Origin of the sequence: Bacillus sp. FJAT-29790, from assembly GCF_019039215.1 — a bacterium.
Classification (GTDB): Bacteria; Bacillota; Bacilli; order Bacillales; family Cytobacillaceae; genus Cytobacillus.
Map to the genome: position 1 here is coordinate 2,755,700 of NZ_JAHNZZ010000001.1, position 43,000 is coordinate 2,798,699.

Annotated in this window: 36 protein-coding genes, 3 pseudogenes and 1 riboswitch; of the genes and pseudogenes, 3 read left to right on the forward strand and 36 right to left on the reverse strand. The window is 39.6% G+C overall.

All coding sequences use genetic code 11. From position 1 onward, the window contains the following. Nucleotides 1–224: 224 nt before the first annotated feature. The 19 genes from BGM26_RS13005 to BGM26_RS13095 form a co-directional block, all read right to left on the reverse strand. The gene (locus BGM26_RS13005) at nucleotides 225–1,124 is read right to left on the reverse strand and encodes a fumarylacetoacetate hydrolase family protein (RefSeq protein ID WP_217040217.1); all 900 of its coding nucleotides are present in this window, start codon (nucleotides 1,122–1,124) and stop codon (nucleotides 225–227) included. Nucleotides 1,125–1,395: 271 nt separating this feature from the next. Beyond that, the gene (locus BGM26_RS13010) at nucleotides 1,396–2,172 is read right to left on the reverse strand and encodes an IclR family transcriptional regulator (RefSeq protein ID WP_217040218.1); all 777 of its coding nucleotides are present in this window, start codon (nucleotides 2,170–2,172) and stop codon (nucleotides 1,396–1,398) included. Nucleotides 2,173–2,238: 66 nt separating this feature from the next. Next, nucleotides 2,239–4,443 carry a dihydroxy-acid dehydratase domain-containing protein gene (locus BGM26_RS13015; protein WP_217040219.1) on the reverse strand — a complete coding sequence of 735 codons (2,205 nt, stop codon included), beginning with the start codon at nucleotides 4,441–4,443 and terminating at the stop codon, nucleotides 2,239–2,241. After that, a complete protein-coding gene (locus BGM26_RS13020) occupies nucleotides 4,440–5,714 on the reverse strand; it encodes a nickel pincer cofactor-dependent isomerase, group 22 (protein ID WP_217040220.1) in 1,275 nt (424 codons plus the stop codon). The genes BGM26_RS13015 and BGM26_RS13020 overlap by 4 nt, the downstream gene beginning before the upstream one ends. Before the next feature lie 399 nt (nucleotides 5,715–6,113). Beyond that, nucleotides 6,114–7,175 carry a TRAP transporter substrate-binding protein gene (locus BGM26_RS13025; RefSeq protein ID WP_217040221.1) on the reverse strand — a complete coding sequence of 354 codons (1,062 nt, stop codon included), beginning with the start codon at nucleotides 7,173–7,175 and terminating at the stop codon, nucleotides 6,114–6,116. A 501-nt stretch (nucleotides 7,176–7,676) separates the two neighbouring features. After that, the gene (locus BGM26_RS13030; protein ID WP_367949308.1) at nucleotides 7,677–8,381 is read right to left on the reverse strand and encodes an ATP-binding protein; all 705 of its coding nucleotides are present in this window, start codon (nucleotides 8,379–8,381) and stop codon (nucleotides 7,677–7,679) included. Nucleotides 8,382–8,389: 8 nt separating this feature from the next. Then, on the reverse strand, nucleotides 8,390–8,896 hold the full coding sequence (locus tag BGM26_RS13035) for an ECF transporter S component (RefSeq protein ID WP_217040223.1): 507 nt from the start codon (nucleotides 8,894–8,896) through the stop codon (nucleotides 8,390–8,392). Beyond that, entirely contained in the window at nucleotides 8,886–9,470 is a 585-nt protein-coding gene (locus BGM26_RS13040; RefSeq protein ID WP_217040224.1) for a cob(I)yrinic acid a,c-diamide adenosyltransferase, read from the reverse strand. Before BGM26_RS13040 ends, BGM26_RS13035 begins: the two co-directional genes overlap by 11 nt. A gap of 246 nt (nucleotides 9,471–9,716) precedes the next feature. After that, complete coding sequence (locus tag BGM26_RS13045; protein WP_217040225.1) at nucleotides 9,717–10,157, reverse strand: bifunctional adenosylcobinamide kinase/adenosylcobinamide-phosphate guanylyltransferase; 441 nt, start codon at nucleotides 10,155–10,157, stop codon at nucleotides 9,717–9,719. Beyond that, complete coding sequence (locus BGM26_RS13050) at nucleotides 10,109–10,726, reverse strand: histidine phosphatase family protein (protein ID WP_217040226.1); 618 nt, start codon at nucleotides 10,724–10,726, stop codon at nucleotides 10,109–10,111. The genes BGM26_RS13045 and BGM26_RS13050 overlap by 49 nt, the downstream gene beginning before the upstream one ends. Continuing rightward, nucleotides 10,684–11,475 (reverse strand): adenosylcobinamide-GDP ribazoletransferase, encoded by a 792-nt coding sequence (cobS, locus tag BGM26_RS13055; RefSeq protein ID WP_217040227.1) that lies wholly within the window; start codon nucleotides 11,473–11,475, stop codon nucleotides 10,684–10,686. The genes BGM26_RS13050 and cobS overlap by 43 nt, the downstream gene beginning before the upstream one ends. After that, on the reverse strand, nucleotides 11,472–12,365 hold the full coding sequence (locus BGM26_RS13060) for a cobyric acid synthase (RefSeq protein ID WP_217040228.1): 894 nt from the start codon (nucleotides 12,363–12,365) through the stop codon (nucleotides 11,472–11,474). Before BGM26_RS13060 ends, cobS begins: the two co-directional genes overlap by 4 nt. 2 nt (nucleotides 12,366–12,367) lie before the next feature. Further along, nucleotides 12,368–12,937 (reverse strand): bifunctional adenosylcobinamide kinase/adenosylcobinamide-phosphate guanylyltransferase, encoded by a 570-nt coding sequence (locus BGM26_RS13065; RefSeq protein ID WP_217040229.1) that lies wholly within the window; start codon nucleotides 12,935–12,937, stop codon nucleotides 12,368–12,370. Between the two features lie 86 nt (nucleotides 12,938–13,023). Further along, entirely contained in the window at nucleotides 13,024–13,980 is a 957-nt protein-coding gene (gene cbiB / locus BGM26_RS13070; RefSeq protein WP_217040230.1) for an adenosylcobinamide-phosphate synthase CbiB, read from the reverse strand. Further along, on the reverse strand, nucleotides 13,977–15,446 hold the full coding sequence (locus tag BGM26_RS13075) for an adenosylcobinamide amidohydrolase (protein WP_217040231.1): 1,470 nt from the start codon (nucleotides 15,444–15,446) through the stop codon (nucleotides 13,977–13,979). The genes cbiB and BGM26_RS13075 overlap by 4 nt, the downstream gene beginning before the upstream one ends. A 3-nt stretch (nucleotides 15,447–15,449) precedes the next feature. Next, the gene (locus tag BGM26_RS13080) at nucleotides 15,450–16,505 is read right to left on the reverse strand and encodes a FecCD family ABC transporter permease (RefSeq protein ID WP_217040232.1); all 1,056 of its coding nucleotides are present in this window, start codon (nucleotides 16,503–16,505) and stop codon (nucleotides 15,450–15,452) included. After that, nucleotides 16,471–17,442 carry an ABC transporter substrate-binding protein gene (locus BGM26_RS13085; RefSeq protein WP_217040233.1) on the reverse strand — a complete coding sequence of 324 codons (972 nt, stop codon included), beginning with the start codon at nucleotides 17,440–17,442 and terminating at the stop codon, nucleotides 16,471–16,473. The genes BGM26_RS13080 and BGM26_RS13085 overlap by 35 nt, the downstream gene beginning before the upstream one ends. 149 nt (nucleotides 17,443–17,591) lie before the next feature. Further along, nucleotides 17,592–17,778: riboswitch (cobalamin riboswitch) on the reverse strand. A 349-nt stretch (nucleotides 17,779–18,127) separates the two neighbouring features. Continuing rightward, entirely contained in the window at nucleotides 18,128–18,904 is a 777-nt protein-coding gene (locus tag BGM26_RS13090) for a hypothetical protein (RefSeq protein ID WP_217040234.1), read from the reverse strand. Between the two features lie 240 nt (nucleotides 18,905–19,144). Then, nucleotides 19,145–19,399: a hypothetical protein gene (locus tag BGM26_RS13095; RefSeq protein ID WP_217040235.1), complete on the reverse strand. Its 255-nt coding sequence runs from the start codon at nucleotides 19,397–19,399 to the stop codon at nucleotides 19,145–19,147. Nucleotides 19,400–19,510: 111 nt separating this feature from the next. Here BGM26_RS13095 and mgtE point away from each other — a divergent pair, with 111 nt between their 5' ends. Beyond that, nucleotides 19,511–20,869, forward strand: a complete 1,359-nt coding sequence (gene mgtE, locus BGM26_RS13100) for a magnesium transporter (RefSeq protein ID WP_217040236.1) — start codon at nucleotides 19,511–19,513, stop codon at nucleotides 20,867–20,869. A 150-nt stretch (nucleotides 20,870–21,019) separates the two neighbouring features. Continuing rightward, nucleotides 21,020–22,216, forward strand: coding sequence for an FtsW/RodA/SpoVE family cell cycle protein (locus BGM26_RS13105; protein WP_217040237.1), 1,197 nt, complete (start codon nucleotides 21,020–21,022; stop codon nucleotides 22,214–22,216). Between the two features lie 46 nt (nucleotides 22,217–22,262). Here BGM26_RS13105 and BGM26_RS13110 read toward each other — a convergent pair whose 3' ends face one another. After that, nucleotides 22,263–23,129: a sulfite exporter TauE/SafE family protein gene (locus BGM26_RS13110; RefSeq protein ID WP_217040238.1), complete on the reverse strand. Its 867-nt coding sequence runs from the start codon at nucleotides 23,127–23,129 to the stop codon at nucleotides 22,263–22,265. A 404-nt stretch (nucleotides 23,130–23,533) separates the two neighbouring features. Between BGM26_RS13110 and BGM26_RS13115 the strand changes: the two genes are divergently transcribed. Continuing rightward, entirely contained in the window at nucleotides 23,534–23,971 is a 438-nt protein-coding gene (locus BGM26_RS13115; RefSeq protein WP_217040239.1) for a Dps family protein, read from the forward strand. Nucleotides 23,972–24,274: 303 nt separating this feature from the next. Here the strand turns inward: BGM26_RS13115 and BGM26_RS21555 are convergent. The 16 genes and pseudogenes from BGM26_RS21555 to hutU all read right to left on the reverse strand — a co-directional run. Further along, nucleotides 24,275–24,415 (reverse strand): annotated as a pseudogene (locus BGM26_RS21555) (ABC transporter); the annotation flags it as partial. Nucleotides 24,416–24,533: 118 nt separating this feature from the next. Further along, the gene (locus BGM26_RS13120) at nucleotides 24,534–25,643 is read right to left on the reverse strand and encodes a dipeptide epimerase (RefSeq protein ID WP_217040240.1); all 1,110 of its coding nucleotides are present in this window, start codon (nucleotides 25,641–25,643) and stop codon (nucleotides 24,534–24,536) included. A gap of 1 nt (nucleotide 25,644) precedes the next feature. Beyond that, nucleotides 25,645–26,565: a S66 peptidase family protein gene (locus tag BGM26_RS13125; RefSeq protein WP_217040241.1), complete on the reverse strand. Its 921-nt coding sequence runs from the start codon at nucleotides 26,563–26,565 to the stop codon at nucleotides 25,645–25,647. A gap of 406 nt (nucleotides 26,566–26,971) precedes the next feature. Further along, the gene (locus BGM26_RS13130; RefSeq protein WP_217040242.1) at nucleotides 26,972–28,177 is read right to left on the reverse strand and encodes an alanyl-tRNA editing protein; all 1,206 of its coding nucleotides are present in this window, start codon (nucleotides 28,175–28,177) and stop codon (nucleotides 26,972–26,974) included. 164 nt (nucleotides 28,178–28,341) lie between these two features. Continuing rightward, nucleotides 28,342–29,715, reverse strand: coding sequence for a D-serine ammonia-lyase (locus BGM26_RS13135; RefSeq protein WP_217040243.1), 1,374 nt, complete (start codon nucleotides 29,713–29,715; stop codon nucleotides 28,342–28,344). A 228-nt stretch (nucleotides 29,716–29,943) separates the two neighbouring features. Further along, a pseudogene (locus tag BGM26_RS13140) lies at nucleotides 29,944–30,042 on the reverse strand (IS6 family transposase); the annotation flags it as partial. A gap of 45 nt (nucleotides 30,043–30,087) precedes the next feature. Then, entirely contained in the window at nucleotides 30,088–31,302 is a 1,215-nt protein-coding gene (locus BGM26_RS13145; protein WP_217040244.1) for a mandelate racemase/muconate lactonizing enzyme family protein, read from the reverse strand. Between the two features lie 717 nt (nucleotides 31,303–32,019). After that, a pseudogene (locus tag BGM26_RS21705) lies at nucleotides 32,020–32,100 on the reverse strand (IclR family transcriptional regulator); the annotation flags it as partial. A gap of 1,404 nt (nucleotides 32,101–33,504) precedes the next feature. Next, on the reverse strand, nucleotides 33,505–35,037 hold the full coding sequence (gene hutH / locus BGM26_RS13155; protein ID WP_217040245.1) for a histidine ammonia-lyase: 1,533 nt from the start codon (nucleotides 35,035–35,037) through the stop codon (nucleotides 33,505–33,507). A gap of 10 nt (nucleotides 35,038–35,047) precedes the next feature. Beyond that, nucleotides 35,048–36,034, reverse strand: coding sequence for an ABC transporter ATP-binding protein (locus BGM26_RS13160; RefSeq protein ID WP_217040246.1), 987 nt, complete (start codon nucleotides 36,032–36,034; stop codon nucleotides 35,048–35,050). A 73-nt stretch (nucleotides 36,035–36,107) separates the two neighbouring features. Further along, nucleotides 36,108–37,031 carry a glycine betaine ABC transporter substrate-binding protein gene (locus tag BGM26_RS13165; protein WP_217040247.1) on the reverse strand — a complete coding sequence of 308 codons (924 nt, stop codon included), beginning with the start codon at nucleotides 37,029–37,031 and terminating at the stop codon, nucleotides 36,108–36,110. A gap of 22 nt (nucleotides 37,032–37,053) precedes the next feature. Then, a complete protein-coding gene (locus BGM26_RS13170; RefSeq protein WP_217040248.1) occupies nucleotides 37,054–37,692 on the reverse strand; it encodes an ABC transporter permease in 639 nt (212 codons plus the stop codon). A 20-nt stretch (nucleotides 37,693–37,712) separates the two neighbouring features. Beyond that, nucleotides 37,713–38,330 (reverse strand): ABC transporter permease, encoded by a 618-nt coding sequence (locus BGM26_RS13175; protein ID WP_217040249.1) that lies wholly within the window; start codon nucleotides 38,328–38,330, stop codon nucleotides 37,713–37,715. Nucleotides 38,331–38,858: 528 nt separating this feature from the next. Continuing rightward, nucleotides 38,859–39,827 carry an agmatinase family protein gene (locus BGM26_RS13180; RefSeq protein ID WP_217040250.1) on the reverse strand — a complete coding sequence of 323 codons (969 nt, stop codon included), beginning with the start codon at nucleotides 39,825–39,827 and terminating at the stop codon, nucleotides 38,859–38,861. Continuing rightward, nucleotides 39,799–41,088: an imidazolonepropionase gene (hutI, locus tag BGM26_RS13185; RefSeq protein ID WP_217040251.1), complete on the reverse strand. Its 1,290-nt coding sequence runs from the start codon at nucleotides 41,086–41,088 to the stop codon at nucleotides 39,799–39,801. The genes BGM26_RS13180 and hutI overlap by 29 nt, the downstream gene beginning before the upstream one ends. After that, nucleotides 41,088–42,758, reverse strand: coding sequence for a urocanate hydratase (gene hutU, locus BGM26_RS13190; RefSeq protein WP_217040252.1), 1,671 nt, complete (start codon nucleotides 42,756–42,758; stop codon nucleotides 41,088–41,090). The genes hutI and hutU overlap by 1 nt, the downstream gene beginning before the upstream one ends. Nucleotides 42,759–43,000: the final 242 nt, after the last annotated feature.

The window sequence follows — 43,000 nt, forward strand, 5'->3', positions numbered from 1 at the left end:
CGGGGAGCGACGGGAGCCTCCTCGGCGTTACCGCCTGCGGGGTCTCCCGCTTCCCTCTATTCCCGCAGGAGTCAAGTGCCCTCCGCTCCAATCAACTCAGATTATTAAATTAAAATCACATTATAAAAGCAACAAACTTTACGAAAACATCCTTTTATTAAAATGTTGGTCCAATTCTCCAAATTCCAGAGTCATGCTGTTTTAATATTTCAGCTTTCGTTAATTTAATTTGCATTCGTTAGCGACAAATTTTGAGATTTTGCTGGATTCCTCAAAATTCCAATTTCAGGAATTTCTATCTCTATTACATCATTATCATTAAGAGTAAATTCGTTTGGTGGAACTACACATGTGCCTGTCATCAACACAGTGCCATCGAAGATATCGTTATCTCTAATCAAGTAATCTACTAATTCATTTAAAGTTCGTTTTAGTTGCTTAACTTTGGCTTCCCCATCAAACACTTTTTCATCGTTTCTATAAATACGGCAAATGATTTTTAACTCATACGGATCTTCAACAGCATCTTTTAGTAAAATAGCCGGGCCGATCGAACATGAATTTTTCCATATTTTTGCCTGTGGCAAATAAAGCGGATTTTCCCCCTCAATATCACGGCAGCTCATATCATTTCCAGCTATATATCCAAGGACAGTTCCTTCTTTATCAATGACAAGGCCAAGTTCCGGCTCCGGAATTTGCCAGTTGGAATCAGAGCGTAAATAAACCGGATCGTTTGGACCAACCGTTCTGGCAGCTGTTGATTTAATGAAAATTTCAGGACGCTCAGCATCATAAACTTTGTCGTAAAATGTTTTGCTGTCCAGCTTGCCATTTGTAGCTTCATAGTTACGAGCTTCTTTACTTTTTTCATATGTTACACCTGCCGCCCATACTTCCGGTGCATCAATTGGTGTAGTAAGCTTTACCTGTTCTAATTTTTTTTCACTTTTGCTCTTACTAACTTCCTCTGAAACAACTTGTAACGCTGATTTACCATTTTCACGAGCGTAGTAAACTAATGACATAAAATCGGGATATGGCAGATCAAAAACAATATTGTCAACTGAAACTGCTGCTAGTTGTTTTAGATTATGACCATTCACATATCGAATAATTCTCATGGCTAATGCCTCCTCATTTTTCATTTTGGCTCTTTGAATCTTGCCTGTTGATTTCCGCTCTAGGCGCTCGTTTCCGCGGGCGGTCCGGGAGCCTCCTCGGCGCTATCGCGCCTGCGGGGTCTCCCTTTGACTCGCTATTCCCGCAGGACGTTGATTAATCATCTTCGAATAAACACCTTACGAAGAAAATGCGAATGCATTCTCGAGGATCTCGCGCCTTCCGCTCCAATCAACAAAATGCAAAAATCAACAGTGCGCTTTAACACAGCCTTCATTTTATTAAGTGTTTTTCAAATTCATATCCAAGTTCTTCAGAGATTTTCCCAGTACATTCTTGAAGCAGCTTCACATAATGTTGCAATGCTTCCTCATCTCTTTTTGCGGCTGGAGTAGAGATACTTACTGCCGCAATCGTTTTTTCAGAATAATCTTTAATAGGTACAGCTACACAGACGATACCCGGCTCATTTTCTTCATTATCTAGGGCGTACCCACGGATTCGTACATTTGTGATTTCTTTTAAAAGCTGTTCCTTTGAACCGATTGAATTAGGCGTGGGTCTTGTATAGTGATATCCTTCAAGTAATTGATCAAGTTCATTATCTGTTTTTGCAGCGATAAGGGCTTTGCCAACCGCACTTGTATGAATGGGTACGCGACGTCCAATACGTGAATAAAAAACGGTAACACCGCTTCCCTTTACCTTGTCAACATAAACCCCTTCCTGCCCGTCTAATATGACTAGATGAACAGTCAAATTCGTTGTTGCAGATAACCATTCTAAATGTTTCCTAGCTACAACGTTTAAATCTAAATGATCGATGACGACATTGCCCCGCTCAAATAGTTTTAATCCGAGCATATATTTTCCACTTTCTTCCTTTTGCGAAATGTATTGATGAGATTGTAACGTTTTTAATAAAGAGTGGACGGTACTTTTATGCAAATTCATTCTTTTGCTGATTTCTGTAATAGATAGTTCTCGTTCACGTTCATCAAATAAATCTAGTATTCTTAATGCACGGTCTACTGATTGAATAATGGGCATCTTAATCTTCCTCTCTGACTTGTCGTGGTATTTTTGTTATTAACCCACATTCATATTTTAGCTTATTTAATTCGATACGATTGATTTTGTATGGAGTACTATATCTTTCTCATAATCCAATACAGCATCTTCTTGAACTGCCAATGGAACAACTCCGTTTGCTGCATCTGTATGTCCATACATCCGGTTACTGGCAGCTACACTTTTTTGGCGTAATTTCATTTTTTGTTTTCTTTCTTTAACAAGTAATTGCCGCTCATCCTTTAGTTCATCAGAAAAATCATAGACAATTTCTCCAGCAAACAATTTTTTCTCATTTAATAAATCGATTCTTCGGCCTCTCAATCGCATATGAAGTACATCACCCGTTTGAAGAAATCCAATACCTCCGCCTTCGTAAGCTTCTGGTGTCATATGACCAATAGCCGCTCCATACGTTACTCCTGAATATCGGCCATCACTAATAATCGTAGCTATTCTTTTCATCACCCTGCTGGCATTAATATGTTGCATCGGTGTAAACATCTCTGGCATACCATATGCAATAGGTCCCTGCCCTGCAATGATAACCGCAAGTTTTAAAATCCCATCACTTGCCATTGCATCAAATAATTCTTCGTATCCTTTTCCTTTTAAGTGCTCCCATTCCGATTCCTTGTTGTATTTGATCATAGCTAGTAAAGATTCATGAGTAAAAAGCCTCTGATCGCGAATCTGTGTTAACAGATTCGAATCTAATAATTTGCGATTCGCATCATCTTCGTTCTCAAAGTAAAGGACAAAGGCAAGTTTATCATCGAATTGATCGAGCTGAGGCGTTGGCATTCCGCTAATTTTAACCACTGCACTTTCGAAGAAATTTCCTTTAAGAACATCGACCCCACTGAATGAACGACGCGGATTCGATAAAATAATCGGATTCTCTTTTACATTCAAAGCTTGTAAGCTTTTCGTGATGGCAAGCCGTTCTTTCCATGTCTTTGCAGCAACCGTTGGTGCTTCCTCGTCCATTGGAACGCCATTATTAATTAATTCGTAAAAAAGTGTTTCCATCCCTCTGCTTGTTCCACTGCAACATTGCATAGCAAGGGAATAAATATCTCGACCTTCTGTTAAGCTATAGTCGAAAAGATCCGGGATAGGATGTGAATGATGAATTTTATCCAGATCCCATAAACTAAACTCGTACCCTGCATATAGCATAGCTGCCACTAGATGCATCATTAAGTTTGTGGAACCTCCAGATGCGCTGTGTATACGAATTGCGTTTTTAATATTGGCAGCAACAATATTAGATACACCGTATTTTTCATCATTAATCATTGTTGCAAAGCTATCAAGCACTGAATTAATTTGTCTCTGGGTAGGTGGATCAGTCAAAAGTTCAACTGCTGGATGAACGAGACCAAGCCCCGCAACTAAATGACGCGAACTATTTCCGGTACCATTAAAGGCACAAACACCGCCTTGGCCGTCACATGTAGCTACAGCAAGACGCATTTCAAAATACTTATGCTCTTCTTTCGTCAAAATACCTCGCTCATATGCCCGCTCAAAAACACCTTGAAATGCTGTGTTGGAAGAACATTGCAATATATATGCCATTGTATCTCGCAAATCAATTGCGACGTCAGTAGCTCCTTTTACTTCCGCTTTCTTAGCGAGTGCTTCTAACTCTTTTATTACATCCTCTGGTATTGTCCCTCCTTGAAGAACATGGGCAGGCGCAAAAGTAGCAAAAAACGGTGCCTCTCCCCGGCTTCGTCGCAGGCGATCAATATGTGCCAGTGCACTAACTACACCTAATGGCTGTTTATCACAGCCTTGAATAACAAATGCACCGTGGTAGCTATGAGCTTCAAGCTGGTTGACAACCATTTCTGCCACTGCGTTCCGGCTTTGCAGTGAATAGCTCATTCCTTGATTACTCTGTGCTGTTCCATCGCACATTACGGGTGTGGAGAAGTAAAATGGCACCCCCCCATTTTGCCAAATGCGAATTGCAGCCCTTGCAGAAGTTTGAAAATCCATAATATGAGCCGGATGATCAGATGAGCCGCCAATAATAGCAATACGCGGAGCATTTCTTTCCAGACGCATATAAATTTCTTCTAATGTCCAATCCGGTTTTCCGCCTTCATATGTAGAACCTAAGATTTGTTTAGATCTGTCTAAAAGCCCCGCGACTGTAATTGGCTCGTTCGCTTTGCCTTGAACGTTATCGCGATATGGATTAACATCATTTTCAATAAGAGGATAGAGCAAATTCATTTATTTACACTCCCTATTAATCTATTAAAAATCCATTCCGTAGGTTCTGATAATATTTGAATATCTTTATTTTTTTTGGCTTCTTCCACCATGCTCTCAGAAATCCAAATTTCCCCAATATCCAAAGTGTTTTTTATTCTTACTACTCTCGCCTTCGTTAAGTCAAAAGCATTGCATGTTTTTATAGCCGCCTTAACAGCTAATTCGTCATTTTCAAGGACCATCGGCAATTTAATAACGTCAATTACTGTACTTGTAAGGGCATTTGCATAACCCTTTTCCCAAATTATTTGATCCGCAACAGCTTTTGTCGTCATATCAGCCATACCAATGCCATTAGCGTTACCTTCTGTTTTTTCAGTTAAGCCTAATACAACAGTTCTTTTTACCTCGGGACCGCCACTTGCATATGGTGTGGCAAATCGTCCAGTAATATTTGGGTCCATTCCGTCACCTGAAATATCTTTTCCAAGCTCATTTACAACGAGGACATCTATTGAATCAAAAGGAATTTTCGGCATTAATGATTTAGCATCTTTCAACAAATCAGATTCCTTTTTTTCTACTTCTTCAATCGGAACTGCAATCACCTTGGCAGGTCGGTCATAAGCATTTTCAATTGTGGCAAGTCCAAATATTAGCGGCGTTTTTTCAATAGCCATCCTGGCCATAGCAATAATATGCTCAGCCATATACTTAAAGCTGTAAGCATGAGCAGCTTCCGCACCCTTTTGCTTCCCTAGACCAATCGTAATCATTTTCATTAATCCGCTCTCGACAGGACCTCGAAAGGCTGTATGAGGTTTTACCCTATTAATGACGACCACTTTATCGGCTTCATATGCTTGCTTATCAAAATAAACTGGCAACCCATTCGGTAATTCCCCTATCTTTACTACTTCCATTGAAGATATAATTGGAGCCTCGACAGCTTCCTCCGTGACTCCTAGTTGTTTAAGGACATCACGTTGTCCATCTGCTTTGGCTCCTCCATGGCTCCCCATTGCTGGTACAATAAAAGGTTTCCCTCCTACGCTTTTAATAGCTAGGACTGTTTCTCTTACTAGTACCGGGATATCTGCCACGCCACGGCTGCCGACCGCGATTGCTACTCTGTCACCTGATGCTATTCTTTCTAGCACCTTCGTTTCATTCAATGTTTTCCTTACTTCTGCTCCTACATCTAATAATTCTGGAGCATTGAATTTTTGTTTTATTTTGACCATTTTTGGAATGGGAATGTCCTTTAATAGCTGATTAATAATATCCATGGATTTCCCCCCTTCTAATTGAAATATACCGAGTTCATTTAAGTGAAAGAAGATAAACACCTAGAAAAAATAGAATCAGTGATACGAGAACAAATAAATGAACAATAAAACAGCAGTTATTCACTTGATAAGCATTTTGTTTTATACTGTAAAATTCAGTTTTGAAATATTGATAGATTTTGTTTATTGGGCTTTTTGTCCCTTATCGAACTCTATCATTTTTTCATTCAGAAATTCCTTAACTATTTTATGCTGGTTATAAAAGAAAAATGTATTTCTCTGTATTTTCAATTAACCTATTAAATAGCTTCAATTAAATTCGTTTTCTATTTCCTCTAGAATAGAAGAGTAGCCGGAAGTCTGACTCGCCTTTACACTTCCGGCAAAGTTAGTTAGTTGTTACTTATTTTTCTCAATTTCAGCGTAATATTCATCTACAATACTCTCGCCAATTTGACCTTTATACTTTTCAATAATCGGCTGTACTTTTTCTTTAAACTTGTTAAACTCTGATTCTGGAACCTCTGTAAATGTCATGTTCTCTTTTAAGCCTTCAAGGGATTCTTTTGCTACCTCACGTGTACGTTCTCTGTTAAATTTACCTGCTTCTAAAGCAGCTTCTTTAATAATTACTTGCTGCTCAGCAGAAAGTTCGTCCCATATTTTTTTACTAAATAAGAAGATAAAAGGAGTATATACATGATTAGTGTTAGAGATATGTTTCTGGACTTCAAAATATTTACTCAGCAAGATAGTCGGATATGGGTTTTCCTGACCATCAACTGTGCCTTGTTGTAGCGCTGTAAACAATTCTGTAAAGGCCATAGGAGTTGGGTTGGCCCCAAGAGCTTTCCATGCATCCAGGTGAATGGAATTTTCCATTGTACGAATCTTCATACCTTTCAAATCATCCACACTGGAAACAGGACGAACATCATTCGTTAAGTTTCTAAATCCATTTTCCCACCAAGCAAGTCCTACAAGGTCTTGTTGATCAACCATTTCTAACATTTTCGTTCCAAAAGGTCCATCCAACACTTTATCCGCCACTTGCTCATTTGGAATGGAGAATGGAAGATCAAAGACACCATACTCTGGAATAAAGTTAACAAGTGGAGATGTCGATGGAATCGTTATTTCAAGTGTTCCGAATTGAAGCATTTCAATTGCTGTACGGTCATCTGCAATTTGCCCGGAACTATACACTTCAATTTCAAAATCATCTGTTTTACTTTCTACTATTTCTTTAAATTTCATTGATGCTTCATATTCAGGGTGTTTATCATTTACGCCGATACTAACACGCAGCTTTCTAGCTTCACTTTTTTTACCACTGTCTGAAGAATCTTCAACAGGCTTTGCTACACTTTTACTCCCCGCAGATTGATCTCCGCCACACCCGGCTAAGAATAGCACTCCGAGCATCATAGCGAAAAGAATTGCAAAAGAAAGTTTTCTCATTGTTACATTCCCCCTAAATTTAATTTATAGTAAGAGATTTTCTCTTAATACCAAAATAAACTCACATTTTATTAGGATAAAAAAAGCTCACATTGAACCGCTAAAGTTATTACAATTTAAACAGCTGAAAAATACTAGGAAAGTATTACGAAAGCGATAATAACGCTTACATTTCAGAATAAACGAAAGATTGACTATAAAAATATAAAAACACTAAATTTTGTTCTATATTATAAAACTCGATTCAGAAATACAAAACTTAAAAATATTATATCCCTCAATTTTCCTAATTGTCAATATATTTTCAATGTTGCAATTATAATTATTAAGAAATTGATAGAATTAAACGATGGTAATAAAAAACGGAAAATAAAACTAAATAACAACCGAATATGCTCTATAACAGAACAGGAAACTGAAAAAGGGTATGATTTCTCTCGAAATCATACCCTTTTCACAATGAATGACTTAACCGCACACACAAAAAAAACATGTCGTCAGTTAGACTAGATGTATTTCATGTAAATATCGTCCTGTCATGGATTTAATTTCGATTTGCATTTCAGGGGGATAAACGGCTACAAGACAAGTGGACGGACCAGATGATTTATGAATGTCTAGGCTTGTCTGTATTTCAGCGGCACAAAACTTTCGATTGGAAAACAGTTGGTTCAACTCATAAAGGATTCCTTTTGAACCTACGGGTAAGGTAATAACATCTTTCAGTGAACATATTCGCTGAAACAGTGCTAACGGAGCTACCTCAACTTCTCTTTCGACTACCTCATGCCCTACTAGCGGGGCCCCAATTACGGCAATTTTCATTTGCTTCGAAAAATGAAGCGGATTTATCAGACTATCGTTCTCCTTTTTCCCAAGAACGGTCATCCCAACCGCCGATTGCAAAAGGGGAAAATTGCTTTCTGTACTTCCATTCACCTGAGCATCATTAAGAGATAGTTCTTCTAGCCCTTTGTTAATTCCAGCAATTAGAGCGGGCCATGCCCCGTCCCCACAAAAATTCTGTAGGATTACGGAAAATGGCCGTGCTCCTGCAGACATACATTCCATGGCAGCCACTCTAAAAGAATAATAGGCCACTGTTTCATATGGGACCTGAACCGCATCCATTTCCTTAAGTCCAATCCCTCCGCTATTATCACTAGCAACTACAATGGATTTTTCATGATTAAAGGGAATAATCAATACATCCCTCATTCGTTCGTACTTGCCTTAGAAAGCATTGGCTCCATTATACGAGCTAACCTCGGAATGACGATAAAAGCTACAAACGTATTTAGAACGGAACCGATGAAAAGAGAAGGTACGATCGACAAATAAAATGCTTTACTCATCAAAAATAAAAACGGCAGCGGCGCAGCGAAGGTGTTTCCCAATACGAAGAGAGCACCCGCCTGCCACCTTTTTCCGCTTCTATAAAGGATGGAAAAAACAAAAGCTAAGAAAGCCATTTCTACTGCAATGAGTCCATGAAGCGGCCCTAATGGCATTCCCCCTAATAATGCAGACATTAGATGCCCCACCCCAGCAACAACTGGGCCTGCCGCTCCGCCTAATAGGGCAGAGGCAAGCAGGGCGGGAAAAGCATCTAAAGCAACACTGCCGATGATAGCAGGAATTTTAATTGCTGCACCAACAACAGATAAAGCTGTTAACATGCCAATCCAGGTCAAACTCAAACTCTTCTTTCTATTTTTCATCCTTGCGTTTCCCCTCCCGAAAAACCTTTGCACTGCGGATATACTCAACATCACTTCTTTTTAAGCGGAAGTTAATTACTCTTGCCAGAGCAAAGAAGTAATCTGACAAGCGATTAATAAACTGAAGAGCTGTTTCAGAAATCTCAGGATCTGCTTTCATTAAGGAGACAACCAGCCTTTCAGCTCTTCTTGTCACCGTGCGAGCAATATGGATCGATGCGGATGCAGGGGCTCCACCAGGTAAAATAAATCTTTCTAGTTTCGGAGCTTCTTCGGTAAAGGCATCGATTTTCTTTTCCAGGTAATCTACCGATTCTTTTGTTAACTTCAATTCGCGGCCTTTTATTATATTCGCTAAATCTCCGCCGCAATCAAATAACTCATGCTGAATTTTTTCTAGATCATCCAGCACATCTTGAAAAATAGCAGGGTCTAGCTGTGTCATGGCCTGACCGACAAAGCAGTTCACTTCGTCAATCGTTCCATAAGCTTCAACTCGTACGTCATCCTTTTCCACTCTTCCACCAATAATACTTGTCTTTCCCTTGTCTCCAGTACGCGTATAAATTCTCATGTTTATTTCCCCTTTATCATCATTTTAATTGGCTCAATCCTAAGAGATCATGCTTTATAGCTAAAGAAATTCAGTGCACCAGAAAACCCTCTATGAGGCCTGTTTTTCCCTTTTTGGGGAGTTTTTTAGACTCATGAACCCCCTTATGTGAGTGAGGTCAAACCCTTTCAGTCATCCTCATTTCTAATCATGTGGATTAGATTTTTCACTTAAGTTTTCGATGGTTTAGTAAGAACTCAACACAGTTTACTTTATTTGCTGGCCAATTCCATACCATATTAGATCTGCCCGCTCTGCTGCTGCAGCTGCATCCTGATAGACCCATCCTGTTACATCCCGCCATTTACGTTCTTCTGCAAGCATAGGAACAATTCCTTTCGTGATATCCGTTCCTATTAAAATAATTTTTCTTTGATGACCTTCTTTTTCCCACTCCAGCCATGTTTGCAACAGCTTGCGCCATCTCTCCCGTATTTCGTGGACATCTAAATGATTAGCCCAATCCTTTAGCCAAATTTCGATGCCTTCTAGAATCAAAATCCTACTCCCATTGTATTCACTCAGACAGTCAGGGATGTGATTTCCTTTATAAGCAGAGAACCACAAGTGGGGCGTTTCCTTCAACTGATAGGTTTCCCTTACCCATTTAGTTTTGCCGTTAAAGGCACCTCCTGTAACAAAGTGCATCGTTCTCCCTCCCTCAGAACTTCTAATGACCAAATAAGTTCATAGCCATTGCCATGCGGAATTTTCCACTCCCAGAAATCTTTTGCTTCAGGTGCATATTTTGTTAATAAATGCCGGATGACCCCGCCATGTGTCATAATCGCAGCCTTTCGGACGTTTGAATCGATGATTTTCTTGATTGCTTTTTCCCATCCGGCCTGTACCCTAGTAGAAAATTCAAAAAAGGATTCACCCTCTGGAGGTTTGACAGTGAATGGGCTCCCCAACCATTTCTGGTATTCTGGATCATGTTTTAATTCTCCATAAGTCTTTTTTTCCCATTGGCCGAAGTTCAATTCTCTTAATTCACTTAGAATTAGCGGGTTACAAGCTTGAAACATGATTTCCATTGTTTCAAGGCATCTGTTCAAATCACTTGAAAAAAAGAGTTCGTACTCGTTATCGTTTGCTTGCATTTTTTCCTTTTCTATCAGGCAAAGGGGTGAATCGGTCCACCCAAGATAAGCATGGCGCTTATTATCCTCTGTCAGCCCATGACGAAATAATGCAATAGCCACAGTGTCATCCATAGCAGCACCTCTGTCCCTTCCACAGCTGCCCCGAGGACATCTCCAGTCATCCCTCCAAACCAGCTGATTATCTTTTTTGAAAAAAAAAGTATGAGGAATATCGAAACAAGAATAAATGCAGTGGTACCCCATAATGCCTGGTCCATAAATAATCCTATAACGACATGAAGAAGCACGACATAAACAGGATAGACCAAAAGAGTTCTACGAGTGGATGCATGTTGAAATAATGAGCCTAGTCCTTCTTTTTTAGCTGCTTTTACTCGTAATAACAGTACACCCATAACCATCTTGCTGAAAAAAGGAATAAAGGCTATAAATAGATAGGATGCAGGGTTCACAAATAACGTAATTTCATATATAAACAGGAACCGAGTGCTGAGCAAGACAAGAATTGAAATGACACCAAACGCACCGGTCCTCGGATCTGTCATGATCTCCAGTCTTTTTTCCTGATCTTGATAGGAAAAAAAGGCATCACTTGTATCCATCCAGCCATCAAGATGAATTCCACCAGTTATGATGATGCCAGCTAGCCAAACTGCAAATGCCGCGGTAAGCGCGGAGAAAGGAGTCCAATGGAGCATGGCATACAAGGTAAATGCGTAAATCCCTCCCTGAACAAGGCCAAGTATCGGAAATGTCTTAATTGCTTTTTCAAGATGCTCTTTATCCATTGGCAAAGATAAGGGTATGGGAATGGAAGTAAAAAATTGAAGATTGATTAATAATCCTTTAATCCATTTCATGAACCATTTCTCCAATTAAAGGGAATCTCCTTCAACTTTTCCCAGTCGAGATGCGCTAATAATTTAGAGGCTAGTTCATTATATTTTTGATCTGCCATTTTATTATCTTCAACAGACTCATTGGAATCAGAAGGTTGGATGACGTCAACTTCCACTCCTGCGTCATTTGGCATCGATAAAGAGTCTTCTTCAGGAATCATATGGTTTTCTAAGTACGGAAGCACACCAATCACTGGAATGCCTGTCTTCTCCTCAATCCATTTAACTCCATTTTCGAATAAAGAAAGATCGCCACGGAACTTATTGATAATGATTCCCTTTATTCTTACTCTTTCTTTATAAGTAAGTAGCTCTAGCGTACCAACGATGCTGGCGAATACGCCGCCCCTATCAATATCAGCTACCAAAATAACCGGTACATCAGCCATTTCAGCAACCTTCATATTCACAAGCTCTTTTTCTTTTAAATTGATCTCAACCGGACTTCCTGCCCCTTCCATCACAAGGAGGTCATAGTCCTTGCTTAATGTCTCAAGCGCAGTTTGGATTGTTTCCAATCCTTTTTCATAGAATGAATCCCGGTAACCTTTACCTGATAATGTTTCAGTCACTTTCCCAAGCAAGACAACCTCTGAACGCTCATCAGTTCTAGGTTTAAGCAATATGGGATTCATCCAAACGCTCGCTTTCGTTTTCGCGGCTTCAGCCTGAATTCCTTGCGCCCTGCCAATTTCTTTCCCATTTTTCATGGTATAGGTGAAATTTGACATGTTCTGCGATTTAAAAGGAGCAACCCGGTATCCCTCATTTGCAAACGCACGGCAAAGACCTGTAGCAATCAGGCTTTTCCCTACATCCGAAGCTGTTCCTTGAATCATTATCCCTTTCATGGTCATCCTCCTTTCATCAGTAGTGGAATGCCTGCCTCAACGAGATAAGCCTGTTTCGCTTTTATTACTAGTTGCTGATGGAGATGGGCTAGCATTCGTCCATAAATAAAAACCATTTCATTATCACCAATTGGTTCATGAAAAATCTCATTGCTGACGACAATGAGTACATGGGATCTGCACTGAATCTGTTCAATCCCCTCCAAAATGGAATCCATGACCTGTTCCTGAAAAACGGGATCCAGCCACTTTCCATCCGAATGGAAAAATTCATTGTTTAATAGAGTTGTCAAACAGTCCAACAGAACAATATCTTTACCGTTAAAAGCCCCTGATAGCTTGGTTAAGTGAGTAGGGTGTTCCCATGTTTTCCAATTAAACTTACTTTCTGATCGGTCTTGTCGATGCTTGGCTATTCTTGCTTTCATCTCGGGATCACTGTGTTGGCCTGCAGCAATATAATGAAGATGGCCTCCGGTTTCGCAAGCAATTTCAGTAGCCCGCTTTTCGGCAAAGCTGCTTTTCCCACTGCGAACACCGCCTGTAATAAAGATTAACGATGATTTTTCCACCTTATTCCCCAAACCCCCATTAATCACAGAAATCAATTCTTTGGCAAGGCATAGGGTTGATTATTGACTCATACAAAGATTGAGGATTAGAACCATGTGTCAATAAGCATTCCTCCTAGCCATAGTAGTAATATGAATAGTAAAACTGTATTTGTAACGATTTTATTTACTTTAAGGATATGACCTTTTTCTAATGGAACAAGCGAGTTACCCATTTTTGCCCGATTAGAAATGATCCCTTTATAATAATTCACGCCTCCCAGTTGGACACCCATAATTGCCGCTACAGCCGCTTCTCCCCAGCCGCTATTAGGGCTTGGATGTTTTTTCGCATCTCTCATTAAAATATGCCATGCTTCCCGGCAGCTTAATTTTTCAAAACGATTGCTCAACATCATACAAAAGGAAGTTAGCCTGCTCGGAATCCAATTCACCACATCATCAAGACGGGCGGATGCCCATCCAAAGTCTTTATATTTCTCATTTCGGTAGCCAACCATTGAATCACAGGTGTTAATCGCTCGGTAGGCAAGGGCAAGTGGCGCTCCGCCAATGATTGCCCAGAATAAGGGAGCTGTTATGCCGTCACTCGTATTTTCAGCGACTGTTTCAACCGCAGCCCTGACGATTTCAGGCTCATCCAACATTGAAGTATCTCTGCCAACAATATATGAAAGCTTTTGGCGGGCCACGTCCATATCTCCTCTTGCAAGTGGTTCATAGACTGAAAGGGCCGCCTCCTTAAGACTTTTTTGTGCGATAGCTGTGGAGATAATGACACCTTCTATCAAAATACCGACCACTGGATGTATCCAATAACCCACCCCAATGATAAGAAAAACAATACCTGTCACGACAAACAATAAAGTAAAAAGCATCCAAATACCTTTTATTTTTTTAAAGCTGCCGCTGTTCCAGCTTTTATCAAGCCGATGAATCAACGAACCCATCCATCTAACGGGATGCGGCCAGTTCGGAGGATCTCCAATAATCAGATCAAGTGCGAATGCTATCGTTATGGCAAGAAGGTGATAAGTAATCATTTCATTACTCTATTTTTGTATTTTTGAATGGCTTCCCCTGTACATTCATAGACACCTTTTCCGATCACTTTTCCAAGGGGGGTAATGGTTCCAGCGTATTCCAGCTTTTCGCCCCGCTGGGTGGCCGCCACCAAAATGCTGTCAGTGGAAGTCCCGGTCGCGATCGTCCCGGTTACAGAATCCTTGACTGCTTGATCGAACATTATTTTCACCTTCGCCTCCGTCGCCGTCATAATACTTTGGATAAAAGCTTCCTCTGTCAGCTCTCCGTTGACGAAAATCCAAGTGTTAATCTTCCCGGGGACAAGCTGATTCGTATGTTTTCCGCTTCTAGCTGCATCGACAGCATTTCCTACTCCTGCCGTTACTAAAATAAAAACAGAAAATCCAACTTCCTTGTATAAACGGTAACTGACATCCTCAAGCACTACAGCTGTCATCATCCCAACTGTTCCTTCCGGCTCAAAGCCGTGTGCTTTTAAATAATCCGCCATTTCCTTCCGATGGTCACTACAATTATAGTCTTTTTCCACATGTCTATTTACGAACGTTTGATGCCAGCCTGTCCCTGAACCAACTACCCCGGAAGACATCGTTCTTAGCGGGAGCGGTGACCTTAGAACAATATATTTCTCTGATTGTTCAAGAAGGGTTTCATCAATATAACAATCCTCTTCTCCTTCTAAACAACATTCAGGAAGCAGAACCATTTGTGGGGCTGGTACTTTTGGATGTGGCTGTTTTTCAATTTTAGTATTGTACACCTCCCGAATCCTTTCTTCCTTAAGAACTTCAGTTGGCGTGTCATTAATATTAATTTCCCCATTTTCTAACAGCAGAAGTTTGTCACAGTATAGCCCAGCCAAATTCAAATCATGGAAGATCGAGATAACGGTCAGTCCCCGCTCCTTTGTCCATGTTTTTAAAAGATCAAGTAAATCCTTTTGAAAGGAAAGATCCAAATGGTTAGTCGGCTCATCTAGCAGTAAAATTTCTGGTTCCTGTGCAAGTGCCTGAGCTAAGAAAACTCGCTGTCGCTCTCCACCTGATAATTCATGTATATAGTTGTTTTCGAAATGAAAAATACCTGTCTGTTCCATTACTTGCTGGATGATGCTCTCATCTTTTTGGGACCAGGATTGAAACCAGCCCTTCTGATGTGCATACCTTCCAAGCGAAACCGTTTCTTTAACCGTATAGGAGAACGCCTGAGTTGTATGCTGGGGAAGCACAGCAATGATCCTAGCCAATTCCTTTACCGAATAATCCTGTAGGGGCTTCCCTTTCAATTTGATCGTTCCTTGGTCAAATGGCAGTATCCCACTTAGCATCATCAGCAATGTTGTTTTCCCGCTCCCATTCGGCCCTAAAATCCCGAACAATTCGCCGTTTTTCACGTCAAATGTAAGATTCTTCAATATCGGGGATTCCGAATATCCGCCTGTTAGTTGTTGAATGCTAAGCATCGTTTATCCCCTTCTTTCCGTTCGTCTATTCATTAAGATTATCGCAAACACCGGTGCCCCAATGAGAGCCGTAATCACGCCGATTGGAAGCTCGGTTGGAGAGATAATTGTTCGGGCGACAAGATCTGCTAGTATTAGGAATCCAGCACCTATAAAAATCGAAAGCGGCAATAAATGCTTATGGTCTGGCCCCCATAATAGCCTCGTTAAATGAGGGATAACGAGCCCGACGAACCCAATCGTTCCTGAAACAGCCACCGCCGCACCAGTCAAAATGGAGCCGGCAATTAAGATTAGCATCTTCCTTTTTTGGACATTTACGCCTATATGCTGAGCTCTTTCTTCACCGAAAGACATCGCATTTAATTCATGGCTATTTGCAAAAAGAATGATGGAGCCGATAATAAAAAAAGGCATGATAATTTTAATATAGGCCCAGCCCCGCATGGAAACACTGCCAAGCAACCAGCCGATAATTTGCCGTAATTCCTCTCCCGTTAGCGCAATCATAAGCGAAATAAGTGCACCTAAAAAGGAACTGAAAATAATCCCCGTTAAAATAATTGTTTCTACTTTCATGGAGCGTTCAATGTTACGGGCGAATATCATAACTAAAAAAATGGTAAGGAATGAAAACAAAATACTCAATAATGGCAAAGTAAACATACCCGCCATTGGAATGGAAATGCTGAAGAACAGTGTTAGTACGGCACCCACGGAGGCACCGGAAGAAACGCCAAGTGTATATGGATCTGCAAGCGGGTTTCTCAATAAACCTTGAAAGGCGGCTCCCGCTATTGCGAGAGACGCCCCAACCAAGCCTGCTAAAATAACTCTTGGCAGCCGAATATTCATGACGATATTCGAGTACATTGGATCAATGCCTTCTGAAGGTGACATGAAGATTTCAGCACCTATTATTTTAATAATCGTTATAGCCGGTACAGAAACTGTTCCAATTGAAATTCCTAACAATATCGCCACAATAAGAAAACATACAGCTGTCCAATAGGCAAAAATTTTATTATTTAAATGTTTCCGGGTAAATCGCTTTTGCAAGGTCCTCTACTCCTTCAACAAGCCTCGGTCCTGTGCGGTTAATCCTTTCAGAATCTATATCCACTACTCTCTTATTTTTTACCGCCGCGACATCCTGCCATCCTTCCCTGCTTAATACTTGTCCAATAGGGTCTTCCGTATAGTATCCATGAGTTGTGATGATTACATCCGGATTTTTTTCAATGATGGCCTCTGGATCAATTTTTGGCCAATTCTCTTCCGTAACCACATTTTCAGCATGGATCAAATGAAGAATTTCATCCATGAAAGTATTCTTTCCTGCTGCATAAATTTCTGGAGCAGGAGACACTTCAATAAAAACAGATTTCCGGTCTTCTTCTTTTATTTCCTTTGCTTTTGCGATTATTTCTTCAAGATTTTCTTTCATGTCAGATATAATCTCATCCGCTTTTTCTTTTTCCCCAGTTATTTTCCCAATTATTCCAATTGAATCAAATACCTGATCGAAGTTTGTTGCATTGTTTACAACAAAGACAGTAATTCCGGAATCCCTTAACTGCTGAAGAGCGTCTTTGGAACCTTCAGCATATGACGCATGAGCGAGTACAAGATCTGGACTTAATGAAAGAATTTTCTCTACATTGAAATCCATCCCGCCAATCTTTTCTTTTTCATTCGCTTCTGCTGGATAATTGTCATAATCTGAAACACCGACGACTTGTTTACTCAATCCTAAACCAAATGCAATTTCTGTATTGCTTGGAATCAGAGATACAATTCTTTCAGGCTTTGCATCAATGACAACTTCATTATCAAGAGCATCTTTGATTGTAACAGGAAAAGCGGACTCATCCTTCTGGACGGATTCTGTTTTCTCACCAGTACTTTCCTTCGGTTTTTCAGTACTTGTACCGCAGCCTGCCAGTACTCCAGCAGTTAGTAAAAGGGTAAATAATAAAGAATAAAGCTTTTTCATCCGTCATTCCTCCTGAGATTCAGAAAAGCGCTAGCGCCTTACTTAAGAAAATATAAAAACAAAAAAACATCCCCACAATTAATATGGAGATGTTCGAATAGGCATACTTTAAATAACCCTTTTCAAACACCCCCTATCCTCGTAGGTTGTTGGTGCGCAAGAATCAGGCAGGTCTCCTGGCTCATGGTCATCGCTTTCTGCCCCTTCCCATACATGATTGTACAGTGGTCATTGCAGTGAGCTCCCATTTACAGTGGCGGGACCGCGTTGGAATTACACCAACTTCCCTTTTAAGTCTTCAAAAGAAATGAATAAACATTCTTATCTTTTTCTTTTATGGAAGACACCCATTCTCTTACATATGTAATCAAATTCGCCTTGGCGTATTTGCGCCCAGATTTTTATCGAGCTTGCTCGATAAATTCCTTTAAAAAATCTGAGGCATCTGCCGGAGGCTTAACTTTATTCAGCCGTGTTTGAACCCCCATTGAATTGGTACCTATTTGCATTCATCACGCCATTATAGAAGTGCAGACTTCTGCTGAATAAAGTTAAATTTCCGCTAATTTCGATTATACACTATTATTTTGAATACAAATTGAAGGATATTCGAAAAGTTGCCGAGATACTGGCTAAAGTCGCTGATATTTCCAAAATGTCGCCGATAAAATGGAAAATGCCCGATTTACCGGCCGTATATATTCCATTCCTTTGACTTTTTATCAAAGACGAGCTTTGCATCACAAGGTTCCTTAATGATATTTTCATATTCATTATACATATCGTCCATATCATCAAAATCGCCAATTGCCCAAATTGGCATTTCAATTTTTGCCCGATTTTGTTCATAGTCCTTAATTGAAAGAAGAACACCTTCTTTCATCAATGGTTTTAATGCATAAAAGATATCCTTTGAAATAGGAGGATATGTTCTTGTTTTCTTTATCCCAAGCAAGGATTTCTCAACCTTGATCAGCCCCATTTTACGCGGGATAGTCTCCCCAAGCACCCTGTAAAAATCATGAAAATCACGGTAATAAGTCTTATTAAACCAACCATCATCATGAGCTAAGTATACATACCGGTTGCTTAGATAATTATAAAAAGGGAGCTTCAAATGGTCTTTCAAATGACCGAGATAAAGAAGTTCAGCAATTGTCTGACCTGGGAGCTCATTTAATAATTCTTCCTCTTCAAAATCAATCCAACAGAAATTTCCATACCCATATACATCATCTTCCATAAGCTTGTTCAGTTTGTCTCTTGACACATATTCGAGTGATGTGTGCATATTAAAATCACCATGATCAAATCGATGCTTTAACAAAAGAAGATTGTTAAGCGAATCGGACAAGCACGCCGCAAACTCGGCAAATTCAATTCCGTATGTGATGACAAATTGATCTTGTTCATTTAGATGTATGTAAATGAGATCACGAATACCATGGTTCCTTTTTTTCAATAGTGAAACCTCCGAACATAATAAGAAAAGCTTCGTGCGCTTTTTATGACGAACGGGTTCAGCTTTCCTAAACGATACAACTTTATTTTAGCAAAAAGAGAGCATATTTTCAGTTATTTATATTTTTAATATTTCTTTCTAATTTTACCCTATAAAAGCAATTATACAAAAATCCCCTGGAATTTGTGGCATTATTCATTATAATTTCATTTTTATCACCTTTTTAACCTTAACGTCGTTTCAATCTGAAGCAAAATTTTCTATAATGATCATGGAATAATAAATAAATACTGTTTTATTGTTGTTTTTAGCCTTGAGATTTTGCCCGTTGATTTCCGCTGCGGGCACTTGCTTTCCGCGGGGAGGGACGGGAGCCTCCTCGGCGTTACCGCCTGTGGGGTCTCCCGTTCCCTCTATCTCCCGCTGGATACTGAATTTACATCCTTGAATCTGCCCACGCACGAAGGAAAAGCGATAGCATTTTCGAGGAGTCAAGTGCCCTCCGCTCCAATCAACTCAGATTATTAAATAAAAATTACATTATAAGAACAACAAACTTTACGAAAAGAGCCTAAGTAAACAGCCGGCGGAAGGAGCGTGAGAAGTTTGATTCAAAACATGACGGAAAACCAAATCACTCTTCACATCATTAAAGTATTAAAAGAAAATAAGAAAAAAGAATTTGAAACGATTATCGACGAATTGCAGCCCTATGATATTGCACAAATTTATGAAAACCTGCCGGAAAAGCATAAAACACGCTTTTTACTTTATTTAAGTTTCGATCAGCTTGCAGAATTAATCGAAGAGCTTAACAAGGAAAAACAGCTAGAAGTATTAAATAAACTCGGGATTGAAAAAACAGGAAAAGTCCTCGATTTAATGGACAATGATGACTTGGCATCTCTTTTAGATGATTTATCCCCTAATAAAATAGCTTCTCTTCTATCCGGAATGAAGAAGAGCGAATCGCAAATTGTCCAGGACATCATGAAATACCCGCCTGAATCAGCCGGTAGATTGATGACAAATCGATTCGTATGGATACGGGATTACTATACTGTGAAGGATGCGGTTGGAAAGCTGAAAACATTTGCTGAATTTGCCGAAACCATTAATTACTTATATGTAATTGATCAGGATCGGAAGCTTGTTGGGGTCGTTTCCTATCGTGACTTGCTAATCGCAGAGCCCGATGAACTGATTCAAAATATCATGTATGAACGGGTCATTTCCGTTACTGTGACGACCGACCAGGAAGAAGTCGCCACTCTTGTTGAAAGATATGACTTTCTTGCTATCCCTATCGTCAGTGAAGATAACGTGCTAATGGGAATCGCTACGGTTGATGACATCATTGACGTTGTCATCCAGGAAGCAAATGAAGATATTGAAAAGCTTTCCGCTTCTGGTAAGTCGATTGATTTTGATACGAAGGCTATTATCGCTGCCTATCGCAGGCTCCCTTGGCTGATTTTGCTCTTATTCATTGGTCTTATCTCAGGAAGTATTATTAGTGGATTCGAACAAACACTGGAAAAAGTCGTTGCGCTTGCCTTTTTTATGCCGATGATCGCAGGAATGACTGGGAATACAGGTACACAGTCCCTTGCCGTCGTCGTTCGGGGGCTCGTTTCTTATGATATTGATAAAGGTGTTGTTTTCCGGCTTATTATGAGGGAATTCGGTGTAAGTCTAATTATTGGCGTTACTTGCGGAATCTTGATTACACTTATCGCCTTTTTCTGGCAGGGAAGTGCCATTTTAGGTTTAGTCGTTGGAAGTTCCCTTTTTCTTACTCTAATCATCGGAACGCTAGCTGGGACGATTATTCCACTTATTTTATACCGATTTAATGTCGATCCTGCCGTTGCATCGGGTCCACTTATTACGACATTGAATGATATCTTTTCACTGATCACGTATTTTGGCATTGCTACCATGTTTATTAATCATTTAATGTAGCGCACGGATTTTTTATCCGTGTTTTTTTCTTTTAGAAACCAATTCACTCCCCTAATCGTCATATAGAGTAAGTAAATGAAAAAATTCATTGAAAGGGTAATTTTTCTTTGTTACGATAAAAAGGAATCGAATGGAAAAGGTGTAAATAAAATGAATAAGCCTATAAAAGTCTCCGATCGTTTTGATTGGACATTATGCTTGCTCTTATGTTTATTTTTTCTTATCAGTTGCATCGCCATATACAGCGGACAGTCGTCCGAGCAATACGCCGGTAACTTCGTGCTGAAACAAATAGTAAATTATGTGGTTGGAATTGTCATTATTGCGATAGTTATGTATTTCGATAGTGAACAAATTAAAAAGCTAACTTGGTTGTTATATGGATTTGGAATTCTGCTGCTAATTGGGCTGTTTATCGCACCCGACAGCATTGCACCAGAACGAAAAGGAGCCACACTTTGGTACGTTATTCCAAAGGTAGGCTTTTCCATCCAGCCATCAGAATTTGTAAAGGTCTTCCTAATCATCGCCCTCAGTAAAGTAATTGCTGATCATTACGAAAAATTTGTACAAAAAACGATAAAAACAGATGTTTTTCTTTTATTTAAAATTGGAATAACTACCGTAGTTCCTTTAGGGCTAATTATCGTCGAGGACTTAGGGACAGCCCTTGTGATTATTGCCATCGTGACTGGAATTATTTTGGCATCAGGGATTTCGTGGAAAATCATCCTTCCTATTTATGGACTAGGAGGAGCTTTTGCGGGAGCTGTTCTTTACTTCGTTATTTGGGCACCAGATATTTTAGAGAAACTTTTTAAAGTGAAGACGTACCAATTCAACCGAATTTATTCATGGCTTGATCCACAAAGCCATAAACAGGAGTCAGGGTTGCAGCTTGTTAAATCATTGCAAGCCATTGGATCAGGACTAATAACGGGGAAAGGATTTTATGAAAGACAAGTATATATTCCTGACAGCCACACAGACTTTATTTTTAGTGTGATCGGTGAAGAGTATGGATTTTTAGGCGGAAGTATTGTAATCAGTTTATTTTTTCTCTTAATCTATCATTTAACGAAAACAGCCCTTGATACGAAGGATCCCTTTAGTACTTATATTTGTGTCGGGGTCATCAGCATGATCACCTTTCACGTATTTCAGAATATCGGCATGACCATTCAAGTATTGCCGATTACAGGCATCCCGCTGCCTTTTATTAGCTACGGAGGCAGCTCTCTTATGGGAAATATGCTTGCGATGGGGTTAATATTCAGTATCAGGTATCACCATAAAACTTTTATGTTTGCTTCCGAATCAAAATATGTTGAAAAAAAAGACATATAACTGATTCTTGGACTAAAGGAGAGAGCAATCCGCTCTCTCCTTTCCCTTAACTACCTGTTGATTGGATTTTTCCCGCCTTGATTTTTATAAAGGTTCTTGTGAAAAATAAGACAATAAAGGCGGCTAGAAGAAATAGCCCGACGAAGCTTAAGCCTGCTAGTTTCAGTCCTACACTTAGCAAGGTTGCAATGTAAAGTCCAGACAAGAGAAAACTAATTTCTTTGTTTTCATAAAGGCCAGTCAGCCTTGCCCCAAACTGAGAACCGATTAGCCCTCCTGCCACTAACAACAGGCCGATTCTGTAATCGATTGAGATCGTAAAAGCATATGAGAGAAAACCAACAGATACAATAAGCAATATCGCGAACAAGCTTGTGCCTACGGCTTTTTTAGGCTGGATTCCTAAAAAGGCGATCGAAAGTGGAACCATAATAAAACCGCCGCCAACCCCTAGCGTTGTTGAAACCATCCCGGCAAACAAGCCTATGAGGATCATTTTTATAATTGATGTTGAAACAATGGAAGCACGTTCTTCATGCCTCCCTTTCCCTTGCCTTAGCATGGTTATCGCAAAATAAGAAAGCAGAATCATATAGAATAAGGGGATGGCCCACTCATCCCATCCTTTACTTCCTAAAAAGAGAACAAAAGGACGGGCCAGTTGGGTAGCTGCCATTCCGCTTAAACCAAGTATTAGCCCCTCTTTCCAAAGAACATTCTTTAACCGGATATGTGCCGTAATTCCCGATAATGACGTACCGATCGTAAATAACAGACTCGTCGTAATCGCTTCAAGCGGAGAATATCCAATTAACATAAGAATCGGCGTTAAAAGGAAACCTCCGCCAATCCCGAAAAAGCCCGACATGACACTAATAATTCCGCCCAAAAGAAAAAATAATAGTAACTCCATAAGGACTCCTTAATAATCGTTTCTTCCTATTATAAGTTAATTTCTTTGTTTTTACGTATATTTCATAAAATCTTAATCCCACTTTAGGAATTCAGGATCTTTTGTAATCTTATATTAAAGGCTTTGTTAAACAATTTTGTTGATAGACACACGGATTCGATCTACCTTCCGAGACGGGGTTCTCACAATCGCTCAAAAGACTCTCTTCCGGCAAAACCTCCCTGCTGTTCTTCATTTTTCAGTATTAATCACTAACAGAGCCATTTTAATATTTTATATATAATACTAAATAATAATTATTATAATTAAGTATTGATTTTAATTTTGTATTTGATATAATAAGAATAGAGCACAATCGATTTGTAATAATAGAAGTAAAACATAAATTTGAGGAGGCAATAAAGATGGAAAAATTACATTCAGCATTAAACGTACAAATTGCTAACTGGAGTGTCCTTTATACGAAGCTTCACCGTTATCATTGGTTTGTGAAAGGACCATTATTCTTTACGCTTCATGAAAAATTCGAGGAACTTTACAACGAATCTGCTAGTGTTGTCGATGAAATGGCAGAACGCCTTCTAGCGATTGGCGGCAAACCTGCTGCAACAATGAAAGAATACCTAGATCTAGCAACATTAGAAGAAACAGCGGGTGAGAGCAACGCAAATGAAATGGTCTCAAGCCTAGTAGCTGATTACAATCATTTGAAAAAAGAACTAAAGGAATTGGCTGAGCTTTCCGAACAGCACGGAGATGATGTGATCAATGACCTTGCTGTTGGATTATTAGTTAAGCTTGATACACATATTTGGATGTTCTCCGCTTACTTAGGAGAATAATTGAAAAACATAAAAGAGTCAGTGAAGAATATCACTGACTCTTATTTTTTGCAGGAATACCGTTTTAATAACGACTTTTTCTTATAAATCCGTCTACAAATGATTGTGTGAATCAACTTATTGTTGCCTAAAACAATTGAGGTTCTCATTATCTTTTAGATAAACGCTGGAAAATGTCTAAAGACTATTGCTTAGTTTATTATTAATAGTCGTGGTTGATAATAAACCACTATAGAAATTAACTAACCCTATATGTTGAAGTCACTTTCCCAGCTTGATAGCTAATCGATCAAGTTATGCCTGTTACTGCAATCCCTTTTCAATTTCTTTTACCATTTCTGTTACAGAAACGAGTCCGCCTCCAGAAAGGTACCAATAGTTTGGATCCAGATAAATGATATTGTCATTTTGGAATGCTTTTGTATTTTTGACTAAGCTATTTTCTGACTTGACAGCTGATCGGCGAATACGAATGCAAGGACGGTTTAGCCATTATTGCAGAAAATTGCACAATCATCTTCAAAAGATGTGCAAGGGTCGTTACAGGAACATCAATTAGCCATTATATTTGATTTCCAGTTGATACTCCTCCTTCTACATGAACATGCCTTATTCCTAAACCTGGATCTGAGAGAAGCATAATTTTTCTGCCATTGTACTTAATCCCGCCTTTAACGATTTCCCTTGCTAACATGAGGGGAGCATCAAAATCAAAGCGGGTAATATTTTTCTTGCTAGCCGCAAAGTGAGCGGCCGCTGAGATGCCAATGCGTGTTTCGATCATGCTTCCAACCATGCATTCCATCCCGCAAACTTCAGCAAGCTGGTTGATGATTTGTGCTTGATAGATTCCACCTGATTTCATCAGTTTAATGTTAATTAAATCTGCGCTTCTCGTCTTGATGACTTCAAAGGCTTGCTTTGGGGAAAAGACACTTTCGTCAGCCATTATCAATGTATCTACGCCATCTGTAACCTGCTTCAATCCGGCAATGTCCCATGCTTTTACAGGCTGTTCAACGAGTTCGATATTTAAGTCCATCGCCTCCATTTTGCGAATAGCTTGGATAGCTTCCTTCGGTTGCCAGCCTTGATTAGCATCGAGGCGAATTTTTATAGTCTTCCCAATTCGCTTCCTTATCTCGCAAATCCGTTCAATATCCGTTGCGATATCATCTTTCCCAACCTTTACTTTCAGCACATCAAACCCTTGCTGAACATAAGAAACAGCGTCTTCCCCCATTTCCTCAGGTTCATTCACGCTAACCGTAAAATCCGTTTCAATTTCATCCATATACCCACCTAAGAACTGATACAGCGGAAGCTTGCATTGCTGGGACAAACAATCGTATAGCGCCATATCAACAGCCGCTTTTGCACTAGAATTGCCAATAAGAATCGATTGGATCCCTTGAAAAATGGCTTCATAGTTTAGCAAACTTTGTTTTTCTAGGTAAGGCTTTAGCACTTGATGAATGGCTGATTCGATACTTACAAGGCTCTCGCCTGTAATGACAACTGTCGGAGGGGCCTCACCCCAGCCAATGATCCCGTTAACACATGTTATTTTGACCAAAATAGATTCAGCTGTTATGACCGTACGCAAAGCTGTTTTAAATGGTTTTTTCAGAGGGATTGCTACCCGGTATGTTTCAACTTTGTCTATATTCATGTTATTGTATTCCGCTTTCGATTGTTAACTGTTTTTTCGCTGTGTCCATTTTTGCCTTCACACCTAAGGGAATGGAAATATGTGGCGAGCAATGGCCCATTTTGAATCCTCTTAGTGCCGGCTTATTTGCTAAATGGGTATAATGAGCAATCACTTCATCTAGTTCCAAGGAAGGTTCCCTTTCTGGCACACAGTTATTAAAATCTCCGATGATGAGACCGGCCGAATTCTCAAGCTTCCCGGCCATATGCAATTGATTCAGCATGCGGTCAACAGCACGGGGCTCTTCATTAATTTCTTCGATTAATAAGAGTTTTCCCTTTGTATCGATCTCAAATGGCGTCCCTAGTGAACTAGCCATTAGAGTTAAGTTTCCTCCGACAACCGGTCCGCTCGCATGGCCTTCAATCAACATTTCAAGTGGGGAAAGCTTGGCTGTATATTCAATTTCTACTGGTTCAAAAAGCTGCCTAAAATATTCCTTTGTTAAGGGATCCACATCCATTTTTCCAATATCCGACGCGAGCATCGGCCCATGAAATGTAACGAGTCCGGTTTGTTGACGGATCGCTGTATGCAAAAAGGTAATATCACTGTAACCCCAGAAAATTTTCGGGTTTTCCGCTATGATACTGTATTCGATTTGTGAGGCGATTCGGGCTGTCCCATATCCCCCGCCCGCACAGATGATAGCTTTTACTTCTTGATCAAGAAACATTTTATGCAAATCTTCTAATCTCTCATAATCGTATCCGGCTAAATATCCGTATTGATCATATACATGTTTGCCAACCTTCACATTTAAGCCAAGCTTTTCTAAAAAGGCAAAAGAACGCTGAAGGTTTTCCAGATTAGGCGGGCTTGCAGGTGCAATGATGCCGATTGTATCCCCTTTTTTGAGACGTTGTGGTTTTACTAACATGCTGTCACTTCCTTTATCTTAATTAGCTTCAGGTTATAAATTATATGTTAGGGTCTTTGAATTAAGTTATTTATCGCAGATTAACGGGCAGTAAAACTCCGTTTGGTTCAACTAACAACCAGTGGGAGATGAAGCCGACTAAGAATGCCACGTCCTGGGGCAACGTCGTCCTGTACGTCGGAAAGCCCCCACTGATGGAAGTTTCACTTTGTGCATAATGCGGGATTCGGAGAAATAATGAATTTTTCGAGGGTAATTTAGCAGGGGAAATTAGCCTAGGGCCTATAATAGCGATAAACGAAGAAACGTTGTTAAGCAACAAAGGATATGACTTATTGAAGTCATATCCTTTGTAAATAATTGGTTTATCCAATATCCTGAACTAAGTGGAAAACTCACCGTACTATTATTTAATCTCCTGTTTTGTTAGTTCTAATGCCTGTAATAGTAATTGTTCTCCTGTCAACAAAGCTTCACCGCCGCCTTGGGAAAACAAATCGCTTCCGCCACCCTTGCCATTTATCAATGGCAGAAGTGCACCAGTTATTTGTTTCATACTGATAGTTGGGATCGTTCCTCTCGAGCAGACGAACTGAAGTTTTTCATCTGCCTCATTTACTAGGAAAACTATAACCTCTTCAGATTGGTTCGTAATCGTGCGTGCAAGCTTCTGCAATTCCTGTACAGATCTATTTTGAAAAACCTTACCTACAATTTTTCCTCTGTCAGACGGCACAGCTTTTTCTAGTAATTCGATTGCTTCGTAACCGATTAGTTCTTCACGTAAATCTTCTAGAGATTTTTCCAGCTCCCTTCCATTATCAATCAGCCGTTTAGCAGCTGTATCCAAATCCTGTTCTGGTGCATTCAGCAATTGGCTCAGTTTCTTGATTGCATTTTGTTTTTGATGGAGCTGCGCTAGAACCCGCGAACCACATACAAAATGAATGCGGATTCGTTTCCTTTGCCTCTCCCAATCCAAAATTTTTATTGCTCCTACCTCCGCAGTTGTGTACGGATGCGTTCCGCCGCAACCGTTGTAATCAAATTCCGGAATGATTACAAGACGGATATCCTCCGTAACAGAAGGCTGCTTTCGAAGAGGATACTCGGATAATTCATTTGCAGTCACCCAAATGGTATCAATCGGGCGGTTCTCCATGATGATTTGATTAGCTAGTTCCTCTACTTTTTGAGCTTGTTGTTCCGTCAGCTCTTCAATATCTAAATCAATTGTGATAAGTTCTTTTCCCAAATGGAAGCTGACTGTCGTGAAACCAAATAATTCTTCAAAAGCCGCAGATAAAATATGCTGGCCGGCATGCTGCTGCATATGATCAAACCGCCGATCCCAATCTACTTCACCTAATATGAGACTTTCCTTTACAGGCTCCTCTAAATAGTGACGGATTTCTCCTTCAACTTCCTCTACTTCAATCACCTTTACACCGTTCAAAATCCCTGTGTCATGAGGCTGGCCTCCACCCGTTGGATAAAATGCAGTCTCTTCCAAGACGGCGTACCATTTTCCTTGTTCATCCTTGTCCTGCCTAAGCAAATTTGCCGAAAAGGATTTTATGTAAGAATCTTTATAATATAGTTTATTATCCAATGAGAAGCCTCTCCTTTTTTCAATGGCTTTTTTAAACTTGCCTGTTGATTTCCACTCAAAGCGCTTCGCTTTCCGTTCCAATCAACAAAGTGTAACAATCAACATTAAGCTTTAATTGAGCCTTTTCTTTAAATCAGTTAATGCCTCGCAGTAAAATTTAATTTTTATATGTCGCATAGAACCTGTTTATCTAGCAATTTTTTCCCTCTCTCATAATATTTCTGCATTTCGTTTTCTGGAACCATGCTGCCGCCTGTGCCCCAAATGATATGAGTAGCATTTTTTAAATGTGATTCCAATTGATTATTTTTAATGTATTCTTTTCCTGCATGTGATTTCGATAAGTGCACAGGACCAAGGAACCCGGCGAGAGCAGATGGTTCAAGATAGATTTCTTCCGTATCTGCAAGTATTGCCAGCAAGGCAAATAATTTATCATCTTCTACTGAGTAAACTCCGCTAATTTTTTCCTCCAGTATTTTTCCTACAAAGCCTGAAGGTCGACCTACAGCAAGCCCGTCTGCTTCCGTTTTGTTATCTAGCCCAAAGTCCTGAACAGATACTTGATCATGAAGCCCAGTCATTAAACCAATAAGCATGCATGGCGAGTGAGTCGGCTCCACAAAGAAACAATGAACGTGTTCCTTAAAAATAAGCTTTAGTCCAAATGTTACACCTCCGGGTCCACCCCCAACTCCACAAGGAAGATAGACGAACAGCGGGTGTTCTTCATCCACCGGTCTATTCATTTCCTCAAGCTGCTTCTTCAAACGGAAAGCGGCTACGGCATAGCCGAGGAATAGATGCTTGGAGGCTTCATCATCAACAAAGTACATATTTGGGTCCTGATCTGCCTGCTTTCTCCCATGTGCGACCGCTTCACTGAAATCAGAAGCATGCTCGACGACGAAAACGCCTTTTTCCCGAAGCAAATCTTTTTTCCATTGTTTCGCATCAGCAGACATATGAACAAAAACCTTGAAACCAAGTTGTGCACTCATTATTCCAATACTTAGTCCTAAATTTCCCGTTGAGCCGACAGCAATCGAATATTTGGAAAAGAAATCCTTGAATTTTTGATCGGCAAACATTGAATAATCATCTTCCACCGTTATCAAGCCATGCTCCAATGCGAGCTCTTCCGCGTATTTTAATACCTCATAAATACCGCCTCTCGCCTTAATGGAGCCTGAGATTGGCAAGTGGCTGTCACATTTCAACAATAACCTTCCAGGAAGTTCCTGTTGTATGAAAGGTTCTATTCTAGCTATCATCTTTGGAATGGGAACAAGCGATGATTCGATTAACCCGTTTGCTTCTGCTGTTTCCGGAAAAACTTTTGCGATATACGGGGCAAAACGTGCCAGCCGCTCCTCTGCATCAATCGCATCTTCTAGTGTCAGAGAAAAGAACCCCGCTAAGGAATTGTACTTTGGATTCGTCCAAAATACTTCCTTTAACGCTGTTATTTCCGCCAATAGCGGATTCTCCTTTCCCCACTCCTCCATTGTTTTCCCATAAATAAATTCCTTTGGCATTCCAATCATCACCTTTCAAAATAATCAGTAATTTGATTATACATCGATTTCTCATAATTGATTGCTTTTCTTACGAAAAAACAGAAAAATCCCCTTTCTGCTTGTCAGCGAAAGGGGGGTTTTTCCAAAACTTTCTATCTAAATTATTTACTAGTCTAGTAAAACATATGCAAATTTTGTACTTGTATGCTTTTTAATAAATTCTCTTAATCAAACGTTTGATTAAATACTTTGAGCGGTAGATAAACCTCGTTCCTCCATCATTTCCACCAAATCGCGAAAACTGAGGTTATACCGTAGGTACCATCTTACCGTTAACAGAATTATCTTAAAGTTTTTGCACCAGAACCCATTTGTTAACGTTAGACGAGATTACTCGATAATCGATTCTCTCCTGTGAAAATCTGATCGTTCAAACACTTCAGGTCGTAAAGACGTTCCTAATCCAGGACCTTGAAGTGGATAAACACGACCTTCTTTAATTAGCGGGAGTTCTGTCAGAAGCTCTTGGTACCATCCGTAATAAAAAGAACGTACTGCCTCTTGAACAAATGCATTACTTGCGTTTATTGACAGATGAACATCTACAACAAATGAAAGTGGTCCAACACAATCGTGTGTTGCAATTGGGATTTGGTATATCTCCGCTAATGTTGCAATTCGTTTACCTTCAGATATCCCGCCTGTCCATGTTGGATCAAAAATAAGAACATCGGTCGCCTTCCGTTCTAAAAGCTCACGATATGCCCATCGTGTACCTAGAGTTTCACTCGCCGCTATCGGAATATTGATAGATTCGGAAAGTCCAGACAAAGCATCTAGATTATCCATTTTGATAGGGTCCTCATACCAGAAAGGATTATACTCCTCTAAAGCATTCGCAATTTGTTTCGCGGTTCTTACATCCCACTTCGAATGCATCTCTACCATTATTTCAATTTTATCTCCAACTCTTTTACGGATTTTTTCAAATGGAATAAGGGCTTTTTTTAAATTTTCATTCGAAATATAATGTCCTCCTGAAGCTTCTGCATAAGGATCAAAAGGCCAAATTTTCATACCCATAAATCCTTCAGAAATTAAACTCTCAGCCAATTCATCCGCATTATTCATGAAAGCATCTAAATCGTTATAAGGTTCTAAATTTGCACTTTTGCCAATTCCCCAATTATCTACGGGTAAACCACCATTCTTAGGCTTGCCTTGTGTATAGTGGGGGCCTGCACAAGTATTATATAAGGGAATACTTTCTCGAAATGCGCCACCCAATAATTGATAAATTGGTTGGTTCGTTACCTTTCCGAAAATATCCCAAAGAGCAATATCTAAAGCTGAACGCCCTCGATTTTCAATCCCTGTACTTCGTGATCCGACAAAGCCAACCATTGCATTCCAATGACAATCAATAGTTAATGGATCTTGACCAAGCAATACGCCTGCACCTGTTTCGTGTATCCAAGATTCAACCGCTTCAGCAGCAAAATAGGTTTCTCCTAACCCAATCAGTCCTTCATCCGTATGTATTTGTACATAGCAAATATTAGGAAATTTGTCGATTCTAATTGTTTCTAATTTTGTTATTTTCATATTTATATCCATTCCTTTTCTTCACTCAAGGTACAAAACGCAATGAAATAAATTTGTGCTTTGAGCATTTATTTATTAATCTAAAACTACAGGAACAACAGTTCTAATTTTCAATTCAGTCTAAAAATTACATTTGTTCTTTAACTGAATCAGTAACAATTTTTTTCTTTGTTTCATCTTACTCAAGTCAATCATTTCTAGCTTATCTATAATCAGTAGGAAGCTTATTCCTTCCAGTAAAGCAACTGCACTCGTATAATACATCGCCCAATGCTACCCACACCATATTACCGAAATCGTTCGCAAAAAAATCCACCAGACAGATCAACGATGAAACGATCATTCCTGAAACAATGTATTTTATGTGCAACAGTAAGGGATCGCCCTCTCTTTAATAAACACCTTGTTGAAGGTAAACGATAAACCACGTCAGAAAAAAGTAGTGGGTGAAAGCTCCTGCGAATTGGGTAAAAAAGATCCCCCATACTTTTCGCTGTTTCACAACATACATTATTTCTTCAAAACAAAATTTTTGACTGTTAGTCTGTTTATGATCAGAGTCAAATCCTCCATTTTGTTTTATATTATAAAACTGGGTTTTTAAAAACTTCGTTAAGAGAGGGGACTCATCTGACTGGAGTCCCATATCCCATTTGTTTTGATAATTCGGAGCCTGCTTGCATAAGTTTTGTGCAAGCCCATTCGCTCGCTTATTTATGTAATCTTAAGCTCCGTTGTATGTTCATCAAATAGATCAAGGATTCGAAGGGCACGGTCTATAGATTGAATAATTGGCATGAAGCTCTACCCTACTTGTTTTAAAATATAGGAACTTGTTTTTCTATTGTGATTCTATTTATAATTTTATTTTAAAATTCTGAAAAGTCAATCCCCTTTTAAAATTAATGTAGTGGATTATTACAAAATGTAAGAAGAATAGTTTCTGTATCTTGTTGGCTACACCCCACACCCATCAAACTAACGAAACGAACTCCCCCCCTAATATGGAAACGACTCAAAATGAAGTGGCTCACTTTTGAAGTGATCACTCCGGCTCAAATTAATATCGACAAATACAATAGCACCTATTGGTGACCGTATTCCCTTTTCGAGCGCTTTTCCATCTAAATTACTTCCTATTCTATTTATGCTGGAGGCATTCAATCTTGTGCACAAATTTTGCATATGCATGTTCATTCAGTTATTTCGAGTTATTAATTAATTCTCTTAATCAAACGTTTGATTAAGAACCTTAAGTATTAATCAAACGTTTGATTAAATACTACAATTGCTTAATAGGATAATTTGTAGGAGATTACCTTCTCGAATTTAAGTAAAGGGAGACTTTTAAAGACTAGTTAATTTAGGAGTACAGTAACTAAATAAGAAGGTTCTACTTGGAATAACAATGGAGGTATTTTACGGGGAAAACATCAATTTATAAAAGTGAAAAAGGGAAAAGGGAAATTTTCCATCACTATGAAAATTATTTAAGACTTTGACATACGATGTCGAGAGACTTTATATTGATACAAGTTTTTGAAAAACACATATGCTTGTAGCAGGTCCAAGTAATGGTAAACCTTTGTTTTTACTTCAAAGCGGCAATTCCATTAATCCAATGACATTATCCTGGTTTTCACCTCTAATAGATAAGTATAGAATTTACGCAACTGAAAACGATCGGTCACCCCGGATATAGTGATTAAAATAGGCTATCAGCAAAGGATACCAGCTTTGCTTTATGGATATATGAGCTAATGAACTATTTTAATATTGAAAGGTGTGCATTTATAGGTCCTTCCTACGGTGCTGGAATCATTTTAAGATTTCTAAGTTTAATCTGGATACCCCCAACAAATTTTAATAATCTTACTATTTTTCTACAATCGGACGCCGGTTTTTTGAACAAGAGGTAAAAAGGGTGATATATATTAACACACGGCTAATATATATCACCCTCTATGTTTTATGACTTTTTACGATTTAGGTCTTGAAATGAATACCTTGCTTTTTCGTTGCATGATAACCAATCTATTAAAATTACCCCATTATTTATGCTAGTGGCATTCAATCATATAGCAATTTTTGTACCTGCATGTTTATTCAATTGCTTCGGGTCTTTAAATTAAATTCTCTTAATCAAACGTTTGATTAAATAGAATATATTGATCAATTGCTAACATATCTAAAAGAAAAAAGTTAAATTGCACCTATCTTTTCTTCTACAGTATTAATCCAATTATTTTCCTCGACCTCTCTATTAATTGTCTCCAGATCTGGATAAAAAACACGATCTTCTGTCCATTTAGGAATTTGTTCTCTAATTAATTGATAGACGAGTGAAGTTCCTGCACCAAATCTTAAAGGACGGTGAAATTCTAACGCCTGAGCAGCAGTTAATAGTTCAATTGAAACCACTTTCTGCACATTGCGTATGACTTGATAAGCTTTAAGAGCCGCTGGTGTCCCCATACTCACATGATCCTCTTGATAAGCCGACATTGGAATTGAATCGACAGAAATAGGGTGTGATAATACTTTATTTTCAGCTACTAAAGAAGATGCAACATATTGTGGAATCATAAACCCGGTATTTAATCCAGAGTTCTCAACTAAAAATGCCGGCAATTCACTTACATGAGGATTAACTAAACGGTCGATTCTTCTTTCTGAAATATTGCCAAGTTCAGACACAGCAATCGCTAAAAGATCCATTGTTTGGGCTAAGGGTTCACCATGTGCATTACAAGATGAAAGTGAAACCCCTCCCCCTTCTGTTTCAAAAATAAGTGGATTATCCGTAGCTGCATTCAACTCAATCAGAATAACTTCTAATGCATGATCGATCTTATCCCGACTAGCTCCATGCACCTGCGGCATTGCCCTCAGGCTTAATGCATCCTGAACCCTATAGTCTTTATATTTCTCCGCTATCTCACTGCCATCGATTAGACGAAGCAAATTTTCAGCAACTTGGATTTGCCCTTTATAAGGGCGAACCTCATTAATTCTTTTATCAAAAGCATATCTAGTACCCTTTAATGCCTCAAAGCTCATCGCACCTGCAATATCCACCCATTTTGCCAGTTGCATAGCATCATAAACTACTAGTGCGCCAATTCCAGTCATACATACCGTACCATTAACTAATGAGAGACCCTCTTTCGCCCCTAATGTAAGTGTCTCAATACCTGCTCTTTCCATGGCTTCTTTTCCTGAGTAAAGCTCCCCGTTATAATACGCTTGTCCCATACCAATCATAACAAGTGAAATATGTGCCATATGTGTTAAATATCCGACAGAACCTTGCCCGGGAACATACGGAACAACACCTAGATTTAACATATTAACAAGTGTTTCAACTGTTTCAAACCGTACTCCTGAATGACCATGACTAAAATTTAAAACAGCTGAAAACATAATCGCCCTAACTTGATCATGCGGAAGAGGAGTCCCCATGCCACATGCATGGCTCATAATAATATTCCTAGACAATTCAGATAGTTTTTCCGGCGGAACACTCACTTTACAAAGTTCACCAAGACCTGTTGTTATACCGTAAATTACCCTCTCTTCTTTAACAAACTGTTCAACTAACATTCTACATCTGTTTATATTTTCTTGAACCTCTTCAATTACTATTACTTTCGCACCATCTCTGGCAACTGCCACAACATCCTCAATTTTTTTCTGCTGACCGTCTATTAGAATACATTGTTGAATTTTGTCCACGTAAATCCTCCTAGTTTACCACCTGCATTGCCTTTTTAACTTTAGGCTTTAATAGGGCTTGGATTTGTGCAAAGTCTATCATACCAACGATATCTTGCCTTTCATTGATCACGTATAAATTTTCATTTCCTGACTTTAGCATAGCTGCCAATGCTGATTTAATATCAGAAGTATCAGGTATTGTATCAGCTGGATTAACTACCGTATCCACTGTCGCTTTTTGCATAGCATCTTTTACACTAATAAGGCTGACTTGACGAATAATATCATCTCCACCAATTAAATCGCGAACAAAATCATCTTTAGGGTTCGCAATAATATTTAGCGGTGAATCATATTGAACGACGATTCCGTCTTTCATAATTACAATCTTATCAGCAAGCCTCAATGCCTCATCCACATCATGTGTAACAAATAGAATCGTTTTATGCAGCTTTTTTTGGATATGAATTAATTCATCTTGAAGCTTTGTTCTAGTAATAGCATCAATGGCTCCGAATGGTTCATCCATTAACATAATTGGTGGATCTGCAGCCAATGCTCTAGCAAGTCCAATCCTTTGCTGCTGACCGCCCGATAGTTGACGTGGATATCTATTTCTGTATACCTTAGGATCTAGATGAACTAACTCCAGTAATTCATCGATCCTAAGCTCAATTTTCTTCTTATCCCACCCTAACATTTCTGGGACAACTGCAATATTTTCCGCAACCGTCATGTGAGGAAATAATCCACTTTGTTGAATTACATATCCTATTTTTCTTCTAAGATCATTTACGGGGAGTTCTCGTGTATCTTTGTCATCAATAATAATCGAACCTTCTGTCTGTTCATAAAGCCTATTGATCATCTTTAATAGTGTTGTTTTTCCACACCCTGAGGTTCCTAAAAAGACAACAAAGTCACCCGATTTGACCTCAAAGTTCACATTATTTACAGCAGCTCTTTCACTTCCCCGATAAATTTTTATAACGTTTCTAAATTCAATTTTGCTCATCTTATTCCTCCTTAAAGAAGGGGATCATCGTTGATCCCCATTTTATAAATCAATTATAAGTATCATGAAAGACTTATTTTAGAAACCCATTTTCCTTAAGGAATTCTTTTGCAATAGCAGACGGCTCTTCCTTATCATCACCATCAGCTTTCCAGTTTAATGAAGCCATTACATCATCAGTTAAAAGGCTATTAATCTTATTAAGAATTTCAGCTACTTCAGGATTCTCCTCTACTACACTTTGACGCACTAAAGGAGCTGCATGATAGGGCGGCCAAAAGTTTTTATCATCCTCTAAAGCTACTAAATTAAACCCAGCAATTTGTCCATCTGTACCAAAACCAATAGTTACATCTACTTCTCCTGATGTGAGTGCACGATACTTTAATCCAATTTCGAATAACTGTGCATTTTTAAAATTGAATCCACCATATGTTTTTTGTAACCCTGGTAATCCATCTGCACGTTCACCAAATTCCGGGATTAGTGCAAACTTTAATTCCGGTGCCTTTTCAGATAGATCCGTTAATGTTTTTAGATTATATTTCTCCGCAACTTCTTTTGTAGCAACTAATACGTAAGTATTGTTAAATCCCGTTTTATTTAATACTTCAATATTTTCATTTTTCATCCCTGCTTTTACTTCTTCGTAAACGGCGTCTCCGTCACCTAACGGTTCACCTTTTAAAATATCCATTAAAGCAGTACCTGTGTATTCTGGATAAAGATCGATGTCACCACTTTTCAAAGCTTCATACGCAACTAGAGTACCACCAAGATTTAATTTCCGTTCTACAGGATAGCCCGCGGCTTCAAAGGCTTGTGCATAAATTTCACCTAAAATAAATTGCTCGGTAAAGTTTTTAGAACCGACCTTTATAGTTGGTTTCCCGCTCTCACCAGCAGTCGATTTAGAACTTGACTCTCCGCAAGCTGTAGCAAAGATGGTAACAATAAACATAAGGCTAACCAAAACATACCATTTTCTATTTTTCATTATCTAAATCCCCCTAAAAATTTTATGTTGTTGGTGGTGTAGTAAGTTTTTCAATGCCACCAATCGTGAATTCTGCCAAAAACGCGAGTAATGCTACTGGGATAGCTCCAACAAGTAACATTGATGCATTCGCTCCTGCAATGCCATTAATAATAAATACTCCTAATCCGCCTCCACCAATAAAAGCTGCAAGAGTCGCGCTTGCAATTACTTCAACAGAAGCTGTTCTGACACCTGTAATAATTACTGGGAGCGCTAAGGGAAATTCCACTTTCCTTATAACCCTAGCTTTATTCATCCCCATCCCATACGCTGCCTCTACTATACTTTTATCTACTTCCTTTACAGCTATAACTGTATTGATAAGAATGGGAGGGCAGACAAGTAAGGTTAGGGCTATTAAGGATGGAACAAATCCAATTCCAACAAAAGGCATTACCAAGGCTAAAACAGCTAAACTCGGGATAATCCTGCCCACATTCACGATATTCATGATAATCAGCGAAGCCTTTTCTGTTTTTGCCAGATATATACCTAACGGGACACAGATGATAATACCTAGACCAACAGCAACAAAACTTAAAACGAGATGAATTTTAACTGCTTCAAAAAACACTTCCGAATTATTTAAAATGTATTTATACGCCTCATTCAAGATCACTTCATTTCACCAACTTTCATTTAGCCTTGCGTGTTTAACTTTCTTTCTAACAATCGAAAACCGATATCCGCAGCGATAGCCAAAAATGCTACAGCAACTGTTCCAGCGATAATCTTTTGCGAATGATCCTGATAGATACCTTCAAATATTAATTCTCCTAGACCGCCTGCGTTAATATAAGCTGCAATAGCAGCAATACCAATGATTGAAACCGTTGCTATTCGAATACCTGCAACAACAACCGGAAGTGCTAAAGGCAGTTCAATCTTAAATAAAATTCTCCACTTACCCATTCCCATACCCTTTGCTGCTTCAATAATTGAGGGATCAATCCCTCTAATGGCTGCAACTATATTGCGGACTAAAATCATTTGTGAATAAGCAATAAGTGCTATAAACGCTGATTTAAAGCCTAGGCCTAAAATAGGAATCATTAAGGCAAACAAAGCAATACTAGGAATAGTATAAATAACCCCTAAACTGCCAATTACCGGTGTATATAATTTTTTGTACCTTGAGACAGTAATGCCCAACACTGTTGCAATAATTAGAGCTACAAATAAAGATATTGATACGAGATAAAGATGCTCTAAGAACAACTTAACGACTCTATCAAAATTTGAGATAAAATAATTCAAACTTACACCTCCTTGATTTTTTAATCTTTAGACTATTTGAGTTATTATCACCCTAATGAAATTACTTTACAAATTAAAACTTACTTTTCTTGCTTTTTAGTAGACAAAATTACTTTATGTGACAGGAACCATTCAAAAATTTTGTTTATATTGATAGAATAAATAAATATTATTCTTGCCTAACAAATGCTACTTGAATAATACGGCATCGTATTTCTAAACTACGGACTTTGGGGGATTTTTAACAAAGTGAAAAATTCCATCAGTAGAGGCCTTCATTCGTTCCCTACTGATGGTTAGCTTAATCAATTAGACCTTTGCACTTATATCGGAGGTGAATGTTCTTGAGCAACGATCACAAGATAAGCCTCGACAAAACGTTCTTTGTCACAGATCGATTAGCCTATGACCTTAAGCCCCAAGAAACCATCTGGTGGAAAGGGTCTTTATCTTTTCGATTCCACTTAATCCTAAAGCACGGTGTCTTACTGCCATATAACCCGCGGTAATTTAAGTAGTGCTGTTATTTTATTTGCCCAACAAACGGCCAGTAACAAATTGCAGCCATGCATATACACCAGTTTTAACTGTTTCTGCAACTGCCGAATCTTTGCTTGGGTCCAAACAAACGAAGTCAATGTGCCTAACAGCTGGATGCTTGCCGATTTCGAGTAAGGCGTCGAACAATTCTGTTGCAGTCATGCCTCCCGGTGTGGATGCTGGAACGCCTGGTGCTACGGATATATCGAGCACATCCATATCGACTGTTACATAGATACGGTCGACTTTCTCAGATAGTGCGTTGAGTGCATGGTGAATGGTCTGAACGATTCCCTGCTTGCGTGCTTGCTTCAGTGTCACCATATTAATTTTATATTCCTTGGCATAGTCAATTAGTGGTTTCGCATTAAAATAACCGTGTAGTCCAATGTTATTGATATGCTCCCCTTTGACTGTTTCGCCATCTATTAATTGCCGAATTGGTGTACCATTTGCCGGTCCTAATTCAGCAGGATCCCGCACATCAAGATGAGTATCTAGTTGTAAAATTCCTATTTTTTCTTGCTCATAGACTTCCTTAATTCCCCGAACGGCACAGGCTGTCGTAGAATGATCGCCGCCAATCATACATGTTATAGTGTTTGGATACCTAGCCGCAAGAGACGCTGTTGCCTCTTGAATACGCTGATGTGATAAAAGGATATCTGTCGTATGCATCGCTACATCCCCTGCATCAGCAACCCGAAACGGAGACAAGTCGATATCTTCATCTAAATTATAAGTGGCAAAGCCTTTCCACATCCGCCGAAACTCTGTTGGATACAAGGAAGCGCCTGACACACTTATTGACGAACGTGATATTGGTGCACCGTAAAGAATGAGGTCAGGAGCCTCTGCCCCTGCCTCCAGTGGACGAACCCATTGATGAACAAAATCAGGTTCGTCCTTCACAGCATTCCAGGACCACTCAGGCTTTTGAAGCCAGTTTTCTTTCATTTTCCCCCACCACCTGGACACCTTTTTTCCACACGGACTTAACATGGTTAACTCCGAATAAATATTGCAATTCCTGATAATTTTTCACATTCCATAGGACGACATCTGCTTGCTTTCCGACTTCAAGCGATCCCACTTTTTCCTGTCGGTTAATAGCACAAGCAGCATTATATGTTGCAGCAGTTAATGCTTCAGCCGGAGTAAGCCTCATTGAGATGCAAGCTAAATTCATGACAAGCGGCATGGATGTCGTTGGTGAAGATCCAGGATTGACGTCAGTTGAGATCGCAACCGGCACACCCTCATCGATCATTTTCCTTCCAGCGGCCGCTTTTTCACGCAAATAAAGTGCTGTTGCAGGAAGCAAGCAAGCAATCGTTCCAGCTTCCGCCATTGCCTTGATACCCTCTTCTGATGCTTGTAATAAGTGCTCTGCTGAAATTGCACCGACTTTTGCCGCTAATTCCGCTCCACCATAAGGGGCAATTTCATCAGCATGAATTTTTGGAATCAATCCAAGGCGTTTTCCTGCTTCCAAGACGCGCTCTGACTGCTCAGGTGTAAAAACACCTTTTTCACAAAAGACATCGTTAAACTCGGCCAATTTCTCTTCAGCTACAATCGGCAACATATCATTTATGACATGATCGACAAATTCGTCTTCACGCCCTTTGTATTCTGGAGGAACTGCATGAGCACCCATGAAAGTTGGAACGAGATCAATCGCGTGTGTTTCCTGTAATCGCTTCATGATGCGCAATTGTTTCAGTTCAGTTTCAAGATTCATCCCATAACCGCTCTTACCTTCCACCGTTGTAACGCCGTGTTGTAAAAGAGAGTCAAGGCGACGTGTCGTTTGTTCGATTAATTCTTCTTCCGTTGCTTCCCTTGTCATGCGGGTGGTCGCATGAATTCCTCCACCCGCATTCATAATTTCCATGTATGTTGCCCCTTCAAGACGCATTTCAAATTCATGTTCGCGGCTCCCGCCATAGACAACATGCGTATGAGGGTCGACCAATCCCGGTGTGACAAGATGACCAGAAGCATCAATAATTTCCGCTTCGTGCGCACGTGCTGAATAACGTTCTTCAAGCTCTTTCGTTGTGCCTACCGCTTGGACAACACCATCCTCTAACCACAAACTGCCATTTTCGAGTAAACCAAGCTCAGACATGGCTTTTTTTGAACGTGGACCTTTTATTTCAGAAGCAAGCGTCGTCAACTGGGCTGCATGTTTGATCCAGATTGGTTTTGTCATTACTGATCTCCTCTCTCAAGCATCGGCATCTTAATTCCTTTTTCGCGGGCAGTTTTCTTTGCCAATTCATAGCCTGCATCTGCATGACGCACAACACCCATTCCTGGATCTGTTGTCAATACACGTTCAAGACGAACTTCTGCTTCTTTCGTACCGTCTGCAACAATAACTACGCCTGAATGCTGTGAGTAACCCATGCCTACGCCGCCGCCATGGTGAAGTGATACCCATGTTGCGCCTCCAACAGCATTGACCATCGCATTAAGGAGTGGCCAGTCAGATACAACGTCTGATCCGTCTTTCATCGCCTCTGTTTCACGGTTAGGAGAAGCAACTGATCCAGAGTCAAGATGATCACGGCCAATAACGATTGGAGCTTTCAATTCACCGCTCGCCACCATGTCATTCAGGATTTTACCGAAGCGAGCGCGCTCACCGTAACCAAGCCAGCAAATACGTGAAGGAAGCCCTTGGAATTCGATTTTTTCTTGCGCCATACGAATCCAATTACATAAATGCTCATTATCAGCAAATTCGCGTAAAATCGCTTCGTCTGTTTTATAAATATCTTCTGGATCTCCTGATAAGGCTACCCAGCGGAAAGGTCCTTTTCCTTCACAGAACTGCGGCCGGATATACGCTGGAACGAATCCAGGGAAATCGAAAGCATTTTCTACTCCTTCGTCTTTTGCCACTTGACGGATATTATTACCATAATCAAATGTGATCGAGCCTTTTTCCATCATTTCAAGCATCGCTTTTACATGTGTCGCCATAGATGCTTTAGAAAGTTTCACATATTCTTCTGGATTGGACTCACGAAGCTTATCTGCTTCTTCCATTGACATTTTCGAAGGAACATAACCATTTAACGGATCATGTGCGGATGTTTGGTCCGTCAGTACATCTGGATTAAAGTTACGGGCAATCATTTCTGGTAAAATGTCCGCAGCGTTACCTACTAAGCCGATAGATAACGCTTTTCCTTCTTTTTTCGCTTCTTCTGCTAAACGAATTGCTTCATCTAATGAATGCGTTTTCACGTCAGTGTAGCGAGTTTCGATTCGGCGGTCAATTCTTGTTTCATCCACATCGATACCGATTACAACGCCTCCGTTCATTGTTACTGCAAGAGGCTGTGCTCCACCCATGCCGCCGAGGCCCGCTGTTAATGTAATAGTGTGCTTTAGTGTGCCATTGAAGTGCTGTTTTGCAAGCTCAGCAAATGTTTCATAAGTTCCTTGGACAATTCCTTGAGAACCGATATAAATCCAGCTTCCTGCTGTCATTTGTCCGTACATCATCAGGCCTTTTTGATCAAGTTCATGGAATGTATCCCAATTAGCATAAGCTGGAACAATGTTTGAATTGGCAAGCAATGCGCGCGGTGCATCCTTGTGTGTTTTAAAAACAACGACCGGCTTTCCTGATTGAACAAGTAATGTTTCATCATCTTCAAGATTTTTTAATGTTTCAACGATCGCATCGAAAGATTCCCAGTTACGAGCAGCTTTCCCAATACCTCCATAGACGACGAGTTTTTCCGGATGTTCAGCTACATCAGGATCTAAGTTGTTCATTAACATTCGAAGTACAGCCTCTTGTTGCCATCCCTTTGTGTTTAATTCCGTACCTCGGTAACGTACTACCTTATTTGTTATTGTTGTCATCGTATATCTCTCCTTTTTTGTATATTTTCATTTTATAATAAATTTTCTGAATGTTATTTATAATTTATTTTTATTTTTATAATTTATTTCAATTTATTTGACTTTTATTTGTCTTTTTATGAATAGTTTCAAACTTAATAAAAAAATGCTATTTTCGCACGTACTGTTGTTTTAGCCTTAAAAGTTTGCCCATTGATTTCCGCTGCGGGCACTTGCTTTCCGCGGGGAGGGACGGGAGCCTC

What these genes read in the sequence shown, in the direction of transcription:
- BGM26_RS13115 (WP_217040239.1), top strand. Translation starts at nt 23,534, where the DNA reads ATGGAAAAATTACATTCAGCATTAAACGTACAAATTGCTAACTGGAGT.
- hutI (WP_217040251.1), bottom strand. Translation starts at nt 41,088, where the DNA reads ATGACAAAACCAATCTGGATCAAACATGCAGCCCAGTTGACGACGCTT.
- cobS (WP_217040227.1), bottom strand. Translation starts at nt 11,475, where the DNA reads ATGAAATGGATTAAAGGATTATTAATCAATCTTCAATTTTTTACTTCC.
- BGM26_RS13035 (WP_217040223.1), bottom strand. Translation starts at nt 8,896, where the DNA reads ATGAAAAATAGAAAGAAGAGTTTGAGTTTGACCTGGATTGGCATGTTA.
- BGM26_RS13045 (WP_217040225.1), bottom strand. Translation starts at nt 10,157, where the DNA reads ATGCACTTTGTTACAGGAGGTGCCTTTAACGGCAAAACTAAATGGGTA.
- BGM26_RS13075 (WP_217040231.1), bottom strand. Translation starts at nt 15,446, where the DNA reads ATGCTTAGCATTCAACAACTAACAGGCGGATATTCGGAATCCCCGATA.
- BGM26_RS13145 (WP_217040244.1), bottom strand. Translation starts at nt 31,302, where the DNA reads ATGAAAATAACAAAATTAGAAACAATTAGAATCGACAAATTTCCTAAT.
- BGM26_RS13165 (WP_217040247.1), bottom strand. Translation starts at nt 37,031, where the DNA reads ATGAAAAATAGAAAATGGTATGTTTTGGTTAGCCTTATGTTTATTGTT.
- BGM26_RS13160 (WP_217040246.1), bottom strand. Translation starts at nt 36,034, where the DNA reads ATGAGCAAAATTGAATTTAGAAACGTTATAAAAATTTATCGGGGAAGT.
- BGM26_RS13060 (WP_217040228.1), bottom strand. Translation starts at nt 12,365, where the DNA reads ATGAAAGGGATAATGATTCAAGGAACAGCTTCGGATGTAGGGAAAAGC.
- BGM26_RS13105 (WP_217040237.1), top strand. Translation starts at nt 21,020, where the DNA reads ATGAATAAGCCTATAAAAGTCTCCGATCGTTTTGATTGGACATTATGC.
- hutU (WP_217040252.1), bottom strand. Translation starts at nt 42,758, where the DNA reads ATGACAACAATAACAAATAAGGTAGTACGTTACCGAGGTACGGAATTA.
- BGM26_RS13050 (WP_217040226.1), bottom strand. Translation starts at nt 10,726, where the DNA reads ATGGATGACACTGTGGCTATTGCATTATTTCGTCATGGGCTGACAGAG.
- BGM26_RS13010 (WP_217040218.1), bottom strand. Translation starts at nt 2,172, where the DNA reads ATGCCCATTATTCAATCAGTAGACCGTGCATTAAGAATACTAGATTTA.
- BGM26_RS13005 (WP_217040217.1), bottom strand. Translation starts at nt 1,124, where the DNA reads ATGAGAATTATTCGATATGTGAATGGTCATAATCTAAAACAACTAGCA.
- cbiB (WP_217040230.1), bottom strand. Translation starts at nt 13,980, where the DNA reads ATGATTACTTATCACCTTCTTGCCATAACGATAGCATTCGCACTTGAT.
- BGM26_RS13110 (WP_217040238.1), bottom strand. Translation starts at nt 23,129, where the DNA reads ATGGAGTTACTATTATTTTTTCTTTTGGGCGGAATTATTAGTGTCATG.
- BGM26_RS13040 (WP_217040224.1), bottom strand. Translation starts at nt 9,470, where the DNA reads ATGAGAATTTATACGCGTACTGGAGACAAGGGAAAGACAAGTATTATT.
- BGM26_RS13015 (WP_217040219.1), bottom strand. Translation starts at nt 4,443, where the DNA reads ATGAATTTGCTCTATCCTCTTATTGAAAATGATGTTAATCCATATCGC.
- BGM26_RS13135 (WP_217040243.1), bottom strand. Translation starts at nt 29,715, where the DNA reads ATGCCAAAGGAATTTATTTATGGGAAAACAATGGAGGAGTGGGGAAAG.
- BGM26_RS13180 (WP_217040250.1), bottom strand. Translation starts at nt 39,827, where the DNA reads ATGAAAGAAAACTGGCTTCAAAAGCCTGAGTGGTCCTGGAATGCTGTG.
- BGM26_RS13085 (WP_217040233.1), bottom strand. Translation starts at nt 17,442, where the DNA reads ATGAAAAAGCTTTATTCTTTATTATTTACCCTTTTACTAACTGCTGGA.
- BGM26_RS13125 (WP_217040241.1), bottom strand. Translation starts at nt 26,565, where the DNA reads ATGTTAGTAAAACCACAACGTCTCAAAAAAGGGGATACAATCGGCATC.
- BGM26_RS13025 (WP_217040221.1), bottom strand. Translation starts at nt 7,175, where the DNA reads ATGAGAAAACTTTCTTTTGCAATTCTTTTCGCTATGATGCTCGGAGTG.
- BGM26_RS13020 (WP_217040220.1), bottom strand. Translation starts at nt 5,714, where the DNA reads ATGGATATTATTAATCAGCTATTAAAGGACATTCCCATTCCAAAAATG.
- BGM26_RS13120 (WP_217040240.1), bottom strand. Translation starts at nt 25,643, where the DNA reads ATGAATATAGACAAAGTTGAAACATACCGGGTAGCAATCCCTCTGAAA.